Source organism: Auraticoccus cholistanensis (genome assembly GCF_009742705.1).
Lineage (GTDB): Bacteria > Actinomycetota > Actinomycetes > Propionibacteriales > Propionibacteriaceae > Auraticoccus > Auraticoccus cholistanensis.
This window is the reverse complement of the sequence record NZ_WPCU01000002.1, coordinates 33,177-90,119: the sequence shown is the minus strand read 5'-3', so window position 1 is coordinate 90,119 and position 56,943 is coordinate 33,177. Positions and strand designations below refer to the sequence as shown.

The following is a 56,943-nucleotide window of genomic DNA, read 5'->3' as shown; positions in this document are numbered from 1 at the left end:
GGGCCGACGAGGCGCACCCCTCCGCACCGGCGGCGCAGTTCCTGGTCCGGCGGGCCAACGGGTTCCGGGCCTACTGGGAGCACATGCCGCTGCGGCTCGCCCAGGCACCCCAGGGCCCCGACATGCAGCTCTACCGCCGGCTCCGCTTCGGCTCGCTGGCCGAGGTCAACGTGCTCGACACCCGGCAGTACCGCTCCGACCAGGCCATGGGCGACGGCAGCAAGCCGCCGAACCCCGAGTCCCAGGACCCCCGCCGCACGCTCACCGGAGACCGTCAGGAGCAGTGGCTGCTGGACGGCATGGCCGGCTCCGGCACGACCTGGAACGTGATCGGGCAGCAGAACGCGCTGGCCCGCCTGGACACGGTGGCCGGTCCGGATGTCGCGGTGCCGATGGACACCTGGGACGGCTACGAGGGCTCCCGCCGGCGGGTGCTCGGCGGCATCGCCGAGCGCGGCGTCGACAACGTGGTCTCCCTCGGCGGCGACCTGCACCGCAGCGTCGCCTCGGACCTGCGGCTGGACTTCAGCGACCCCTCCTCGCCGGTGATGGCGAGCGAGTTCGTCGGCACCTCCATCGCCTCCGGGCTGGACGGGCAGGACCTCGACCCGGGCGGCGCGGTGCTGCTCGCCGAGAACCCGCACATCCGCTACTGCAACTTCCAGCGCGGCTACACCAGCTGCACCATCACCCCCCGGACGTGGAAGGCCGACTACCGCGTCGTCGACCGCGTCACCGTCCCCGACGGCGAGGTCAGCACCCGCACCACGCTCGTGGTCGAGGCTGGCCGACCCGGCATCCAGGAGAGCTGATGACCGACCACGACAGTGCCGTGCACGTCCCCCGCCCGCTGCTGCTCGGCGCCGCCGGGGCGGCGCTCTGCCTGCTGGCGCTGGTCGCGGGCGCCTCGTCGCCCGCGGAGGCGCGCCCGCCCCGGACCGGGGTGGAGGTGACCACCTCCGCGTCCCAGGTGACGGTGACCGACCTGCCCTGCCAGCCGGGCGAGCTGTCGGTGGCCATGACCAACGTCTCCGAGACCGACCGCTACGCCGACCTGCTGCTGTCGGCGCCGGAGCCGGTCGAGCTCTCCCGCGAGGTGTTCTCGAGCTGGCTGCCCGCGGCCGAGCCCGACCAGCCGGTCACGGCCGAGGTGGGGATCACCGTCCCGCGGGGCACCCCGTCGGGGGAGCACTCGCTGGAGCTGCAGGTGGACCGGAGCCGGCTGGAGCTGCCGGTGCTGGTGCGTCCTGCCCCCGAGAAGGGGCCCGGGGACAACCTGCTGCTGGGTGAGCGGGCCACCGCCTCCTCCACCCACGGCAACTTCTCCACCTGCGCCGCCGTCGACGGCGACGCGGACTCGGCCGGCTGGGAGCGCACCGGCTGGAACGACGGCACCCGCGGCGCCTTCCCCGACACCTTCGAGGTCGCGCTCTCCGAGCCCGCCCCGGTCGACCGGGTGGTGCTGACGACGCTGGACCGGGCCGCCAACCCCGCGGAGCGGTTCGGGATCTCCGACTGGGACGTCCAGCTCCGCGTGGACGAGCAGTGGCGGACGGTGGCCGAGGTGCGCGACAGCACCGAGGGCGAGGTCACCTCGCGTTTCGAGCGGACCACCGCCGAGGCGGTGCGGGTGGTCGTCCACGGCAGCAACAACGGCGACTACTCCCGCATCGTCGAGCTGGCGGCCTACGGCGGCTGACGCCTCTCAGCCTCCCCGGGCTCCGGCGACCGCGCCGGCGTGGCCCGGGGAGGGCTCGGCGTCGGACGGCCGGCCGAGCAGCTGGCGGATCTCGCGGACGGCCGCCCGTCCGGCCCGGTTCGCCCCGACGGTGCTGGCCGAGGGTCCGTACCCCACCAGGTGCAGCCGCGGCTCGGCGACCACCCTGGTGCCGTCCATGGTGATGCCGCCACCGGGCCCGCGCAGCCGCAGCGGCGCGAGGTGGTCCAGGGCGGCCCGCCAGCCGGTGCACCACAGGATGACGTCGGCCGGCAGGTGCCGCGGGCCCTCCGGCGGTCCGTCCCACACCACCCCGTCGGGGACGACGCGGTCGAACACCGGGTGCCGGCGCAGCACCCCGCTGGCCTGGGCCGCGCGCACCTCGGGGGTGCGGACCAGCGCGGTCGCGGTGACCACCGACTCCGGCGGCCGGCCGGCGCGGACCCGTTCGTCCACCCGGGCCACCACCTCGCGGCCGTAGTCGGAGGTGAAGGGGGCGTCGCGGAACACCGGCGGGCGTCGGGTCACCCAGGTCGTCTCGGCCACCTCAGCCAGCTCCATCAGCAGCTGCACCGCCGTGCTGCCGCCGCCCACCACCACGACGCGGCGGCCGGCGAGCCGCTCCGGTCCGGGGTAGTCCGCGGCGTGCAGCTGCTCACCGGCGAAGGACTGCTGACCGGGGTAGTGGGGCCAGAACGGACGGGTCCACGTGCCGGTGGCGTTGACCACCGCCCGCGCGGCCCAGCTGCCCCGGTCGGACTCCACCAGCAGCCGGTCCCCGGCCCGGCTGACCGCCCGCACGGTGACGGGCCGCTGCACGCGCAGACCCATCTCGGTCTCGTAGCGGGCGAAGTAGGCCGGCACCGCCTCGCGGGCCTGCCGCTGCGGGGACGGCAGCGTGAACCGCATGCCGGGCAGACCGAAGATGCCGTGCACGGTGGCCATCCGCAGGCTGGGCCAGCGGTGCTGCCACGCCCCTCCCGGGGCCGGGTTCTGGTCCAGCACCACGAAGCCGAGGTCGCTGCGGCTCAGCGCCCAGGCGGTCGAGAGCCCCGCCTGGCCGGCGCCGATCACCACCACGTCGGTCTGCTGCGCATCCGCTCCCACGCACACCGCAACGCCGGCGGCCCGCCGGGAAGTCCCCGACCGGCGCGGAGCCGGTTCAGCCGGCCAGCAGCCGGGGCCGGCAGAGCCGCTCGTGGACGGTCTCCGGCAGCCCTGGCCACTGCTGGCGCGCCGCCAGCCACACCGCCCCCGCCTCGGAGCTGGTGACCGTGCGCAGCGAGGCGGTGGGCCAGCGCTCGTGCAGCGCCGCGGCCAGCGGCCCGCCCACCCCGGCCGAGCTGGCGATGCCACCGGCCAGCACGACCGGCGTCTGCTCCCCCGGTGCGCGGATCTCCGAGACCGAGGCGACCAGCAGCTCGACCGCCCGCCGCACGATCTCCCCCGCCTGGACGTCCCCGGCCGCCGCCGCGTCCAGCACCAGCGGAGCCAGCTCGGCCAGCGCCACCGGCGGACGCGCGTGCACCCGGAGGATGAGGTCGGGCCCGCTGACCCAGCCTCCGGCCACCGCCTGCGAGACCGCGGTGGCCAGCGGTCCGGCGAGCCCGCGCTCGGCGTCGTGCAGCATCACCCGGACCGCCTCGCGGCCGATCCAGAAGCCGGACCCCTCGTCGCCGAGCAGCCAGCCCCAGCCGTCGTGGGTCGGTCCCTCGCCGCCGTCGACCACCCGGCAGGCGGTGGCGCCGGTGCCGGCGATCAGCACCGTTCCCTCGCGTGCCGGGGTGCCGGCGGCGAAGGCGATCTCGGCGTCGCCGCAGACCCGGACCGGGCAGCGCAGCCCGGCCCGGTCCAGCGCGGCGGAGAGGGTCCCGATCGTCTCGGGGTGGTTGCCGTAGCCGGCCACGCCGAGGACGGCCGTGCGCACCAGGCCCGCGTCCACCTGGGCGAGCGCCCCGCCGACGGCGAGCGCGACCTGCTCGGTGGCCTCGGCCACCGGACGGGAGATGGGGTTGCCACCGCCGGCCCGGGCGCGGCCGTGGACGCGACCGCCGGCGTCCACGACCAGGCACCGGGTGCTGGTGCCGCCGGCGTCGAGGCCGAGCACCAGCGCCGTCGGGTCGGCGGAGGAGGTCACCTGCGGGTCACGGCAGCCGGCGGAGCCGGCCGGCGTAGCGGGCCTCCAGGGCGTTGTTGTGCTCGTCGCCGCCGGGGATGTTGGCCGAGAGGTAGACCGGCGGGGTGACCCCGTCGGCCAGCATCCCGTTCAGCACCTCGGCCAGCATCATCTGCGCCAGCATCGCCGCGGTCAGCGAGGAGACCCCGCAGGCCGCCCCGCCGCCGGGCAGCGGCAGGATGGCGTCCCCGTACGGCGCCCCGTTGTCGAGCACCACGTCGGCCAGCTCGTACAGCTTCTTGCCGCTGGGGTGACGCGGCGGCACCTGGGTGGTGTGCTGCATCGAGGTCACCGCGATCAGGTCGTGGCCCTTCTCCTTCACCAGGGTGGCGAACTCGACGATGCTGCCGTTGGCGCCGGAGTTGGAGGCGATCACGAACACGTCCTGCGGCTGCACCTGCGGGATGAGCTCGTAGATGCGGTGCGCGGTGGCGGGATCGCGCTCCAGCAGGGTGTCGCCCAGGACGTCGGCCGGGGAGTGCCCCAGCACGACCGGGTCGCGGAGCGTCAGCCGGTTGGTGGGGACCAGCCCACCGGCCCGGCCGGCGACCTCCATGGCGAACGCCTCGGAGTGGCCGGTCCCGAAGGCCTGCACCACCCCGTCGGCGTCGAGGCACCGGCGCAGCAGGGCCGCGGCGGCGCGGACACCCTCGAGCTGGGTGGTGGCCACCTCCTGCATGGTCGCGGTGGCGGCGGAGACGAACGTGGGCGCATCGACGGTCATGGGCGCGACACTAGTCACTCAGCGCCCCCTGCCCGCGCCGGTCTCCCCGGACGCGGCCCTCACCGGGGGTCCACCCGGACCAGGTGGGCCTCGCCGGCGCCCAGCTCGACCACGAACCGGCCGCGGCCGCGGTTGCGGTAGCTCTCGTTGCCGGGGTTGAAGCTGGCCACCCGCTGCACCGCCGACCCCCACCGCAGCTCGACCGTGGCGGCCTCGTGGCGGGAGTAGTTGGCGAGCAGGACGTAGCGGTGCTCGTCGGGCCCGGTGAAGCGGCCGAGGACGACCGCGTCGCCGGAGACCGAGGCGATCTCGTCGTCGGCCTCGAAGGTGTCCAGACCCGCCGGAACGTCGGCCAGGTTGGCCGCCTGCACCGCCTCCGAGCGCAGCGGCAGCAGCTGCAGGCCGACCGGCGCCAGCCACTCGGTGTTGACCTCGCGGGTGGCGTCGTAGAGCGGGGTGAGGGTGCCGTCGACGAGCACGATGCCGTCGTGGAAGCCCTCCCCGCGGGCCGGGTCGGGGGTCCAGTAGGTGAAGTACTGGATGCCCTTGCAGCCGTAGGCGAGGCTGATGTTGGTCTGCCAGTACAGGTCGGCCTTGGTGGGGACGGCGTGGTTGGCGTAGCCGACGGACTGGATGAACGCCCAGGTCGGGGTGTCGGTCGGCAGGGCCGCCTCGCGCACCGCCGCCCAGTTGGCGAAGTAGCCGACGTCCTCGCCCGAGGAGAGGATCGGGTAGCGGTCGAAGGACAGCAGCTCCGGCGTGGTCTGCTCCATCGCCGCCTCGTAGTCGAAGCCCGGGAAGTGGTTGATGTAGGGCAGCACGTCGGGGTCGATCGAGCGGATGATCTCGGCCAGGGCGCCGAGGTCGGCCAGCTTGGGCACCGTCGGCTCGTCGTAGAGGTGGATGCCGGCGAAGCTCTCGAAGCCGCCGCCGCCGGGGGTGCGCCACTGGTCGAGGCCGCCGGAGAAGTCCTCGCTGAGCAGCTCGCGGCCGCTGGCGTCGACCACCCGGACGTCGTCGTAGTAGGCCGACTCGTTGCCGGCCTGGCGGAAGCCGACCGGCCCGGAGGCGAAGGTGGCGTCGGTGGTGGTGTCGACCACCTTGCCGTTGACGGAGGTGGTGATGGTGTCGCCCTCCAGCCGGGTCTCCACCCGGTAGGTGGTACCCGCCACCACGTCGAAGCCCAGCGGCACCACGCTCACCCGCGGGGCGCCGTTGACGAAGACGGCCTTGGTGAGGTTGCCGGGACCGGACTGGTTGTTGAGCAGCCAGACGTAGGCGTTGCCCTCGTCCTGGACGCGGAAGGCCCAGCCGGACTGGGCGTAGCCGCCGGCGCCGGTGGGGCGCGGGCTGGTGCTGAACGACAGGGTGTAGTCGGTCCAGTCCTCGCCCTCGGTGCTGTAGCCGATGGAGCCGTTGCCGGTGCCGCCGCTGATCAGCAGCCGGCCGTCCTCGACCCGCCACCACCGCACCGGCTGGTAGCGGGCGATGATCTCGCGCAGCTTGGCCTCGGCCTCGCGGCGGGTGATGGTGAAGTCGCCGCCGTCGTCGGAGATCGACACGCTGCGGGTCAGCCACCGGATGTCGGGGTCGTCGACCAGCACCTGCAGGCCCACCTGCTGGGCCGTGCGCAGCTGGTGGGTGGCGATCTGCACGTCGGCCCAGCCGTAGTTGCCGGTGTGCATGTAGGTGAAGCCGGCGTCCACCATCTGCTGGTAGCGCTCGACCGTGCTCTCCAGCGGCGGCGGCGGCCAGAAGACGCCGATCGGGAAGCGGGAGCCGTCCAGCAGCGGGCCGCCGGTGCCGGCGCCGGCCGCCTTCCGTGCGGGACGTGCGCTGGCGCGCGAGGCGCCGAACGCGCCGGTGCTGGCCAGGACACCGCCGATCGCGCTGCCGAGGGCCAGGAATCCCTTCCGGGACACCGTGAGGTCGGACATGGTTCCTCCTGTTCGCCGCTGCGGCGCGACGGTTGGTGGGGTGAGTGGGGTGTTCAGCGGGAGGTGGTGCGGGTGCGGGGAGCCACGTGGTGGCCGCGGACGGCCTCGGCGGTGGCGGTGAGGAGCTCGGCGGTGTGGTCGGCGCTGAGCTGGGCGACGGCGAGGTAGAGCAGCTCGACCACGGTCAGCTCGGAGAACCGGGCGGCCAGCGGCCCCTCGCGGAAGGTGGTCTCCTCGGTGACGGTGAGCAGCAGGTGCTGGGCGTGCTCGGCGAGCGGGGAGGTGCGGGCCCCGGTGATGGCGGCGGTGACCGCGCCGTGCTGGGCCGCGCAGCGCAGCATGTCGATGGTCTCGACGGTGGAGCCGGTGCAGGAGATGGCGACCGCCACGTCGCGGGGGCCCAGCAGCGCGGCCGCGGTGAGCCCCTCGTGGACGTCGGAGTAGGCCCAGATCGGCACCCCGATCCGCTGCAGCCGCAGCTGCAGCTCCGCCGCCATGATGGCGCTGCCGCTGACCCCGTAGACGTGCACGCGACGGGCGTCGGCGACCCGGTGGGCGACGGCGCGGACGGCGTCGAGGTCGAGACCGGCGAGGGTGTCGTGGACCGCCCGAGACTGCGCCGCGCCGAGGATGGCGGCTACGTCCTCCAGCGGGTCGTCGGCGCTGATGGAGCGGGAGATGTCCAGCTCCCAGGCCGAGGCCTCGCCGCGGGAGGCGTCGGCCAGCACCGCGATCCGCAGCGCCGGGTAGCCGTCCACCCCCAGCCGGCGGCAGAGCCGGGAGACCGCCGAGGGGGAGGTGCCGCTGGCCGCGGCCAGCTCGTTGATGGTGCCGGAGACGCTGCCCACCGGGTCGGCGATCACCGTCTCCGCCGTGCGCTGCACCGAGGCCGGCAGGGTCGGCAGGATCCGGCGCAGCTCGGCCAGCACCAGGGGTGGTCGGGTGGCGCTGGACGTCGACGACATGACAGGAAGTGTCACAGTCGTGCGCTGGATTGGCAATGGTTCTGACAACTTTGGTCAGCGACGGCTGCCCCGGAACGCAGCGGAGCCCGTTCGGCTGCGTAGTCGCAGCGGAACGGGCTCCACCAGGCGTCCTGGGCCTCAGAGGTGCGGCTGGACCAGCTCCACGTAGCGGCGGGCCAGCGTGGCCACGGTGTCGGCGCCGGGTGCGGCCCAGACGTCGGCGTTGAAGATCTCGACCTCGGCGTCGCCGGTGTAGCCGGCCTCGGCCACCCAGCGGGTGAAGCTGGCGAAGTCGACGTGGCCGTCGCCCATCATCCCGCGGGCCAGCAGCGTGTCGGCCGGCAGCGGGGTGATCCAGTCGCAGACCTGGTAGCTGACGATCCGGTCCCCGGCCCGCAGGATCTGCTCGCGCACCCCGGGCTCCCACCACAGGTGGAAGGTGTCGACGACCACGCCCACCTGGGCGGGGGTGAACCGCTCGGCGATGTCGAGGGCCTGGGCCAGCGTGGAGACGACCCCGCGGTCGGCGGCGTAGATGGGGTTCATCGGCTCGATCCCCAGCACCACGCCCCGCTGCTCGGCCTCGGGCACCAGCCGCTCCACCGCGGCGGCGGCGCGCTCACGGGCGGCGACCAGGTCGCGGTCACCGGCGGGCAGGCCACCGGGCACCAGCACCAGGGTGCGGGCGCCGAGCGCCTGCGCCTCGTCCAGGGCGCGGACGTTCTCGGCGTACGCCTGCTCGACGGCGTCCGGCTCGGAGACGGTGAAGAACCCGCCCCGGCACAGCGACGACACCCGCAGCCCCGACTCCTGGACCCAGCGCACGGCCGTCTCCAGCCCCACCTCGGCCACCGGCTCGCGCCACAGACCGATGCTGGGCAGCCCGGCGGCCAGGCAGCCGTCGATCGCCGAGCGCAGGTCCCACGAGGCGGTGGTGCGCTGGTTCAGCGACAGCCGGGCCAGCCGCGGGTCCCCCGGCGCGGGCGTCTCCACCCGGGCCGGGGCTCCGCCGGGGACGTCGACCGCGCTCACGCGCGCAGCCCCGCCAGGTCCAGCACGAGCCGCATCCGGGCGGCGGCCAGGTCCGGGTCCGGCAGCAGCCGGGCCGCGTTGGCCAGCTCGAACACCCGCGCCAGGTGCAGCGGCGAGCGCGCCGACTGCAGCCCGCCGACCATGGCGAAGCCGTCCTGCAGGCCCGAGAGCCACGAGACGAACGCGATCCCGGTCTTGTAGTGGAAGGTGGGCGCCTCGAAGATCGTCCGCGACAGCGGCAGCGTCGGGGCCATCTCCGCGCGGTAGGTGTCCACGTCGCCCGACTCGAGGGCCGTCAGCGCGGCCGAGGCCGCCGGGGCGATGGCGGCGAAGGCGCCGAGCAGGGCGTCGGAGTGGTGGGTGCCGTCGCCCTCGATCAGCTCGGGGTAGTTGAAGTCGTCGCCGGTGTAGAGCCGCACACCCTCCGGCAGCGCGGCCCGCAGCCCCCGCTCGTGCTCGGCCGAGAGCAGCGAGACCTTGACCCCGTCGACCTTGGCCGCGTGCTGGCGCACCAGCCCGAGGAAGGTCTCGGTGGCCACGGTGACGTCGCTGCTGCCCCAGTAGCCGGCCAGGTTCGGGTCGAAGGCCTCGCCCAGCCAGTGCAGGACGACCGGCTCCGACACCTGCTCCAGGATCGTGGTGTAGACGCCCAGGTAGTCCTCGGCGCTGGTGGCGGCCGCCGCCAGGTGCCGGGAGGCCATCACGATGACCTGCGAGCCGGCGCCCTCGACGTGGGCCACCTGCTCGAGGTAGGCCTGGGTCACCTGCTCCAGGGGCACCTGCGCACCGGCGGCGAGGTGGTCGGTGCCGGCGCCGGAGGCGATCCGGGCGCCGTGCTCGCGGGCCTGCGCGGCGCTGCGGGTGATCAGCTCGGCCGCGGCCGGCCAGTCCAGACCCATGTTGCGCTGGGCGGTGTCCATCGCCTCGGCGACCCCGAGCCCGTGGGCGAACAGGTGGCGCCGGAAGGCCAGGGTGGCCTCCCAGTCGACGCCGGCCGGCGCGCCGGGGACGTTCTCCAGCCGCGGGTCCACGATGACGTGGGCGGCGGCGAAGGCGATCCGGCTGGTGTGGGGCACCGGGTGCGGCTGCCAGTCGCGCGGGACGGCCAGCTCGACGGTGCGCCAGCCGCCGTCGGCGTCGGGCAGGCGGATGCTGTCGCCGGTGCCGGGGACGGCGTCCGGGCTGGTCACGGCCGTGCTCACGCAGCACCTCCGAACTGCTGGATCTCCACGCGGCGACCCTCGTTCGAGGACTGCAGCCCGGCGTCGACCAGCTGCAGCCCGCGGACGCCGGCGGCCAGGTCGTAGGGGTGCGGACGGCCCGCGTCGAGGTCGGTCAGGAACTGCTCCCACTGGGCGCGGAAGCCGTTGGTGAACTCGGTGTTGTCCGGCACCTGCTCCCACTGCGCGCGGAAGTCCTGGTCGGTGGGCAGGTCGGGGTTCCACACCGGCTTCGGGGTGCGCACCCGGTGCTGGATGCGGCAGCCGAACAGCCCGGCCACGGCCGAGCCGTGGGTGCCGTCGACCTGGAACTCGACGAGCTCGCCGCGGTCGACGCGGACGGCCCAGGAGGAGTTGATCTGGGCGATGATGCCGCCCTCGAGCTCGAAGATGCCGTAGGCGGCGTCGTCGGCGGTGGCGGTGTACTTGTTGCCCTGCTCGTCCCAGCGCTCGGGGATGTGGGTGACGGCCTTGGCGGTGACCGCCTCCACCCGTCCGAACAGGTTCTCCATCACGTAGTTCCAGTGGCAGAACATGTCCAGCACCATGCCGCCGCCGTCCTCGGCGCGGTAGTTCCAGCTGGGGCGCTGGGCGGGGATGATGTCGCCCTCGAAGACCCAGTAGCCGAACTCGCCGCGCACCGAGAGGATGCGGCCGAAGAAGCCGGAGTCGATGAGCCGCTTCAGCTTGAGCAGCCCGGGCAGGTACAGCTTGTCGTGCACCACGCCGGTGGTCACCCCGGCGGCCTCGGCGGCCTCGACCAGCTCGATGCCGTCGGCGACGGTCTCGGCGATCGGCTTCTCGGTGAAGATGTGCTTGCCGCGGGCCATCGCGGCCAGGATGGCGTCCTTGCGACCGGAGGTCACCTGGGCGTCGAAGTAGACGCTGGCGCTGTCGTCGGCCAGCGCGGCGGAGAGGTCGGTGGTCCAGTCCGCGACCGCGTGGTCCTTGGCGATCTTGGCCAGCTTCTCGGCGTTGCGGCCCACCAGCACGGGCTCCACCTGCAGGCGGTCGCCGTTCGGCAGCGCCACGCCGCCGTCGTCGCGGATGGCGAGGATGGAGCGCAGCAGGTGCTGGCGGTACCCCATCCGTCCGGTGATGCCGTTCATGACGATCCTGATGGTCCGCTCGGCCATGGTCGTGTCGCTCCTTTGCTCGGCGCGCTGTCCGTAAGCGCTTGCGTTATGGTAGGCAGAGACCACTCCGGTCGGCAACCTCGGCGTGCCGGCCACCTCGCCGGGTGCCGCGCCCGGCCCTTCCCGCCAACAGGAGCGCGCCGCATGGAGCTCGGCCACGTCACCCGACTGGACGACGTCGCCCGCGCGCTCGGCGTCTCCACCGCGACGGTCTCCCGCGCCCTCAGCGGCAAGGCGGGGGTGAGCAGCGAGGTCGCCGAGCGGGTGCGCCGGACGGCCGCCGAGATGGGTTACGTCGCCAACGTGCACGCCCGCACCCTGGCCGGCGGCACCACCACCGTCATCGGGCTGGTCGTGCACGAGATCGGCGACCCCTACTTCACCGAGATCGCCGGCGGGCTGGTCGAGGCGGCCGAGCAGAACGACCTGCTGGTGCAGGTCTGCCACGCCGGCCGCGACCCCGGCCGGGAGCTCAAGCAGGTGCGCTCGCTGGTCGCGCACCGCGTCCGGGCCGTCGTGCTGGCCGGCTCCGGGCACACCGACCCCGAGGTGGACGCCGACCTGCGCGCCCTGCTCGACGGCTTCACCGCCCGCGGCGGCCACGTGGTCGCCATCGGCCGCCGCCACCTGGAGAGCGACGCCCTGCTGCCCGACAACACCGGCGCCGGCGCCACCCTCGCCCGCCACCTGCTCGAGCTGGGCCACCGGCGCATCGCCGTGCTGGGCGGGCCGCCGGGGCTGACCACCGTGCAGGACCGGCTGGCCGGCATCCACTCCGTGCTCGACGGCCGCGAGGACGTCGAGCTGCACGTGCTGGAGACCGACTTCACCCGCGACGGCGCCGCCACGGCCGCCGTCGAGGTGGTGGAGCGCTGGCCGCGCACCACCGCCGTGCTCGCCCTCAACGACGCCATGGCCATCGGCGTGCTCGACACGCTGCGCCGGCGCGGCGTGCGGGTGCCCGAGCAGGTGTCGGTCGCCGGCTTCGACGACGTCGCCGTGGCCGCCCAGCTCTCACCCAGCCTCACCACCACCCGCTTCCCGCTCACCGAGATGGGCCGGGAGGCGCTGCAGCTGGTGCTCACCCCGCCGTCGGGCGAGGCGCGCCGGCGCCGGGTGGACCACCAGCTCATCACCCGCGAGTCCACCGCCCCACCACCCCAGGAGTGACGTCGTGCCCACCGCACTGCTCGTCAGCGGGTCCGGCCACTGGGCCGACCCCTGGCACCCCTTCCCGGCCACGTCGGCGCGGCTGCGCGAGCTGCTGACCGAGCACGGGCTGGAGGTGGACCTGCGCGAGGACGTCGAGGACGCCCTGGTCGGCATGGGGCACGTCGACCTGCTGGTGCTCAACATCGGCAACAACGACGGCCCCTCCCCCGACCTGCCCGCGGCCGAGCTGGGCGATCCGCCCACGCTGCCCGTGCTGGAGGCCGTGGCGGCCGCCGTCCAGGACCACCTGCACCGCGGCGGCGCGCTGCTCGCCGTGCACTCCAGCTGCACCCCGCTGGGCGCCGTGCCCGGGTGGTCGCGGCTGCTCGGCGGACGCTGGATCCGGGGCCGGACCATGCACCCGCCGCTGGACGCGTGCACCGTGCAGGTGGTCACCCAGGACCACCCGGTCACCGCCGGGCTGGAGGACTTCGCCGTCACCGACGAGCGGTACAGCTGGCTGCACACCGAGGACGACATCACCGTGCTGGCCCAGCAGCGCCACGCGGGCGAGCAGCACCCGGTGGTGTGGGCGCGCCACGACGGCGGCAAGGTGCTCTTCGACGCCCTGGGCCACGACGAGCGCTCCTACGACTCCCCCGGCCACCGCCGGCTGCTGCACCAGGGCCTGGACTGGCTGCTGACCTGACCGCCCCGCTCCCCCTCCCCCTCCCCCTCCCCCGCGGGACCCGGTTTGACGCGGCTCCGTGCGGGAAGGAGAACCACACCGAGGAAAGGAACCCGATGGCGAAGCTCGCCCAGATCGTCTACCGCCCCCTGGGCCTGGCCAGCGGCCTCGCGGCCGGCGCCCTCTCCGGCATGCTCTTCAAGCAGGTCTGGAAGCGGGTCGCCGACGAGGGGGACGCCCCCGACGCGCTGCAGTCGGAGTACACCTTCGGCCAGGTTCTGCTCGCCGCGGCGATCCAGGGGCTCATCTTCTCGGTGGTGAAGGCGGCCGTCGACCGCGGCGGCGCCGTCGCGTTCCAGAAGATCACCGGCAGCTGGCCCGGCCGCTGAACCTCGGGGTCGGACCCAGGGGAGTTCCGGGTGGTGCTCGGGCGGTGGAGGCGACACCCTGTCCGGCATGGACACCGCTGCCACCATCGCCCAGTACGTGCTGGCCGCCTTCATGCTCATCGCCGGCCTGACCAAGGCCCTCCGGTCGAAGGAGCAGCTGCGGGCGAGCTCGCCGGGGATGGCCTGGACCGAGCAGTTCTCCGAGCGCCAGATCACCCTCATCGGCGTCGCCGAGGTGCTCGGCGCCCTCGGGCTGACCCTGCCCCGGCTCACCGGCGTGCTGCCCTGGCTGACCCCGGTCGCCGCGCTGGCTCTCGCGGTCACCATGCTCGGAGCCGTCGTCGTCCACGCCCGTCGCCGGGAGCTGGCCTGGGTGGTGACGCCGGCGGTGCTGCTGGCCGGCTGCCTGTTCGTGGCCTGGGCCCGCCTCAGCGGCGCTGCCTGACCGTCGCCCCGAGGGCGGCTGCTACGGTGCCAGAACTGGAGCACCCGCACCCCCCGGAGGCCCGATGAACGACCGACCCGTCCCCGTCGACCCGTTCCTGCTGCGCCAGCTGCGCGCCGAGACCGAGGCCAAGGCGCAGCGGGTCACCGCCCCGCTGTCCGGCGCCGAGGGCGCGCCGGCCGAGCTGCTGGCCGCGGTCGAGGCGGCCGTCGGCGGGCTGTCCGAGACGCTGGTCGGGCTCTCCCACGACCTCTCCGAGCACCCCGAGGTCGCCTTCGAGGAGCACCGCTCGGCCGAGACGCTGGCCCGGGTCGTCGAGCAGCACGGCATCGCCGTGACCCGGGCGGCCCACGGCGTGCCCACCGCGCTGCGGGCGGAGGTCGGCGACCCGGGCGGGCCGACGGTCGCGGTGCTGTCGGAGTACGACGCGCTGCCCGGCATCGGGCACGGCTGCGGGCACAACATCATCGCCGTCACCGGCCTGGGCGCCTTCCTGGCGCTGGCCCGGCTGGGCGAGCGGCTGCCCGGGCGGGTGGTGTGGCTGGGCACCCCGGCCGAGGAGGGCGGCTCGGGCAAGGAGCTGATGGCCCGCGACGGCGCCTTCGACGACGTCGACGCCGCGCTGATGGTGCACCCCTTCACCCACGACCTGTCCGACTCGGTGTTCCTCGGCCGGCGCCAGCTGCGGGCCAGCTTCACCGGCATCACCTCCCACGCCTCGGCGCAGCCGTTCATGGGCCGCAACGCCCTCGACGCGGTCAACCTGATGTACACCGGGGTGGGGCTGCACCGCCAGCAGATGCCGCCCACCGACCGGGTGCACGGCATCGTCACCGCCGGCGGGGAGCGCCCCAACGTCATCCCCGAGCACGCCGAGATGCTGTTCTACCTGCGCAGCCAGTACCCCGAGAGCCTGAAGATCCTGAGCGAGCGGCTGGCCGACATCGCCCGGGGGGCCGCGCTGATGACCGGCTGCACCGTCGAGATGGCCTGGGACGAGGCGCCGCCCTACCTGCCGCTGCGCACCAACCAGCCGCTCGCGCTCAGCTGGAACCGCCGCTACGGCGAGCGCGGCCGCCGGGTGCTGCCGCCGGACGTGGTGCCCAGCACCTTCGCCGGCTCCACCGACTTCGGCAACGTCTCCTACCGCGTGCCCGGGCTGCACGCCATGGTGAAGATCAGCGACGGCGACCTCTCGCTGCACACCCGCGAGTTCGCCGCGGCCGCGGTCACCCCCGAGGCCGACCGGGTGGTCGCCGACGCCAGCTACGGGCTGGCCGCGGTGGCCCTGGACTGGCTCTGCGACCCCGAGCTGCGCGCCCACGTCGCCGAGGACTTCGCCGCCGCCGGCGGCGCCCTCGACGTCCCCTCCTACTTCGACTGACCGCCGGAGCCGCGTGAGGGCCGGGCCGAGGGTCCGGCCGACCTCCGCCCCTCTCCCGCAGGAGCCGCGATGACCGCCACCTCGACCGCCCCCGTCACCCGGACCGACCGGCTGCTGGCCGGCGTGGAACGGGCCGGCAACAAGCTCCCCGACCCCTTCATCCTGTTCCTCGGGCTGTTCCTGCTCGTCGGGCTGGTCTCGACCCTGCTGCAGCTGGCCGGCACCTCGGTCACCATCCCCGGCGACGACGAGTCCCGCGCCGTCCGCGGCCTGTTCACCGCGCAGGGGCTGACCTGGTTCACCACCTCCCTCGGCGAGAACTTCATCGGCTTCCCGCCGCTGCAGACGGTGCTGACCATCCTGCTCGCCGTCACCGTGGCCGAGCGGACCGGGTTCCTGGGCGCCGGCATCCGGCTGCTGCTCGGCTCCGCGCCGCGGTGGGCGCTGCCGTACGCGGTGGGCGTCGTCGGCGTCACCTCCTCGGTGATGGCCGACGCCTGCATGATCGTGGTGCCGCCGCTGGCCGCCATGGTCTTCAAAGCCGCCGGACGCCACCCGATGGCGGGGCTGATCGGCGGCTTCGCCGCCGCGGGCGCCGGCTACTCCACGTCGCTGCTGGTCACCAGCCTCGACGCCCTCTTCGCCGGCATCACCAACAGCGTCACGGCGACCCTGCCGGCGGCCGGCGCCACCGTCACCCCGGTGTCGAACTACTACTTCAACGTCGCGTCCTCGCTGGTGCTGGCCGTGCTGGCCGGGTTCCTGATCGACCGGGTGATCGAGCCGCGGATGGTGCGCCAGGACGTCCCCACCGAGGAGCTGCCCGAGGACGACGACACCCCGGCCACCAGCTCCGACGCCGACACCGCCGCCGCGCTCCGCTCGGCGCAGCCGATGGAGGCCACGCTGACCGGGCGGGAGAGGCGGGGGCTCCTGGCCGCCGCCCTGGTCACCGCGGTGCTGGCCGTGCTGATGGCCGTGGTGGCCCTCGTCCCCGGCTCCCCGTGGCGCAACGCCGAGGGCGGGTTCCTGCCCGAGTCGCCGCTGCTGGACTCGGTGGTGTTCATCGTCTTCGCGTTGTTCCTGGCCCCCGGGCTGGTCTACGGCTTCGTCTCGGGCAGCCTGCGCACCAGCGCCGACGTGCCGCGGGTGATGGGTCAGGGCATCAAGGACATGGCCTCGTTCGTGGTGCTGGCCTTCATGCTCGGCCAGTTCATCGCGCTGTTCAACTGGACCAACGTCGGCTCGGTGCTGGCGGTCAACGGCGCCCGTGGGCTCGAGGCGGTGGGGCTGGTCGGCTTCCCGGCGATCCTCGGCTTCATGGTGCTGTGCTCGCTGCTGAACCTGTTCATCGTCAGCGGCTCGTCGATGTGGACGCTGGTCGGGGCGGTGTTCGTGCCGATGTTCGCCCTGCTCGGCTTCGAGCCCGGCTTCGTGCAGGCCGCCTTCCGGGTGGGCGACTCCGCCACGCAGGTCATCACGCCGATGAACCCCTACGTGTTCGTGCTGCTGATGATGGTCAAGCGCTACGAGCCCGACGCCGGGCTGGGCACCGTCATCGCCCGGATGCTGCCCTTCGTGGTGCCGTTCTGGCTGGCGTGGGCCGCCGTGCTGGCGCTGTTCTACTTCACCGGGCTCGACGTCGGCCCGGGCGTCGGCATCCGCATCCCCTGAGATCGGGCTCCACCGCGCCCGGCGCGGGGTCGCGTAGAGTCGAGTGGCCCCGTGGCCGGACGGCCGGGTGGCGTCGGTCGGGCTGGTCGCGGAGAACGGGTGGGTCTTGGAGTTCGTGCAGGCGTTGCGCCGGTTGTGGCGCCACCAGTTGTTCCGCCGGCTGCTGGCGGTGCGGATCGCCACCCAGGCCAGCGACGGCATCCTGCAGGTCGGGATGGCCTCCTACCTGCTGTTCAACCCGCAGACGCAGACCAGCGCCTGGGCCATCGCCGGCGTGCTCGCCATCACCCTGCTGCCGTTCTCGGTCGTCGGCCCCTTCGTCAGCGGCATCCTCGACCGCTGGGACCGCCGCCAGGTGGTGCTGGTGGCCGACGCGCTGCGGATCGGGCTCGGGCTGGTGCTCGCCGCCCTGGTGCTGGCCGGCACCGACCGGGCCTGGGCGATGAGCGCGTTCTACGTCACCGTGCTGGTGGCGATGAGCATCAACCGCTTCGTGATGGCCGGCATGTCGGCCGCGCTGCCGCACACCGTGGACCCCGACGAGTACCTGGTGGCCAGCTCGGTGATGCCGACCGTCGGACCGGCCGGGGTGATCGTCGGAGCCGGCACCGCGCTGGGCATCCGCACCCTGCTAGGTCCGCTGCTGGGGGTCACCGCCGCCGACGCCCTGGTCTTCCTCGCCTGCGCGCTCGGCTTCGCGGTGAGCGTGGTGCTGGCGCTGCTGATCCCCCGCGGTGCCCTCGGCCCGGACGCCCGCGAGCGCGCCGAGGCCCGCTCCCGGCAGACCGACGCCGTCGTCCGTGACGTGCTGAGCGGGCTTCGCGACGCCCTCGGGCACCTGCGCGAGCACCGTCCGGCCGGGCTCGGGCTGGTCACCATCGGGCTGCAGCGGATCGCCTACGGCGTGGTCACGGTGGCGGTCATCGTGATCTACCGCAACACCTTCTACACGGTGGAGGAGGCGACCCCGGCCATCGCCGCGCTCGGGCTGTGGGCCGGGGCGACCGGCGCCGGGTTCGTGCTGGCGGCGGTGGTGACCCCCTTCGTCACCGCCCGCACCGGGCTGCGGCGCTGGGTGGTGCTGCTGCTCGCGCTGGCCGCGGTCGTGCAGCTGGTGCCGGGCAGCATCGTCACCCAGCCCACCCTGGTGGCCTCCGGGTTCCTGCTCGGGGTCGCGGCCCAGTCGCTCAAGATCTGCGTCGACACCCTCGTCCAGGCCCACGTCGAGGACGAGTACAAGGGTCGGGTGTTCGTCCTCTACGACATGGTCTTCAACACCACGCAGGTGCTGGCCGCGGTCCTCGCCGCCCTGCTGCTGCCGCCGAGCGGGGTGTCGCTGCCGGTCCTGCTCGCCGTGGCGGTGTCCTTCGCGCTGGTGGCGGTGCTGTTCGCGGTGCGCAGCCGCCGCATCGGCGCCGAGCTGTTCGAGCGCGGCACCGAGGACCTGCTGGCCGCCCCCGCGGCGCGCTCCTAGCCCCGGACGCGGCACGCCCCGGACGCGGCATGTGTCGGACGCGGCACGGGGCCCGACCGGATCGCTCCGGTCGGGCCCCGTTCCCGTGCTGCGCCGTCACGTGCTGGGGCGTGGTGCCCCGCGGCGGTGGGCCGGGCTCAGCCGGCGATGGTCTTCTTGAGCTGGGTGCCGGCCTTGAAGGCGGGCACCTTGCTGGCGGCGATGCTGATCTCCTCGCCGGTCTGCGGGTTGCGGCCGGTGCGCGCGGCGCGGTCGCGGACCTCGAAGGTGCCGAAGCCGGGCAGCGACACCTTCTCGCCCTTGGCCAGCTCGGCGGCGATGGCGTCGAGGGCGGCGGACAGCGCCTTGTCGGCGTCGCCCTGGGTCATGCCGGTGCTCTGGGCCACGGCGGCGACGATGTTCTTCTTGCTCATGGGGGATCCTTACTCCTAGGAGGTGCCAACACTGGTCAACGACGACCCCGTCGGAGTCACCGCCACGATCTGGACGGTACCGCCCCAGGCGTCGAGGAAGACCTCGGGCTGGTGACTGACCGCCACGACCGGTGCCGATGACCAGACCACGTCGACGTCGCACAGCAGAGCCCGTGCCGTGCCGGCGTCCAGGTGTTCAGTGGGCTCATCGAGAATCACCGTAGCGGGCGCGGCCAGCAGAAGGCGTGCAAGGGCGACACGGCGCGCCTCTCCGCCCGACAACCGGGACCCGTGCTCGCCGATCATCCGGTCCGGCTCGAGCGCCAGCCCGACCGCCGCCAGCGCCTGCCGGACCTCCTGCTCGCTCGCCCCGGGGCGTCCCAGCCGGACGTTCTCGGCCACCGTGGTGTCGAACAGGTGCGCGTCCTGGGTCAGGCAGCCGACCGGGCCGCCGACGGCCAGCGATCCGCCGAGCGGCGCGAGCCTTCCCAGCAGCGTGGCCACCAGGGTCGACTTGCCCACCCCGCTCGGGCCCACCAGCACGATCCGGGCGCCGGGGCCCACGTCGAGGTCGAGGGGCTCCAGCAGCGGCACGTCCCGGCCGACCGACAGCCCGCGCAGCCGCAGCCCCGGACGGCCCAGCTCCGGCGGCGGCGGGACGTCCAGGGCCGGCCCCTCCGCGACCTCCCGCACCCGCACGAGCGCCGCCCGTGTCCGCAGCCGGGTCTGCGCCGCCTCCACCAGCGGCAGCAGCAGCTCCTGCAGCGCCAGCGGGGTCAGCGCGACCACGGCGAGCAGGATCGGCGCCAGGGTGCCCGCCGCCACGGCGCGCCCGGCCACCACCAGCAGCGCCACCTCCACCACGGCCAGCGTCAGCCAGGCCGCCAGCTGACCCAGCCCGCGGGCGGTCGCCGCCCGCTGCTCGGCCCGGCGGACCTCGGCGTCGGCCTGCCGCGCCGGCTCCAGCGCGAGCGCCTCCGCCCCGGTGGCCTGCAGCAGCCGGGCGTGCCGGTGCGCCAGCAGCACCCGCTCGCTGAGCACGCCGCGCAGCCGCGCGATCCGGGCGTCGCTGCGCGCGGACACCCGCGCCGCCAGCACCGGCCACACCGCCCCCGCCAGCACCACGTGGACCAGCAGCACCAGCCCCGCCGCCGGCACCAGCAGCGCGAACCCCACCACCGCCGCCAGCCCCACCGCCCAGGCCGCCAGCAGCGGCAGCCGGACCCGCACCACCCGGTCCTGGGCCGCCTCGGTGTCGTCCACCAGCCGGGCCACCAGGTCGCCCAGCCGGCGCCCGACCACGTCCGCGCCCACCAGACCGGCGTAGCTCTGCAGCCGGGCCGCCGCCTGGTGGCGCAGACCCAGCCGGTGCGAGGCCAGCCGGTCCAGGTAGCGGAGCACCCCGCGGCTCAGCCCGAAGAAGCGCACGCCGGTCACGGCCACCAGCAGGTACAGCACGGGCGGGTGCTCCGAGGCCCGCGCCAGAAGCCACGCGGAGGTCGCCATCAGGGCCACGCCGGCGGCCGCGGCGCCGACGGCGAGGGCGGCTGCACGGACGGTCAGCGCTGCGGTGGGGCCGGGGCTTTCGGCCGTGGCTGGGCCTGTCGCCGGTCGGGGTCCCGGCCCGGTGTCCCGCCCGGTCGAGCCTCCTCCTCGTTCCTCGGAGGAGTTCTCCCAACGCCCGCCACTCCCCGACACCGGGCCGGGACCCCTCCCTTCGGGTCGTGACTCGCTGCCCTGTTCCTGGCTGACCAGGGCGTCGCGACCGTCGTCGGGAGAGCCCTCGCCGTCGGCGCCGCGGCCGCCGGTGGTGGCCGTGGTGGCGACGGCTGTCGCGCGGGTGAGGGGGACGACGCGGTCGGCCGCGGCGAGGACGGGGGTGCGGTGGGAGACGACGAGGACGGCGACGCCGAGGCGGCGCAGGGTGGCGACGACGTCGGCCTCGGTGTCGACGTCGAGGCCGGCGGTCGGCTCGTCGAGCAGCAGCAGCCGGGCGCCGCCGCAGTCGATGGCCAGCAGGGCGCGGGCCAGGGCGACGCGACGCTGCTCGCCGGCGGACAGCCCGGTGCCGTCGGGGGCCACCGGCTGCTCCAGCGGCAGCGACGGCGCGCCGGCGCGGTCGAGGGCGGCGCGAACCCGGCTGACCGGCGCCCCGGGCGCCCCCAGGGCGACGTTCTCCCCCACCGTGGACGGCCACAGCTCGGCGTCCTGGCCGACCCAGGCCACGTGCCGCCGCCAGGCGGTCGGGTCGAGCTCGGCCAGCGGGACGCCGTCGACGGTGATGCGGCCCCCGTCGGGCAGCAGGTGGCCCAGCAGCGCGGCCACCAGGGTGGTCTTGCCCACCCCGCTCGGCCCGGCCAGGGCCACCACCTCCCCGGGTGCCAGCCGGAAGGAGAGGTCGCGGACCAGCACCCCCTCGCCGCGGGACAGGGTCACCCCCGAGACCTCGAGCACGCCCGGGCCGCGGCCCGGGTCGAGGGAGCCGGCCACCGGGGCCGGGGCGTCCAGCAGCGCGAAGGCCTGCTCGGCGGCAGCCATGCCGTCGGCGGCGTCGTGGTAGCGGGCCCCCACCTGGCGCAGCGGCAGGTACACCTCCGGAGCCAGCACCAGCACCACCAGACCGGTGAGCAGGCTGAGCTCGCCCTCGACCACCCGCAGCCCGATGCCGACCGCCACCAGCGCCACCGACAGGGTGGCCAGCAGCTCCAGCACCAGCGCGGAGAGGAAGGCCACCCGCAACGTCTGCAGCGTCGCGTCCTCGTGGCGGCGCTCGATGCGGCGCAGCCCCGCCACCTGGGCGCGGGCCCGTCCCAGCACCTGCAGCGTCGGCAGCCCGGCGACCAGGTCGGCGAAGTGGTGCCCCAGCCGGGACTGGGCCCGCCAGCGGGCGTCCAGCCGGTCACGGGTGACCAGGCCGACCAGCACCATGAACATCGGGATCAGGGGCAGCGTGAGCACCACCACGACGAGCGAGGTCAGGTCCACCAGCCCGATGGCCAGCCCGACCACCGCCGGCACGACCACGGCCAGCACCAGCTGCGGCAGGTAGCCGGAGAACCAGCCGTCGAGGGCCTCCACGCCGCGGGTGACGAGGGCGACGAAGGCGCCGCCGGAGGTGTCGGTGCCGGAGGGACGCCGCAGCCGGGCGCGCAGCAGCTCCTCGCGCAGCTGCGACTTCACCGCCGCCGCGGCCCGGTGGGCGGCCCGCTGCTGGACCGCCGCCAGCAGACCCCGCAGCGCCAGCGAGGCGGCCAGCAGGGCCAGCCGTCCGGTCTGCGCGGACAGGTCGCCGCCACCGACCAGGTCGGCGACCACCAGCGCCAGCAGCCAGGCCTGGGCGATGGTCGCCGCCGCCTGCAGCACCCCGACGGCGACCAGCACCGCCAGGGCGCCGCGGGTGGCGCGGCTGCGCCGCAGCAGCCGGGGGTCGAGGGGGGCGGCCACGGCTAGCCCCGCCGTCCGGCGGCGACGAGCTGCTCGTCGGGCATGTGGTGGGTGCCGAGGCGGCGGCGGAACACCCAGTAGGTCCAGGCCTGGTAGCCCACGACGACCGGCGTCACCGCCACCGCGGCGAAGGTCATGATCCGCAGCGTGTAGTCGCTGGAGGCGGCGCTGCTGACCGTGAGGCTCCAGGCGGGGTCGAGCGAGGAGACCATCAGCGAGGGGACGAGGGTGCAGAACACCGTCGCGGTCAGGGACGCCACCGAGACCGCGGTGCCCAGGAAGGCCCAGCCCTCGCGGCCGCGCCACGCCGCCAGCAGCCCCAGCGCGAGGGAGCAGACCACCGCGGCGCCGAGCAGCAGGGTCAGCCGGGTGCCCGAGAACGCCTGGGCCGTCCACAGCACGAACACCGTCGCCGACGCCCCGGCCACCGCGCCGAGCCGCAGCGCGAGCGAGCGGGCCCGGTGGCGGAGGTCGCCCACCGTCTTCAGGGCCACGAACAGCGCGCCGTGGGTGAGGAAGAGGCTGGCCGTGACCGCACCGCCCAGCAGCGTGTACGGGCTGACGACCGCGAGCGCGGAGCCGAGCACGTTGCCGTCGGGGCCGATCGGGACGCCCTCGACCCAGGCGGCGAACACCATCCCCCAGGTCACGGCCGGTACCCAGGAGCCGGCGGTCACGGCCAGCTCCCAGCGCCGCTGCCAGACCGGGTCGGGGCGCTTGTGGCGGAACTCCATGCCCACGTTGCGCACGATGAGGGCGACCAGGACCGCCAGCACCGGCAGGTAGAAGGCGGAGAAGGTGGTGGCGTACCAGTCGGGGAAGGCGGCGAAGGTGGCGCCGACCGCGGTGATCAGCCAGACCTCGTTGGCGTCGAAGACCGGGCCGATGGTGTTGATCATCACCCGGCGCTCGCGGCGGTCCCGGGGCAGGTGGTGCAGCAGCATGCCGACCCCGAAGTCGAAGCCCTCCAGCACCAGGTAGCCGGTCCACAGCACCGCGATGATGGCGAACCAGAGGAGGGGCAGGTCCATCGTCAGCTCCAGTCGATGAGGTCGGCGGGCGGTCGGTCAGTAGGCGAAGGTGAGGGGCTCGTCCTCGGCCAGCACCCGCGGCGGCGGCGCCTCGTCGAGTCCCTTGCGGATCCAGGTCAGCATCAGCCGCACCTCGACCACGGCCAGCGCGGTGTAGACGCCGGTGAAGGCGAGCAGAGACACCACCACCTCGGCCACCGAGGTGGAGGGCGAGACACCGGCCGCGGTGGGGAGCAGCCCGAACACCAGCCACGGCTGGCGTCCGGTCTCGGTGAAGATCCAGCCGAAGGAGTTGGCCAGCAGCGGCAGCAGCGGCAGGGCGACCAGCAGCGGCGTCCACCGGCCCCGGGGGATCCGGCGGCCGCGGGTGACCCACAGCAGCAGCGCGCCGGCGGCCAGCGAGGCCATCCCCAGACCCATCATCAGCCGGAAGGACCAGTACGCGAGCGGGATGTTGGGGGTGTAGCTGCCCGGTCCCCAGGTCGCCTCGTAGGCGGCCTGCAGCTCGTCGATGCCCACCACCTCGCCGGTGAAGCTGCCGGTGGCCAGGAAGCTGAGGACGTAGGGGATCTTGATCGAGAAGAGCTCGTGCTCGCCGTCGAGGGTGCCGATGGTCAGCACCGAGAAGGACGCCGGCTGCTCGGTCTCCCAGGCCGCCTCGGCGGCGGCCATCTTCATCGGCTGGACGTCGTACATCACCTTGCCCTGCAGGTCGCCGGTGAGCACCACCCCCACACCGGCCACCAGCAGGGTCACCGCGCCGAGCCGCAGCGCCGCGCGCCAGGTGCGGGCCCGCTCCTCGGCCTGCTCCGGCTGCTGCTCGGGGTCGCCGTCCTCGGGCTGCCCGGCGGGCCGCGCCGCGGAGCGGAGGAGGTGCCAGGCGGCGACGGCGGCGACGAAGGCCCCGGCCACCATGAAGCAGGCGAAGACCTGGTGCGGGAAGGTGACCACGGCCACCGGGTTCATCAGCACGGCGCCGAAGTCGGTCAGCTCGGCGCGGCCGCGCTCGGCGTCGACCGTGAAGCCCACCGGGTTCTGCATGAAGGAGTTGGCCGCCAGGATGAAGTAGGCGCTGAACACGGTGCCGGTCGAGGCGAGCCAGATGCACATCAGGTGCAGCCGCTGCGGCAGCCGGTCCCACCCGAAGACCCACAGCCCCAGGAAGGTCGACTCCAGGAAGAACGCGAGCAGGCCCTCCAGCGCCAGCGGGGCGCCGAAGATGTCGCCGACGAACCGGGAGTACTCGCTCCAGTTCATGCCGAACTGGAACTCCTGCACCAGACCGGTGACCACCCCCAGGATGAAGTTGATCAGGAAGAGCTTGCCGAAGAAGCGGGTGAGCCGCAGCCACCGCTCCGCCCCGGTGCGGACCCAGACCGTCTGCATGACCGCCACCAGGGCGGACAGCCCGATCGTCAGCGGGACGAAGAAGAAGTGGTAGACGGTCGTGATCGCGAACTGCCACCGGGCGAGGTCGACGGCTTCCATGGGGCCAATCTACTACTGCTTGTCGTACTAAGGACTGTCGTACTCGTCACACCCGTCGTCGGCTAGCGTGACCGGCATGGATCCCGCCGCCGCGATCCGGCCGCTGACAGCCGGCGACGAGGCCCGGCTGGGCGACGCCTTCACCGAGCTCGGCTGGTCGAAGCCGATCTCGCTGTTCCAGCGCTACCTGGCCGAGCAGGCGGCGGGCACCCGGAGCGGTCTGGTCGCCACCGCCGGCGCGGGATCGGCGCCGCGCTGATGGACCGCGCCGAGGAGCTGGCGGCCGGGCGTGGCGCCGCAATCACGAGACCGAGGAGGCCGCTGTGAGCAACCCGTTGGGCGTCCACGCCCTGGTCTGGGCCGGCGGCACCGGCCCGGACGACGTCCGCCGGGTCGTCGAGCGCAGCAGCGCCTGCGGCTACGACCTGGTGGAGTTCTCGCTGCACGACGTCGCACCGGACCGCGAGCCGGTGATCGACACCGCCGCCACCCGGGCGCTGCTCGAGCAGCACGGGCTGCAGGTGGCCTGTTCGCGCGGGCTGTCGGCCGACGCCGACGTGTCCAGCGAGGACCCGGCCGTCGTGCAGCGCGGGCTGGAGCTCGCCGTCCACTCGCTGCGGGTGACCTCGGAGCTGGGTGGGACCGTCCTCACCGGCGCCCTCTACAGCGCCTTCGGCAAGGCGTCGGCGCCGATGTCGGCGCGCGGCCGGGCCAACGTGGTGGCCAGCCTGCGCGAGCTGGCCCGCGAGGCCGAGGGGCTGGGCATGACCCTGGGGCTGGAGATCTGCAACCGCTACGAGACCAACGTGGTCAACACCGCCCGGGACGCGCTGCGGCTGGCCGACGACGTGGGCGCGGACAACCTGGTGATCCACCTGGACACGTACCACATGAACATCGAGGAGACGGACCTGGTGACCCCGGTGCTGGAGGTGGGCGACCGGCTGGGCTACGTCCACGTCGGGGAGAACCACCGCGGCTACCTGGGCTCCGGCCACGTCGACCTCGCCGGCTTCTTCCGGGCGCTGGCCACCACCGGCTACTCCGGGGCGATCACCTTCGAGAGCTTCTCCGACGCGGTGGTGATGCGCAGCCTGTCGGACGACCTGGCGATCTGGCGGACGCTGTGGGAGGACTCCGAGGACCTCGCCCGCCACGCCCTGGCCACCATGCGGGGCTGGCTGGTCGCCGCCGGGCAGCACGCCGGCTGACGGCCGGCCGCCACGAGGGGACGACACCGCCGAATCGCCCGGACGCGGGCCGGCACGTCGTTAGGCTGACGAGCGGGGCGGACCGGCGGCTGCTGCGGCCCACCGCCCTCGTCCGACCCACGTCCGACCAGGAGGCCTCCGCCGATGAGCCGCGTGGTCGTGCTGGGTTCGGTGAACGCCGACCTGCACCTGCAGGTGCCCCGCCACCCCCGGACCGGGGAGACGGTGATGTCGAGCGGTCTTGAGCACCGCTTCGGCGGCAAGGGCGCCAACCAGGCCGTCGCCGCCGCCCGGGCCGGCGCTCCCACGGTCCTCGTCGGCAAGGTGGGCGACGACGCCCCCGGCACGGCCTACCGCGACCGGCTGGACCGGTTCGGGGTGGACACCAGCCGGCTGCTGACCGCGGCCGGCGTCCCCACCGGCACGGCGGTCGTCTACGTCGACGCCGACCACGACAACATGATCGTGGTGGCCCCGGGGGCCAACGCCTGCGTCGAGCTGCCCGACCTGCGGCTGCTGGACGACCTCGGCCCCGGTGACGTGCTGCTGGTGCAGCTGGAGCTGCGCACCGAGGTGGTGGAGGCCGCCGTCCGGCTCGCGGCCGGTCGGGGCGCCCGGGTCGTCCTCAACCTGGCTCCCTACGCCGCGCTGGCCCCCGACGTGCTCGCCCTCGCCGACCCGGTGGTGGTCAACGAGCACGAGCACCGGCTGCTGCAGGCCGACGGCCTGGAGTGCCCCAGCCTGCTCGTCACCGTGGGTGCCGAGGGCTCCCGCTGGGGCCCGCACCGGGTGCCCGCCCCGGTCGTGCAGCCGGTCGACACCACCGGCGCCGGGGACGCCTACTGCGGCACCCTGGCCGCCCGCCTCGCGCTGGGCGACGACCCGCGCGCCGCGATGACCGCCGCCTCCCGGGCGGCCGCCGACACCGTCCGACACCCGGGGGCCCAGCCCCCGCCGCCCAGCCCGTCCGCACCTGTCTGAGGAGCAGCCATGACCACCACCCTCGACGAGCTCGCCCGCACCGGGGTCATCGCCGTGCTCCGCGCCCCCTCGGCGCAGAGCGCGCTGGAGGCCGTCGAGGCCCTGGTCGCCGGCGGCGTCACCGGGGTCGAGGTCACCTACTCCACCCCCGGCGCCCCCGCGGTGATCGCCGAGCTCGGCCGCCGGCACGGCGACGCCATCGTGCTGGGAGCCGGCACCATCACCACCCCGCAGCAGGCCGAGCAGGCGGCCGCCGCCGGAGCCCGCTTCCTGGTCAGCCCCGGCACGTCGCCGGGCGTGGTCGCGGCGATGAAGGCCACCGGGCTGGTCACCATGTCCGGCGTGCTGACCCCCAGCGAGGTGATGACCGCGGTCGAGCTGGGCGTCGACGTCTGCAAGCTGTTCCCCGCCTCGCTGGGTGGCCCGGCGTTCCTCAAGGCGCTGCGCGGACCCTTCCCCGACGTGGTGATGATGCCCACCGGCGGCGTCTCCCCCGACAACGTGTCGGAGTGGGTGGCGGCCGGGGCGCTGGCCGTCGGCGCCGGCAGCGACCTGGTGCCGCCGGCCGCGCTGGCCTCGGGCGACCTGGCCGTCGTCCGCGAGCGCGCCGCCGCGTTCGCCGCGGCCTGGCGCGAGGTCGGGCGTGGCTGAGCAGACCGCCGACCTCACCGGCACCGTGCGGATGGGGTTCGTCGGGGTCACCACCGGGTCGTCGTCGATCATGGCGGTCTTCCCCGTCTGGGCCGAGCTGCTCGACCTGCCCACCCGGCGGCTGGTGGGCTACGACCTGCCGCTGGACGCCGGTCCCGAGCGCTACCGGGCCCTGGTGGACGAGATCGCCGCCGACCCCGCCCACCGGGGCGCCCTGGTCACCACGCACAAGATGAACCTGTGGGCGGCGGCGCACGACCGCTTCGCCGAGGCGGACGCCTTCGCCCGCGCCGCCGGGGAGGTCTCGGCCATCACCAAGCGGGACGACCGGCTGGTGGCGCACGCCCTCGACCCGGTCACCGCCGGACTGGCCCTGGAGGAGCTGATCGGCCCCGAGCACTTCTCCCCCGGCGCCGAGGCGGTCGTGCTGGGAGCCGGCGGGGCCGGGCTGGCGCTGGCGTGGAACCTGCTGCATCGGGCCGACCGGCCGCGGCGGATCGTCGTCACCGACACCTCCGCCGAGCGGCTGGCCCACCTCACCGGCGTGCTCGGCCCCCGGGCGGGCGCCACCGAGCTGCACACCGCCCTGGTGGGCGACGCCGACGAGCCGGCCCGGCTGGTGGCGTCAGCCGCGCCGGGGTCGCTGGTGGTCAACGCCACCGGGCTGGGCAAGGACCGCCCCGGCAGCCCGCTGCCCGACGACGCGGTCTTCCCCGAGCGGGCGGTGGTGTGGGAGTTCAACTACCGCGGCGGTCTGGACTTCCTGCACCAGGCCCGCGCCCAGCAGTCCGCCCGCTCGCTCACGGTCGCGGACGGCTGGCGCTACTTCGTCCACGGCTGGTCGCAGGTGGTCGCCCGGGTCTTCGACCTGACGCTCACCGAGGAGCTGGTGGACCGGCTGGCCGAGGCGGCCGAGCCCTACCGGCAGTAGCGGCGTCGAGCCGCCCGCGGGGAGTGAGCACCAGAAGCTGTCCATGGCATGGGGCCGACGGCCCATGAGCGCCGGCCTCACGCCATGAGCAGGTTCTGGAACCAGCACCGATCAGGCTCAGACGACGCCCTTGCGCAGCAGGTAGTTGCTGTAGCCGATGGTCTCCCCGGTCTGGACGAGCACCATCGCCTCGCGGGTCAGCTCGTAGAACGCGAAACGCTCGACCCCGGCGACGCCGACCGGACGGCCCTCGGCCGCGTCGGCGGCCCGCTGCAGGGCGGCGGTGGCGGCGTGGACGGTGTTCGGCTCGCCGTCGACCTCCATCCGCCGCACCGGGTGCTCGACGTAGGCGTCCAGCGGGAGGACCGAGAACAGCGCCTCGGCCGCTGCAGCGGTGTCGGCGCCGCGCAGGTCGACCACGGGGACCCGGTAGCGGTAGGCCGGGAAGTTGCGGTCCACGAGAGCCAGCTGGTCGCCGTGACCCAGCTCGTCGAGCAGGTGCAGCAGCGTCCCGGTCAGCAGGGGGTCGATGTTCTTGAGCACGCGCACACGCTAGCCCCCTCCTGACCGGCGGACAGGCGGCGAGAACCAGGACCTCCTGCGACCACGAAACTATGACGCTGGGTCGTACTCCCGCGCGTAGTAGGCTGGCCGGGTGGCTGGTCTGGGTGAGCTCGAGCGTGCGGTGATGGAACGGCTGTGGGCCGCGGACCGCCCGCTCAGCGTGCGCGAGGTGCACTCCGCGCTCGGCAGCGAGCGCGACCTCGCCTACACGACCGTGATGACCGTGCTGGACCGGCTGGCCAAGAAGTCCGTGGTGACCCGCGAGCGGGAGGGCCGCGCCTGGATCTACCGGCCGGCGCAGTCCCGGGAGTCGATGGTGGCCGAGGCGATGCACACCGCCCTCGACGACCGCGACCTCGACCGCAGCGCCGCCCTGATGGCCTTCGTCGACCGGGTCAGTCCCGACGAGATGGCCCTGCTCCGCGAGGCGCTGGGCGAGGTCGAGGCGCGCCACCGCGGTCACGGCACCGACGGGGGCTGACGTGGGGACGGCGATGGCGGGGCTGCTGACGGGGCCGCTGCTCGCCTGTCTCGCCCTCGTCCTGGTCAACCCGGGGCCGCAGTGGGTGCGCACCTGGACGTTCCTGCACTCCGTCCCCCGTCCCGCACTCGTGCTCTGGCAGGCCGGCACGGTGAGCGCGCTGGTCGCCACGGTCGGCGCCGGCGTGGTGACCGCCTGGCAGCTGGGCCACCTCGGTGACGGCCACCCGGTGCTGGCCGCGCTGCAGGTGCTGGCGCTGCTGTTCGCCCTCAACGTGGTGGTCCGGCTGGTGTGGGGCGTGGTCAGCGTGGCCCGGCAGACCGCCAGCCGGCGGGCCCGGCACCGTCGCGCCGTGGACCTGCTGGCCGAGGTGGACTCCGCCGGCGGTGCGCTGACCGGGCTCGACGCGTCCGGGGTGCGGGTGCTGGCCGAGGCGATGCCGATGGCCTACTGCCTGCCCGGCATGCGGCAGTCGCGGCTGGTGGTCAGCACCGGCACCCTGGAGCAGCTGGACCGCACCGAGCTGGCCGCCGTGCTGGCCCACGAACGGGCGCACCTGCGGGCCCGACACGACGTGGTGCTGGACTGGTTCGCCTCGGTGCACCGCGCCTTCCCGCTGGTGGTGCGCAGCGACGTCGCCCTCGACGAGGGCCGGCTGCTGGTCGAGATGCTGGCCGACGACGCCGCCACCCGTCGGGTGGGCTCGGTGCCGGTGGCCCGGGCGCTGGTGCGGATGGCCGGCAGCCACGTCCCCGTCGCCGCGCTCGGTGCCGGCGACGTCGGTACCGTCGAGCGGGTCCGCCGGCTGGCCGGCAGCCGCGGCGGCTCGCTGCTGAGCGCCGCGGTCTACGCGCTCGCCGCCGGCCTGGTCGCGCTGCCGGTGGCGATCATGGTCGTCCTGCTCTGAGCACCGGCGCACCCGCCCGGGGAGTCACTCGGCCAGGCGCTGCTCGACCCGCTCGACCTTGGCGGTGAGCTGGCCGGTGTGGCCGGGGCGGATGTCGGCCTTGAGCACCAGGCTGACCCTGGGCGTGCGGGCGGCGAGGGCGTCGACGCACTGCTTCACCACGCCCATCACCTCGTCCCACTCGCCCTCGATGTTGGTGAACATGGCGTTGGTCTCGTTGGGCAGGCCAGAGGCGCGGACGATCCGGACGGCCTCGGCCACCGCCTCGGACACGCTGCCGCTGTCGTCCCCGGCGGCCGGGCTGATGCTGAACGCGACGAGCATGCCCCCAGCCTGCCACCCGGTGGCCGGCGCGTCACCGCCGCCTCAGGACGCCGGCGCCTCCAGCACGTGCTCGCCCGGGGTCAGCTCGGTCTCGGCCAGACCCGGCACCCGGGCCAGCGCGGACGTCCCCGGCGGCACGGTGGCCTCGACCCGCAGCCCTCCGCCGCTGCGCTCCCAGCGCACCCGGGCCCGCCCGTGCGGGGTCTCCAGCACGCTCTCGGCCCAGTCCAGGCCCGGGCCGGGCGTGGGCGCCACCAGGATGCGCGAGTAGCCCGGCTCCAGCGCGGACAGCCCGCCCACCACCCGGTGCAGCCAGTCGGTCACCGCGCCGAGGGCGTAGTGGTTGAAGCTGGTCATCTCACCGGGGTTGATGGAGCCGTCGGGCAGCATCGAGTCCCAGCGCTCCCAGATCGTCGTGGCGCCCATGGTGACCGGGTACAGCCAGGACGGGCACTCCCGCTGCAGCAGCAGCCGGTAGGCCTCGTCGACGTGCCCGGTGCGGGTCAGCGCGTCGGCGATGAACGGCGTGCCGGCGAAGCCCGTCGAGATGCGGAACCCGCTCTCGGCGACCAGCTCGGCCAGCCGTTCGCCCGCCCACACCTCCTGCTCGACGTCGAGCAGGTCGAACACCAGGGCCAGCGAGTACACCGTGGTGCAGTCGCTGAGGATCTGCCGGTCGGACACGTAGACCTCGTGGAAGGCGGCCCGCAGCCGGTCGGCCAGCTCGGTCATCTCGGCCTGCTCCTGCTCGCGGCCCAGCACCGCCGCCGCGGCGGCGGTCAGCCGCGCCGAGCGGTAGGCGCAGGCGGTCGCGACCACGCCGCGGTCGGCCTTGGCGTCGGCCGGGTGGTCGGGGTCGGCGTCGGGGTCCAGCCAGTCGCCGAACTGGAATCCGGTGTCCCAGACGCCGTTCGGGGACAGCTTCGAGCGGACCCGGCGGACGTGGGAGGTCATCGAGTCGAAGGCCTCCGCCAGCACGGTCGGGTCGCCGTAGGCCTGCCACACCGCCCAGGGCACCCACACCGCGGCGTCGCTCCACACCGCGGTGGTGTCCACCGGCTGGCGGTCGGGCGGGGAGGCCATCCGCTTGATCGCGTCGGGCACCACGTAGGGGACGACGCCGTCCTGGTGGCTCTGCTCCAGGGCCAGGTCGCGCAGCCAGTCCCGCAGGAACCCCTGGGCGTCGGCCAGCCGGACGGCCGTGGGCACGAAGGCGGCGATGTCCCCGGTCCAGCCCAGCCGCTCGTCGCGCTGCGGGCAGTCGGTGGGGACGTCGAGGAAGTTGCCCCGCATGCCCCACACGGCGTTCTCGTGCAGCCGGTTCACCAGCTCGTCGGAGCAGGAGAAGGAGCCGATCCGCCGCAGGTCGGAGCTGACCGCCACCGCCGTCAGCGCGTCGGCGTCGATGGCATCCACGCCGCCGGGCCAGCCGTCGACCTCCACGTAGCGGAAGCCGTGGAAGGTGAGGGTGGGCTCGAACACGTCGACCCCGCCGCTGAGGGTGAACCGGTCGGTGGCCTTGGCGCTGCGCAGCGGCCGGGTGCCCAGCTCGCCGTGCTCGAGCACCTCGGCGTGCCGCAGCGTCACCGTGGTGCCGGCCTCGCCCTGCACCCGCACACGCACCCAGCCGACCAGGTTCTGCCCGAAGTCGACCAGCACCCGGCCCTGCGGGCTGGTCCAGATCTCCTGCGGCACCAGCTCGGTGATGCGGCGCACCGGCGGGCCGACGTAGGGCTCCAGCCGGGACAGCTCGAAGTCGACCTCGTGCACGCCCTGCCAGCCGGAGTCGTCGAACCCGGGCTCGGTCCAGCCTGGCTGGCGGCGGCGCGCGTCGACGTCCTGGCCGTCGTAGAGGGAGTTGGCGGTGGTGTCGCTGGCTCCCGAGCGCCACGAGCCGTCGGTGCCGACGACCTGCACGTGGCCGTCGTCGTACTCGACGCGCAGCTCGGCCAGCGCCGCCAGCTCCTCGCCGTACACCCGGGCGCCCTCGCCCCAGCCGATCCGGCCGCGGTACCAGCCGTTGCCCAGCGCCAGCGCCAGCACGGTCTCGGGCTGGGTCAGCAGGGAGGTGACGTCGTGCTCGGCGTAGCGCAGCCGCCACTCGTAGCTCGTCCAGCCGGGGGTGAACAGGTCCGGCGAGACCGGGCGTCCGCCCAGCCAGGCCTCGACGATCCCCAGGGCGGACAGCCGCAGGGTGGCCCGCGCCGGCGCGCCGTGGCCCTCGTCGAGACGGACGACCCGCCGCAGCAGCGGGGCCCCGTCGAAGTCGGAGTCGGAGGCGATGAAGCGGGCGGTCCAGTCGACGGTCACGGTGCTCCTGCGTTGGAGGTGTGGGTGGGTCGGGACACATCTTCCCCGACGGGGCCCGGACCGTGTCCAGGGGTCGTGGAATATCTCGTCCCGCCGTCCGGTTGTGCTGCTCGACCGGTGCGGGACAGTGTCCCCGGGCCTCAACTCCAGCCGTCGCGGAACACCTACGGGAGCCGCGTTCGCGCCACTCGCCGAGAGGCGACCGCCGTACCGGTCCCCGGCGAACGGGCCGCGTCCACTCCGGGCGCGGCCCCTTCTGCTTCCGGTCCCGTCTGCTGGCGGCCCGTCTGCTCGGGGCCCGCCTGCTGCGGGTTCAGCCCGCCCGCTCGGCCCACCAGCGACGCAGCTCGGCCTCGGCCGTCTCCGGGTCGGCCGGCCCGTGCTCCATCCGGAACTCCAGCATGTGGCGGTAGGCCTCGCCGACCTCCCGGCCGGGAGCCAGCCCCAGCAGCGCCATGATCTGGTTGCCGTCCAGGTCGGGACGGATGGCGTCCAGCTCCTCGGCCTCGGCCAGCTCGGCGATCCGCTCCTCGAGGTCGTCGTAGGCCTCGCGCAGCCGGGCGGCCTTGCGCTGGTTGCGGGTGGTGCAGTCGGCGCGGGTGAGGATGTGCAGCCGCTCCAGCTGGTCGCCGGCGTCACGGACGTAGCGGCGCACGGCGGAGTCGGTCCACTGCCCGTCGCGGTAGCCGTGGAAGCGCAGGTGCAGCTCGACCAGGTGGCTGACCGCCTTGGTCTCCTCGCCGGAGAAGTGCAGCGCCTTCATCCGCCGGCGCACCAGCTTGGCCCCCACCACGTCGTGGTGGTGGAAGGACACCTTGCCGCCCGGCTCGAAGCGCCGGGTGGCCGGCTTGCCGACGTCGTGCAGCAGCGCCGCCAGCCGGTTGACCAGGTCCGGGCCACCCTCGAGGCGGTGCTCGAGCTCGATGGCCTGCTCCAGCACGGTCAGGCTGTGCTCGTAGACGTCCTTGTGCCGGTGGTGCTCGTCGCGCTCGAGCCGCAGCGCCGGCAGCTCGGGCAGCACCCGGTCGGCGATCCCGGTCTGCACCAGCAGGTCCAGGCCGGCCCGCGGGCGGTCGGTGAGCAGCAGCTTGGTGAGCTCGTCGCGGACCCGCTCGGCGGAGACGATCTCGATCCGCTCCGCCATCGCCGTCATCGCCGCCGCCACCTCGGGGGCGACCTGGAAGCCGAGCTGGCTGGCGAAGCGGGCGGCCCTCATCATCCGCAGCGGGTCGTCGCTGAAGGACTGCTCGGGGGTGCCGGGGGTGCGGATGGTCCCGGCGGTCAGGTCGGCCAGCCCCTCGTGCGGGTCGACGAACGTGCCGCCGGGGCGGGTGACGTCGATGGCCATCGCGTTGACGGTGAAGTCGCGCCGGACCAGGTCCTCGCCCAGGGAGGTGCCGAAGCGCACCTCGGGCTTGCGGCTGTCCGCCTGGTAGGAGTCGCTGCGGTAGGTCGTCACCTCGATGACCCAGTCGGTGCCGTCCTCGTCGCGGACGCGGCAGCCGATCGTCCCGAACGCCTTGCCGATGCTCCACACCGCCTTGCTGAAGCGGTGCAGCAGCCGCTCGATCTCCTCCGGGCGGGCGGAGGTGGTGAAGTCGAGGTCGTGGCCGAGGACGCCGAGCAGGGCGTCGCGGACCGAGCCGCCCACCAGGTAGAGCTCGTGGCCGGCCTCGGCGAACAGCCGACCCAGCCGACCCACCACGGGCGTGATGCGCAGCATCTCGCTGACGGCGTTCGACTGGGCTGAGGTCAGGTCCGGCACGGCCGTCCAGCCTACCGGGCGCAGCACCGCGGCGCCCCGTCCGCGAGCCGGCCGAGGAGGCTCCGGGTGCCCGTCGCGGGCCCGGCGGTCCGCCCTCAGGTCCCCGGGACGACGTGGCCGCGCCCCTACGATGGCCGGGTGAGTGCCCCGACCTCCTCCGGACGCCCCCGCCCGGCGTCCGCGGGGGCGGGAGGCCGGGGACGCCGCCGCCGGACCGCCGCGACCCTCCTGGTCGCCGTGCTGGCCCTGCTGCCGGCGGCCGGCCCGCTGGGGCTGGTGCTGCCGGCCCGGGCGGTGGAGCCCGATCCCCAGCAGGTGTCGATCGCGCTGGAGTCGGTCGAGCCGGCCGTGCTCGACCGCGACGCCCGGCTGACCGTCCGCGGCACCGCCACCAACAGCCGGGACACCCCGGTCAGCAACCTGCAGCTGCTGCTGTGGCGCGACCAGGGCACCCTCTACACCGACCAGGCCCAGCTCGACGACCTCGTCGCCGCCCCCAGCACCCTCCCCGTCGGCGCCCGGGTGCTGGTCGAATCGGCCTACACCAGCGACCTGCCGGCCGAGCTCGGGCCCGGGCAGAGCGTGCCCTTCGAGCTCAGCGCCACCGTCGAGGAGCTGGGGCTGCCCCCCGGCGACGGTGCGGCGCTGGTCGGCGTCCAGGCCCGCGAGGACGGCGTGGAGACGGTCGGGCGGGTGCGGACCCTGGTGCCGGTGGTCGAGGAGCGCCACCCGCCGGTGGCGGTGGCCTCCGTGGTGGTGATGTCGGCCCCACCCTCCCGGGTGCGCGCCGACGTGGTCGCCGGGGAGTCGCTCGGCGCGCAGCTGGCGCCCGGCGGGCGGCTCGACGTGCTGCTGGGCAGCGCCGCCCGCGAGGACGTCAGCTGGGCCGTCGACCCGCTGCTGCTGGCGGAGGTGGGCGACCTCGCCGACGGCTACCGGGTGCTCGCGGCGGACGGCGCCGAGTCCGCCGGCGGCCACCAGGCCGACGCCGCCCGCTGGCTGACCCGCTTCGAGGAGCTCGACCGGGCCCGCGGCTACCGGCTGCCCTGGGGCGTCCCCGACCTGCTGGCCGTCGCCCGCTCCGGCGAGGAGGAGCTGACCGGGGCGGTGCTCGCGGCCCAGCCGCCGCAGGGTTCCGCCGCGGCCGACCTGCCGCTGCTGCTCGCCCCCGCCGGCGGCACCGTGGACGCCGCCACCCTCGACCTCGCCGACCGGATGCAGCCGGCCGCGGTCGCGCTGGCCGGCGGGCCCGGGTCGGCCGTGCACAGCCGACCCGACGCCGCCGCCCTGGTGGACGTGTCGGTCGAGGCCTTCGACCCCCAGCTCGGCCCCGACCCGCGCGCGTCGGCACCGCAGGTCGCGCAGCACCTGCTGACCAGCACCCTCGTCGAGAGCCTCACCGCGCAGGGGCGCGGGCTGTCCCCGGCACCCCAGGTGCGGGTGGTCGACAGCGCCGAGCGGGCCGCCGCCGACGCGGTCGAGGCCCCGGGCTGGCAGCGCCGGCTGCCGCTGGCGGAGCTGCTGGCCGCCGAGCCCACCCCCTGGAGCGGCCCGGTGGACGACCCCGCCGCCGACCTGGAGGCTCAGCTGGACCCCTCCGTGCTCGACTCCGCCGCCGAGCTGCGGAGCGACCTGCAGACCGCCCAGGAGCTGCTGACCGACCCCGGGGAGAGCCAGGACGCCGACCGCACCACCTCGGCGGCGCTCAGCAGCTGGTGGCGCGCCGGTGCCGCGGCCGAGCAGCGGGAGGCCTGGCTGGGCCCACGCCGCGACGCGCTGGACCAGCTGCTCGGCGGCCGCGGGCTGCAGCTCAGCGTCGCCCAGAACGTGGCCATGTCGGCCCGCAGCGGGCAGTTCCCGGTCAGCATCACCAACCGGCTGGACCAGGCGGTCCGGGTCCGGGTCGTCTTCTCCACCGACAACCCGGGCCGGATCAGCATCCCCGCCATCCCCGAGGTCGTGGTCCGCCCCGGTCAGACCGTCACCACCACCGCCGCCCCGCGGGCCCGTGCCAACGGCAGCTTCAACGCCACCGCCCGGCTGGCCACCGTCTCCGGCCGCGAGCTCGGCCCCAGCCGCGAGGTGCGGATCGAGGCCAGCGACATCGGCCGCGCCGGCTGGGTGATCGTCATCGGCTCCGGCATCGTGCTGGTCGGCGGCACGGTGCTGCGGGTCCGCCAGGTGCGCCGCCAGCAGGCCCGGGCCGCAGCCGCGCCCGACCCGACCCCCAGCCCCCGGAACGAGGCAGCGCGATGAGCGTCGACACCCGCAGCAGCTCCCTGGTCTCGGCCGGGGCGCTGATGGCCGCCGGCACCCTGCTGTCCCGGGTGCTCGGCTTCGCGCGGGCGGTCGTCATCGCCATGGTCCTGGGCAACACCACCCGCCAGGCCGACATGTTCACCCTGGCCAACACCATCCCGACCAGCCTCTACATCCTCTTCGCCGGCGGCGCCCTGAACACGGTGCTGGTGCCCCAGATCGTCCGCGCCACCTCCTCCGACGAGGACGGCGGCGAGGCCTACACCAACCGGATCATGACCGCCTTCCTGGCCATCATCGCCGGGGTCACGGTGGTGCTGCTGCTGGCGGCCCCGCTGGTGCTGCGGATCTACACCGACGCCGGCTGGCGCGACCCGGAGCTGTCGGAGCAGTACCGCTCGATGCTGACGCTGACCTACCTGTGCCTGCCGCAGGTCTTCTTCTACGGGGCCTTCTTCCTCGCCGGCCAGGTGCTCAACGCCCGCGGCCGGTTCGGGCCGATGATGTGGGCCCCGATCGCCAACAACGTGGTCTCGATCGCCGTCTTCGTCGGCTACCTGCTGGTCTTCGGCACCGACGTCGACCACGGCGCCCCCTTCAGCACCGCCCAGGAGCTGGTGCTGGGGCTCGGGGCCACCGCCGGCATCCTGGTGCAGGCGGCGATCCTGCTGCCCTTCCTGCGCCGCGCCGGGTTCGTCTACCGGCCCCGCTTCGACCTGCGCGGCACCGGCCTGGGCCGCACCTTCTCGCTGGCCAAGTGGACGCTGGGCTTCGTGGCCGTCACACAGCTCGCGCTGGTGGCGGTGAACCGGCTGGCCAGCAGCGCCACCGCCGGCGCCGAGAACGGCGGCGGCCTCACCGTCTACAACAACGCCTACCTGGTGTGGATCCTGCCCCACTCGGTGATCACGGTGTCGCTGGCCACCGCCATGGTGACCTCGGCCTCGAAGCTGGCCGCCGACGGCGACCTGGGCGGGGTCTCGCGGGAGACCGCACGCACCATCCGGCTCACCACCACCGTGCTGCTGCCGGCGGCGGTCGCGTTCCTGGTGCTGGCCACCCCGATCGCCCGGCTGGCGTTCGGCTACGGGGTGGGCGCCTCGGACTACCCGGTGCTGGCCCTGGCGCTGCAGGCCTTCGCGCTGGGGCTCGTGCCCTTCACGATCCACTACGTGCTGCTGCGCGCCTTCTACGCCCTGGAGGACACCCGCACCCCCTTCCTGCTGCAGGCGCTGATCGCCGGGCTCAACGCCGGGTTCGCGGTGCTGCTGGTGCGCCTCGTGGCCGACCCCTCGCTGGTCGCCACCGCGCTGGCGCTGGCCTACTCGCTGTCCTACGCCGTCGGCGTGGTGGTCGCCTTCCGCCGGCTGCAGTCCTCGCTGCCCGGGCTCTCGGCGCGCGCGGTCGGACGCCACCTGGTCCGGGTCACGCTGGCGGTGCTCCCGGCCGCGGGGCTGGCCTGGCTCATCACCTGGCTGCAGCACCGGCTGACCGAGGGCCGGGTGGCCTCCGCGCTGGGGCTCGCGCTGGCGGGGGTCGTGGCGGTCGGCGCGTACGTCGCCGCGGCCCGGTTGCTGCACCTGCGCGAGATGGATGAGATCGTGGGCACGGTGCTGCGACGCCGACGAGGGGTCGCCGGCTCCGACGACAGCGCCCCGGTGGAGGGCGCAGCCCCCGCGGGCGACCCCGCGGCGGCACCCGGACGGGAAGGAGACGCGGTGCAGGGCAGCGCGGGTGAGGAGCGGCCGTCCGCGCCCGGGCCCGAGCACGCCGAGCTGGAGACCCAGCCGATGTCGGCGCTAGGCCCCGACGGGCACCCGCTGGACCCGGCCGCCGCGGCCGAGGAGGCCCCCCAGGACGCCTGGCGCGGCAGCTCGCGTCCCTCGCCGGAGGAGGAGATGGGCTCCGGCGTGCTCGCCACCCCCAGCACCGACCCGGACGTGCTGCGCCGCAGCCGGCAGCGGGCCGGGGACGTCCTGGGTCGGCGCTACCGCCTGGAGGAGGTCGTGGCCGGCCGCGCGGACGCCCACACCTGGCGGGCCTTCGACCAGGTGCTGTCCCGCTCGGTGCTGGTGCAGGTGCTGCCCCCCGACGACCCCCGCTCGCCCGCCCTGCTCGAGGCGGCCCGCGCCTCGGCGGTGGCCACCGACTCCCGGTTCCTGCGGGTGCTGGACGCGGTGGAGAGCAACGACCCCGAGGTCGGCTCCTACATCGTCACCGAGTTCAGCCCGGGGCAGACGCTGGAGGTGATGCTGGCCCAGGGACCGCTGTCGGCGCTGGAGGCCGCCTGGCTGGTCCGCGAGGTGGCCGACGCGCTGGCCGGCATGCACGCCATGGGGCTGCACCACCGCCACCTCGGCCCCGACGCCATCACGATCACCCCGGCGGGCAACCTCAAGATCACCGGTTTCCTGCTGGAGGCCGCGATCGTCCCCGACGACGCCGACGAGCCCGACGGCGGGGAGATCCTGGAGGCCGGCAGCTCCGCCGACGACCCCACGGTCACCCTGCCCGTCCGCCGCACCGACGACCCGGAGGCCCAGGACGTCCGCGACCTGGGCCGGCTGCTCTACGCCGCCCTGGTCTCGCGCTGGCCCGGCGCGGCCCGCTACGGCCTCGACCGCGCACCCACCGACGGCGGCCGGCTGCTGACCCCGCGCCAGGTCCGCCACGGCGTCTCCCCGGCGCTGGACCGCATCACCGACCGCATCCTGTCCCCGGTCCCGCGCCACCACGAGGAGCCGCTGCGCACGGCGGCGGAGGTGGCGCAGGCGCTGAGCACGGTGCTCGGCACCGCCGACGCCTCCCACGACCTGGAGCGGCGGGTGCGCCAGCCCGTGCCCGTGGTGGGCTCCGGGCCCGCCACGGTGGCGATGTCGCCGGCGGCCTCCCCGGTCAGCGCGGTCGCTCCCGACCCGGTGCGCCCGCCGGTCAGCGCCCTCACCCCCGAGGCGGAGGCCGCGCCTCCCACGGTGCGGGTCGTCGACCCGACGCAGCCGGTGCGGCGCCGGTGGCTGGGCGTGCTGGTGGCGCTGCTGCTGCTGGCGCTGGTGGTCGGGCTCATCGGCGTGTTCGTGCAGAACCAGGCCCGGTTCACCGGCAACGCACCCGGCGACCAGGCGAGCACCGACACCGCCCCGCAGCCGGTGGAGGTGGCCGACGTCCTGGTCTTCGACCCCCAGGGCGACGTCCCCAACGACGAGAACAACGACCTCGCCCCGCTGGCGGTCGACGGCGACCCGGAGACGGCCTGGCAGACCCTGGCCTACCGGGGCAACCCGGAGCTGGGCGGCCTCAAGCGCGGGGTGGGGCTGGTGCTCGACCTGGGCGAGGCCACCGAGGTGAGCCGGCTCGACGTGGTGCTGCCCGAGGACCCCACCGCGGTGCAGGTGCTGGCGCCGGCGGACCGCGCCGCCGCCGAGGCCCCGATGACGAGCGACGCCGACTGGGAGGTGCTGGCCGAGGACGAGGAGGCCGCCGGCGAGGCGGGCTTCGAGCTCACCGAGCCGGTCACCACCCGCTACCTGCTGCTCTACCTCACCGAGCTGCCGCCGGAGGGCTCCAGCTACCGCGGCTACGTCTACGAGGTCGAGGTCCAGGGGTGAGCGCCGCGGACCCGACCACCGACCCCCGCAGCGACCACGAGCTGCTGCGCGCGCACGTCGACGGCGACGAGCACGCCTTCGCCGAGCTGGTGCGCCGGCACTCCGACCGGCTGTGGTCGCTGGCCCTGCGGACCGTGCGCAACCACCAGGACGCCGAGGACGCCCTGCAGGAGGCGCTGATCTCGGCCTTCCGCCGGGCGGAGTCCTTCCGGGGCGACTCCGCGGTGACCACCTGGCTGCACCGGGTGGTGGTCAACGCCTGCCTGGACCGCATCCGCCGCAACCAGGCCCGCCGCGCCGAGCCGCTGCCCGAGCGCACCGACACCGAGCTGGCCGCCGGCGGCGGCACCGTGGACGAGGCCGACACCGGGCTGGTCCGGATGGACGTCCAGGACGCCCTCGGCCGGTTGAACGCCGACCAGCGGGCCGCCCTGGTGCTGGTCGACATGGAGGGCTACAGCGTCGACGAGGCGGCCCGGATCCTGGGGTGCGCGCCAGGCACGGTGAAGAGCCGCTGCGCCCGCGGACGTGCCCGGCTCGCGCCGCTGCTGGCCCACCTCGACCCCACCCCGCAGGACGTCCGGTGACCGGCCGCGCCGCCGCCGGGCAGCAGCGCTGGCCGGGAGAGCTGGACAGCTCGGTGCGCTGGCAGCCGCCGGTGGTGGTGGCCAGCACCGCCGCGGTGGTGATGACCCTGCTGCTGGTGCGGGAGAGAGCTCCCGGCTGGGGTGTGGTGGTGCTGCTGGTGCTGGCCCTGCTGGCCGTCTACCTGCTGGTGGTGTGGCTGCGGACCCGGGCCCGGATGGCGGTCTCGGGCAGCACCCTGACCGTGCGGCGCTGGCGCGACGTGCACCGCGTCGAGGCGGCCGAGGTCACCGCGGTCCGCCAGCGACTCACCCAGCACGGTCCCGACTTCGTGCTGCAGGCCGGCGGCCGCCGCGTCGTCGTGCCGGCCTCGCGGGTGCGACGCGGGCACTCCGCCTTCTTCGACTGGCTGCTCGCCCACGGCCGCGAGCCCGAGCTGGACAAGGGCACCCGACGCACGCTGCAGGTGGTCCGCGAGCGCGGGCTGATCGAGCGGTGAGCACGCACGTACGCTGGGACCGCGATCCGGTGGAACCGGAGGGCGGGCGCCTGCGTCCAAGCGGGCGACCGGCCAGGTACGGCCCCGTACCCGGCCCCGCCCCCCGACCCTGACCCGCAGCCCGGCCGATCGGAGGAACCCTGGTGGACGAGCAGCACGACGAACGCCCCACGGCGGCAGCCGCGCCCGACAGTCCCACGGCGGCAGCCGCGCCCGACGCTCCCGCGGCGGCAGCCGCACCCGACGGGCACGCGGACACCGGCGAGCACCCCGAGGTGACCGCCGCGCTGGCGGCCGAGCCGCTCGAGGCGATGCCGCCGCAGGTGCTGTCGGGGCTGCTGGCCACGGTGGCCGGTGAGGTCCGCCGCCGGGCCGAGGGCGAGGCCACCCGCGAGCGGGCCGCGGCGATCGCCGCCTCGCTGGAGCGCAGCAACGTCGGCTCGTTCGGGGTCAACGTCCCCCGCCGTCCCACCGTGCCGCACGTCAGCACCGGCCCCGGGATCACCGCCGGCCCGTCCGACTGCGGCTGACCCCCCGCCGTCCGCCCCGCCCTCCCCCTCGTCCCCGCTCCCCCCGGCTTCACACCCCCGGCTTCACAGCCCGTCCGCCTGCCTCACAGCCGCTGCAACGGCTGTGAAGGCACCGCTGCGGCTGTGAGGCGCGATCGGAAGGGCTGTGAAGGCACCGCTGCGGCTGTGGAGCGGCGGCGGGTGGAGGTGAGCCGCCCGGCCGCAGACCTGTCACAGCCCCGACCTAGGCTGACGGCATGAGCGGAACCGACCAGAACCCAGGCCAGAACGACGAGACGATCGGCGCCTCCTCCCCCGGCCAGCAGGAGGGGCTGCAGCGCGACCCCAGCGAGTGGGTGAGCGGCGACGACCCGATGACCGAGGCCCAGCGCAGCTACCTCGACACGCTGGCCAAGCAGGCCGGCGAGGAGCTCCCCGCCGACATGACCAAGGCCGAGGCCTCCCAGCACATCGACCGGCTGCGCGACTCCGACTCGTGAGCCCTGCCCGGTCGCGGGGTAGGGAGCCGGCATGACGAACTTCGGCTACACCTTGATGACCGAGCAGTCCGGCCCGCGCGAGCTGGTGCGCTACGCCGCCGAGGCCGAGCGCCGCGGCTTCGACTTCGAGGTCAGCAGCGACCACTACTCGCCCTGGCTGACCAGCCAGGGCCACGCCTCCTACGCCTGGACGGTGCTCGGCGCGGTCAGCCAGGTCACCGAGCGCGTCGAGCTGATGACCTACGTCACCAGCCCCATCCGCCGCTACCACCCTGCCGTGGTGGCCCAGAAGGCGGCGACCCTGCAGATCCTCTCCGAGGGCCGTTTCACCCTCGGCCTGGGCAGCGGCGAGAACCTCAACGAGCACGTCGTCGGTGAGGGCTGGCCGGCCGTCGACCAGCGCCAGGCCATGTTCGTCGAGGCCGTCGAGATCATCTCCGCCCTCCACGACGGCGACCTGGTCACCTACGACGGCGAGTACTTCCGGGTCGACTCGGCCCGGATCTGGGACCTGCCCGAGACGCGGGTGCCGCTGGCCCTGGCCGTGTCGGGTGAGAAGTCGGTCTCCCGCTTCGCGCCGCTGGGCCACCACCTGGTGGCGGTCGAGCCCGACGCCGACCTGGTGCAGGGCTGGTCCTCGGCCCGGCAGCAGGCGGGCATCACCGAGCCCAGCCGCACCATCGGGCAGGTGCCGATCTGCTGGGGCCCGGACGAGGAGGCCGCGGTGGCGAAGGCCCACGACCAGTTCCGCTGGTTCGCCGGCGGCTGGGCCGTGAATGCGGACCTGCCCACCCCGGCGGGCTTCGCCGGCGCCACCCAGTTCGTCCGGCCCGAGGACGTCGCCGAGCAGATCGCCTGCGGTCCCGACCTCGACGCCATCGTGGAGAAGATCCGCCCCTACTGGGAGGCCGGGTTCACCGACGTCGCGCTGGTGCAGGTGGGCGACGAGGGCCAGCAGGAGTTCCTCGAGCAGGCCGCCGAGCCGCTGCTGGAGAAGCTGCGCGCCGCCGCCGGCTGAGCCCCACCCCCGAGTCCCCGGCGGCACCGCGCCCGGTCACGGCTGCCCGTCCCCCTCGGGGTCGGGCAGCCACGACGGCCCCTGCACCTGCGCGCCCAGCGCCAGCACCCGTGCCCGCAGCTCCCGGTCCGCGGTGACCACGTGCACCGTCCGGCCCGCCTTCCGGGCCCGGGCGGTCTCGGCCACGACGGTGGCGTCGCCGTCGCGGGGGGCGTGCACCACGCGGACGCCGTCCAGCACCCCCTCGGGCACGCCCCCGCGGGCGGCTCCCTCCAGCACCAGCACCAGCTCGGCCGCGGCGGGCAGGGCGGCGAGCCGGGTGTGCAGCCGCCGTGCCGCCCCGGGCCGGTCCCGCCACCAGCCGTCCGGGCGGCTGCCCACGACGTTGGCCCCGTCGACCACCCAGACCTCCGCGCCGGTGTCGTCCACGCACCCATCACAGCACCTGACGCGAAGCCCGCGGACCGCCTGCCGGAGGAGGTGCGGCGAGCCGTTGGCTAGAAGCGCTTCTCCGGGGTAGAAGTGAGTCAGCGGTTGCCGACGGCGCACCGCGCCCCGAGGAGGACACATGAGCCAGACGCCGAACCACCGCACCGAGCAGCCCCGGGGCCCGGTCGCCTTCAGCACCGCACTGCGCGGGAGGAGGCACCGGCGCGTGCTGGCGGCCTCCGTGCTCGGCCTGAGCCTGCTGGTGGCGGCCTGCAACCCCGCCGCCCAGCAGGCCCCCGCGCCGGCCGAGGAGGAGGGCGGCATCGACTTCGCCGCCGCCCCCACCGGCGCGCTGGCCATCAGCGGCTACAACCCCTCCGACGACGTCGCCCAGGCCCGCGCCGACCACGCCGAGAGCCAGCTGGCCGACGTCGACATCAAGCTGGACACCACCAGCTTCGACACCCAGAAGTTCGCCGCGCAGGCGGCCTCCGGCGACGTCCCGGACCTGATCCGGGCCGACCGGAACCTGATCGCCACCCTGGCCGACCAGGAGCTGATCATGCCGATCGACGAGTGCTACGCCGCCAAGGGCGTCCAGCCGCGCGAGTACTTCTACCCCGCCACGATCGACGACGTCACCTACGACGGCGCGGTCTACGGGGTGCCGGAGTTCTTCCAGCCCAGCGCCCTGCTGGTCAACACCCGGGTGCTGGACGAGGCCGGGGTCGGGCTGGACGAGGTGAGCACCGCCGACCCGGCGGCGATGGTGTCGCTGGCCGAGCGGCTGAGCGAGGTCGACGGCGGCACCCCGAAGCGCCTGGGCTTCGACGCCGACCTGCCCGGCTCGGCCGCGATGTGGATGGTGCTGCGGGGCGGCAAGGTGCAGGAGGCCGACGGCCGTCCCGCCCTGGACAGCCCCGAGAACGTCGCGACGCTGACCTGGATGAAGGAGCTGATGGACGCCCAGGGCGGCTACCCGGCGATCAAGAGCTTCAAGGACTCCCAGGACGTGTTCGGCGAGGAGAACCCCTACTCCGCCGACGAGGTGGCCATCGGCACCTGGGCGCAGTGGTACGTGAACGTGCTCTCGGACTACGCCGAGGACATCGAGCTCGCCGCGGTGCCGATCACCGACGCCACCGGGCAGCCCTTCGCGATGGCCGGCGGCAGCGCCTTCGCCATCCCGGCGGCCGCCGCCAACCCCGCCGCCGCCTGCGCCTGGGCGGTCTCCGTCACCTCCCAGGAGGCCTGGATGGCCGCCGGTGACGCCCGCGCCGCCACCGTCGAGGAGGAGGACGCCATCAACACCGGCCTCTTCACCGGCTCCCCGGTGGCCGACCAGGCCGTCCGCGAGGCCCACGTCGGCGACAGCGGCAGCGAGCAGTTCGACCAGGTCATCTCCACCTACTACGACGTGCTGGCCAACCCGCGCACCCGCGGCGCCTCGGCCGTCGGGGAGCAGATCGGCAACGACCTCGAGAACGCCGTGATCGTGACGCTGTCCGACGAGAGCACCCCGGAGGAGGCTCTGGCTGAGGCCCAGGCGTCGTCGATGCGCGCGTGGGAGCAGTCGAGGGCCGGTTCGTGAGCGCGGCGCACACCGTCCGCGCCGCAGCCGAGCTCACCGACAGCCCCCAGCCCGCCCGCCGCCGGCGGCCACGGAAGGTCCGCGAGAAGTACAGCTGGCGGGAGTCGCTGGCGGGGTACCTGTTCATCAGCCCCTGGCTCATCGGGTTCCTCACCTTCACGGTGATCTCGATGACCTGGAGCCTGGTGCTCTCCTTCACCGACTACAACCTCGCCACCGGCCGGCAGACGCCGGTCGGGTTCGAGAACTACGCGCTGGTGGTGGAGGACCCCAAGGTCGTCACCTCGCTGCTCAACACCTTCGTCTTCGTGGTGCTCTCGGTGCCGCTGGAGCTGGTGCTGGCCATGGTGCTGGCGCTGCTGCTCAACAACGTCCGCCGGGGCTCGGGGCTGTTCCGCACGCTGCTGTACCTGCCCAAGATGACCCCGGCGGTGGCCACTGCCGCGGTCTTCCTGCTGCTGCTCAACGGCAACGACGGGGCGATCAACGCGGTGCTGGAGTTCTTCGGGCTGCCCGGACCGCAGTGGCTGTCCGACCCCGACTGGGTCAAGCCGTCCATCGTGGTGATGGGGCTGTGGGGCGTCGGCGGCTCGATGGTGCTGCTGCTGGCCGCGTTGCGCAACGTCCCCCGCGAGCTGCAGGAGGCCGCCGCGGTGGACGGCGCCGGCTCGGCCGCCCGGTTCTTCCGCATCACCGTGCCGATGATCTCCCCCACGGTGTTCTTCGTGGTGGTGGTCAACACCATCGCCGCGCTGCAGGTCTTCGACCAGGCCTACCTGCTGTTCTACCGCGACGGGAACAGCAACGCCCCCGACGCCGCCCTGTTCTACGGGGTGTACCTGTTCCAGCAGGCCTTCCAGCAGTTCAACTTCGGCCTGGCCGCCGCGATGGCGTGGCTGCTGTTCGTGATCATCCTCGGGATCACGGCGGTGCAGATGCTCGTCGGCAACCGGACCGTCCACTACGAGGGAGGTCGCTGATGGCCACCGACGTCGTCTCCGAGCGGATCGTCACCCCCGCCAGCAGCGCGCCCCGCGCCGACAGCGCGCAGTGGGCCGGGCCGCCGCGGCACCGCGTCGCGGCGCTCGCCGCCGACGTGGTGCAGTGGACGCTGCTGGGCGCCTTCTCGCTGCTCTTCCTCTACCCCTTCGTCTGGCTGCTGTCGGCCAGCCTGAAGCCGCGCGGGGAGATCTTCGACAACCGGCTGATCCCGCTCACCGTGGTGTGGGACAACTACGTCGAGGTCTTCAACCAGCTGCCGCTGCTGTCGTGGATGGCGAACTCGGTGGTGATCGCGCTGCTCTCGGCGGGGCTGATGACCATCTCCAGCTCGCTGGTGGCCTTCGGGTTCGCCTACTTCCGCTTCCCCGGCAAGGCCTGGCTGTTCCGGCTGCTGCTGGCCTCGATGATGCTGCCCGGGGCGGTGACGCTGATCCCGAACTACCTCATCTGGCGCTACCTGGGCTGGCTGGGCACCTCGGTGCCGCTGTGGGGAGCCGCGCTGTTCGGCTCCGGGTTCTACATCTTCCTGATGCGCCAGTTCTACCTGTCGCTGCCCAAGGAGCTGTTCGAGGCGGCCCGGGTCGACGGCTGCTCGGCGTTGGGGCTGTTCACCCGGATCGCCTTCCCGCTGGCGCTGCCTGCCTCGGTGATCGTGTTCATCTTCGAGTTCCAGGCCTCCTGGAACAACTTCACCGGGCCGCTGATCTACCTCAACAGCACCGGCGTGGAGAACTTCACGGTGCCGCTCGGGATCGCCCACGCGATGAGCGTCTACAGCCCGACCAACGGCGGCCACGGCGACTACCAGTACGTGATGGTGGCCTCGCTGCTGGTCACCCTGCCCATGATCGCCGTGTTCGCCTTCGGCCAGCGGTACTTCGTCGAGGGCGTCGCCTCGGTCGGCGTCAAGGGCTGACCCGCCCGCCGCTTCCCGCCGGGGGTGGGCCGGGGACCCCTCGAGGAGGGGGGTTTTCCCCCTGGGCGCCGGCGCCCGGCACCGCGACGATGGAGCCATGAACCGACGTCTGCGTCTCACCCTCCTGGGCCTCGCGCTGGCCTGCCTCAGCATGGTGGGCCTCGCCCCCTGGGTGCTGTCCGTGGTGGCCCTGCCGCTCTTCGTGGTCTGGGTCGGCATGCCGCTGTTCCTGCTGGCCACCCTGCTGGTCCGCGTGCTGGCCCGGGCCGGCCGCCACTGGGCCGGCTGGGTGCTGCAGCGCGACATCCCGCGGCCCTACCGGGCCCGCACCGGAGGTCCCTGGTGGGGACGGCTGCGGTGGGTGCTCACCGACCCGGCCACCTGGCGCGACCTGCTGTGGGTGCTGCTCAACTGCGTGGCCGGCCTCACCCTCGGCCTGCTGGCCGTCGTCCTGCTCGCCGGGTCGCTGCACTTCCTGGTCTACCCGCTGCTGGTCGCCGTCACCCCGGCGGGCGTGTTCGACACCCTGTTCGGGTTCATCCAGCTGGACGGCTGGGTGCAGGCCTTCGCGGTGGTGCCCCTCGGCGTGGCGGCGCTGGGTGTCTGGTGGGTGGCGACCCCGCTGCTGCTCGGCGCCTGGGCCCGGCTGACCGCGGCCCTGCTCGGCCCCACCCGGGCGGCGGTGCTGGCCGGCCGGGTGGAGACCCTGTCGGCGAGCCGCGCCGAGACCCGCGACAGCGCTGCCGCGGAGCTGCGACGGATCGAGCGCGACCTGCACGACGGCGTGCAGGTGCGGCTGGCCTCGATGGGAATGACGCTCGGGCTGGCCGAGGAGCTGATGGCCACCGACCCCGTCCGGGCCCGCCAGCTGCTGGGCGAGGCGGCCGACGCGACCAGCCTGACCCTGGAGGAGCTGCGGGCGCTGGTCCGCGGGATCCACCCGCCGGTGCTCGCCGACCGCGGGCTGGTGGGTGCCGTCCGCGCCCTGGCGCTGGACGCCCCGCTGCGCACCTCCGTGGCGGTGGAGGGCTTCGGCGCCGACGAGCGGCACCGGCTGCCGGCCCCGGTCGAGGCCTGCGCCTACTTCACCGTCGCCGAGGCGCTGGCCAACACCCTCAAGCACGCCGGCGCGACGCGGGTCGACATCCTGCTCGCCCACGACGGCAGCCGGCTGCAGGTGGTGGTCAGCGACGACGGCGTCGGCGGGGCGAGCCTCGTCGACGGCTCCGGGCTGGCCGGCATCAGCCGTCGCGTGGAGGCCTTCGATGGGATACTCAGCCTGACCAGCCCCGCCGGGGGTCCCACCCACGTCACCATGGAGATCCCGTGCGAGCTCTCGTCGCCGAGGACCACGCCCTCCTTCGAGACGGCCTGATCCGGCTGCTGGAGGCGCACGACATCCACGTCGTCGAGGCCGTCGCCGACGAGCCCCACCTGCTGCGGGCGCTGGAACGCGACGACCTCGACGTCGCGGTGCTCGACGTCCGGCTGCCGCCCACCGGGACCGACGAGGGGCTGCGGGCGGCGGTCGCGGTCCGGCGACGGCGGCGGCTGCCGATCCTGGTGGTCTCCCAGTACGTCGAGCAGCTGTACGCCCGCGAGCTCCTGGCCTCGGCCGAGGGAGCCGTCGGCTACCTGCTGAAGGACCGCATCAGCCACGTGCGCGACTTCGTCGACGCCGTCCGCACCGTCGCCGCCGGAGGCACCGTGATGGACCCCGAGGTCGTCACCCGGCTGCTGGCACGGCACCGCACCCCGCTGGAGCAGCTCACCCCCAGGGAGCGGGAGGTGCTGGAGCTGATGGCCCGCGGTCGCTCCAACGCCGCCATCGCCGCGCAGCTGTTCGTCACCGAGAAGGCCGTCGGGAAGCACATCGCCCACATCTTCACCAAGCTGGGTCTGCCGCAGTCCGGCGACGACAACCGGCGCGTGCTCGCCGTGCTGACCCACCTGCAGGGCGCGCCCGGCTGACCGCACGGCCGCAGGGGGGGCGCGGGAGTGCGGGTCCCGCTCAGCCCAGCTCGAGGGTCATGAAGGTGCTGTTCGGGTCCGGCCGGTAGGAGCCGAACGGCCCGCACCCGACGAAGCCGTGCTTGCGGTACAGCGCCCGGGCCGGGGCGAAGAAGTCCATGCTGCCGGTCTCCAGCGACACCCGGGCCACCCCGCGCCGGCGGGCGTCGACGAGCGCGTGACGCAGCAGCCGCGAGGCGATCCCGCGGCCGCGGTGCGCCGGGTCGGTCCGCATGCTCTTGAGCTCCTCGTGCCCGGGCGCCACCGCCGCCAGCGCGACCGTGCCCAGCACGACGTCGGGCTCCTCGCGGGCCACCCACAGCCGCACCCCCGGAGCCCGCAGCCCCGTGACGTCCAGGGCGTGCCGGCTCTCGGGCGGGGCGGTGGGGGCCAGGTCGTCGAGGTGGGCCTGCAGGAAGCGCAGCAGGGCCGGGTCGTCCAGGTCGGCGTCGCGGATGTCGGTCACGGCGCCCAGGATGGCACCGCCCAGCCGCCCCCCGCCGCCGCGTTCAGACGAGCGGCGTGCGGGTGGTGAGCTCGTCCCCGCGGTGCCCGGCGAGCCGGAGCATGTAGCCGACCCCGGCCACCAGGTGCAGCAGGCAGCCCACCCCGAAGGTGAGGGTGCCCACGACCTCCAGCACGTCGGCCCCGGTGACCGGGGAGTCGCCGAGCAGCAGGGCCGGGAGGGCGACCATGATGAGGGCGGTGCGTGCCTTGCCCGCCCAGGACGCGCGCATCAGCCCCATCCGGCTGCGTCCCACCAGGCCGACCACGAACACGGCGGCGTCGACGACCAGGATGACCGCCAGCATCCACCAGGGCAGCAGGTCGGCGAGCACCATCGCCGCCAGCACGACGAGGATGCCGAGCCGGTCCGCCAGCGGGTCCAGCCAGATGCCGACGTCGGAGACCGTCCCGGTGCGGCGGGCGAGGAAGCCGTCGACCCAGTCGGTGGCGCCGAAGACGACCAGCGCCACGGCCGTCCACAGCCGCTGGTCGGTGCCGAGCACCAGCCAGGCGATCAGCGGGACGCACACCACCAGGCGCACCAGGGTGATCGCGTTGGGCACCGTGGCCCAGCCGCGGACCTGCGCCTCGGGGAAGTCGGTCGGCTGCAGCTGCGTCATCGACGTCCCTCCTCCCTCGGCGCCCAGCCGTCGGTGCGGCCGCTTGCGCGAGCCAGTCTAGGCAACCCCGCGCCCGGCGCCACCGGACTTACCGGCCGCCGGTCGCCGCCGCGACGGCCTCCTCCTGCTGCTGACCCGCCTCCTGCTGCTGGTGCGTCTCGTCCTCGTCCAGGTGCCGGCGCCGCAGCAGGGCGCTCTCCCGCCAGAGCAGGTGGAACCCGGTCCACACCAGCAGCAGGGCGATCAGGCACATGCACGGGAAGAAGACGATGTAGTCCAGCGCCGTCCCGATCGGCGGGGCGCCGGGCATCGCACTGCGCAGCGCGGGGAAGGACAGCATCGTGGCCGAGAGCCAGATGACGTTGCTGAACTCCAGCTCCTTCTTCACCAGGGCGGTGCCGACGGTGACCACCGCCATCAGGGTGGTGAGCAGGATGGCGAGCACGTAGAACAGCACCAGCACGACGCTGAGCGGGTCCCGTGCCCCCTCCAGGGTCAGCGACGAGACCGCCTTCCCGCCCTGCAGCTGCGGTGGGCTGACCTCACCGCTGAGCACCCAGGGCCGGGCCGAGTTCTCCATCACCACCTCGAAGGGGACGTTCTCACCGGTGGTGTCGTTGGTGACCGAGATCTGGAAGTCGGTGAACGGCTCGTCGAAGGGGTAGGCGGCGTCCCCCCGGTCCAGGCTCAGGGACACGGCCGTGGGGTCGACGACCGACTCCCCGGGGACGGTCACCACCGAGCTCGTCAGCCCGCCGCTCAGCACCTCGATCCGCAGGCTCTGGGAGATCTCGCCGGCCTTCTCCCCCACCAACGCGCCGTGGGGGGACGGCAGCACGCTGGCCTGGATGACCCGGTTGGTCAGGTCCACGTCCTCGGTGCGCATGGCCAGCGTGACGTAGTCGCCGCCCGGGGTCTGGCTGCCGTGGAGCGGGACCGTGGTCGTGGTCTGCAGCACCCCCGAGACGCCCACCACGACGTAGTAGGCGGCCAGCAGCGCCGCGACGGCGAGCAGGATCGCCGGCGCCGGGTTGCGGCGCCTCCTCCGCTCCTGCTCCGACGACGACGCGTGCGGGGACGGGTGGGACATCAGCAGCTTCTCCTCGACTCAGCGCCCGCGCTCGGCCACCGTGGCCGCCAGGGCGAACAGGAACAGGGCGAGCACCACGACGAGAGGGCCCGGGACGTCCGAGACCTGGGTGCTGAGGGTGTCGGTGTCGGAGGGGGTGTCCGAGGTGAGGTCGAGGACGCTGGTGACCGCGTTCACCGCGCCGGGTCCGGTGGCGGCGCCCTCGCCGCTGACCAGCAGCCGGTGCACGGCCCGTGGGGAGGGGCTGGCGGCGTCGGCGAGCAGGTGGACGGTCAGCGTCGCCCCCTGCTGCGGCGCCAGCTCGGCGCGGCAGCGGAAGCGGGTGGCGGTGACGCTGCAGCCGCCCTCCTCAGCCAGGGTGACCGCCCGGTACCGCACCCCCCGCCCGAGCAGGCCCTCCACCGTGACGGTGACGGCCTCGTCGCTGGGGTTGGGGCCGACCCGCCCGGTCAGCCGGGACCCGGCCCCGGGCACGAGCTCCAGCGAGGCGGCGGACAGCGACACGGGCACCAGCCGCTCGGGTGTCCACGGGCCTCCACCACCGGGCGCGGCGCCGCGGCCGCCGGTGACCGAGCGACCGGCGCCACGGTCCTGGTCCTGCCCGCTGGCTCCCCTGCCCTCGTGCTCGCCGTCCTCGCCCCGGCTGTCCTCGTCCTCGCCGTCCTCGTCCTCGTCGGTCCGGTCGGGCGCGCTGCCGGCGGGGACCGGCGGAGCCGAGGGCTGACGGCCTCCGGGAGCGGTCGGCGGTGCGGCTGCGGGACCGGCCGGCTCCGCCGCCTCGGGGTCGCCGGCCGGGCGGGACGGGGTCGGGTCGGGACGCTCCGTCGGCTGCGGGCGAGGGGCCGGAGGCACGGCGGGGGGCGCGGGCACGACGACCGTGACGGTGTCGCTCGACGTGGCCGCCCCGGCCACCTGCTGCTGGGCGGTGATCCGGTGCCGTCCCGGACGCAGGTCGGTGAGCACGGTCGCGAAGCGCCCGCGCTCGTCCGTCGGCACCGTGCGCCGCTCCTCACCCACCCGCACCCGCACCGGGGAGCCGGGATCGGCGGTGCCGGTCACGGCGACGTCGCCGGAGGAGACGGTGGCGCCGTCCAGGGGCCGGTCGACGGTCACCGGGGCGACCACCCGCACCACCTGGGGCGTGCTGGCCGGTGAGGTGCTGCCGCCGGGGCTGGTCTGGCGGGCCAGCAGGACGCTCTCCCCGACGGGGAGCTCGTCCGGCGTGCAGCGCCACGACGTCTCGGCCGCGGCCGGCACCGAGCACACCAGCCGCCCCTGGTCGTCGCTCACCGTCACCGCGTGGCCCAGCCGCTCCGGCCCGGGCACGACGTCTCGGGTCCCGCGCAGCTCGGGGGTGCGGTCCCGCGTCACCGCGGGCGCGGTCAGGGTGGGCGCCGGCGGGGGCAGCACGGTGAGGCTCCACCCGCTCGACTCGTCGCCGACCGAGCTGGTGCCGGTGGTCGTCCCGGCGGGGGCGGTGGCCGCGATGGTCAGCTCCGCCCGGAGCCGGGTGCCCGCGGGCCACCCGGTCCGGGGCTCGCAGCGTGCCTCCGTGGCGCTGACCAGCGGGCAGCTCGAGCCGGACGCCCCCGGACCCTCGTCGGTGCGGGGGGCCCGGGTGAAGCTGGTGCCCGGAGGGGCCTGGACCACCCAGGTCGCCCGGCCCTGGTCCCGCTCGGTGACGAGCTCCACCGCGACGACCTCGCCCGGGCGGCCCTGGCCGGCGGTCGTGGTGATCGCCGCGGCCGGGCCGCTGCCGGCGGCGGGCAGCAGCACGGCGGCGGCGGCGACCAGGCACGCCACGACCGACCGGCGGCGCGGGACGGGGGCCGGCACGAGAGGCTCCTCGGGGACGGAGGACGCAGCCACCCCCGCTGGCGTCGCGTCCCGGTGTGCGGGTGGTCGGTCGTCAGGGGTTGTTGGCGATGCCCTCGGTGACCCGAGGAGCCTTCCGCAGCCCGGTGATGGCGGCGTAGGAGGCGCCGGCGATCGCCGCACCGACCAGCGGGGCGACCACGAACAGCCAGACCTGGGAGAGGGCGTCCCCGCCGGCGAACCAGGCCACGCCCAGCGAGCGGGCCGGGTTCACCGAGGTGTTGGTGACCGGGATGGTGACCAGGTGGATCAGGGTGAGGCCGAGCCCGATGGCGATCGGGGCGAACCCCTTGGGGGCGCGGTCGTCGGTGGCGCCGAGGATGATGTAGAGGAACATGGCGGTGAAGACGACCTCGGTCACCAGGGCGGCCACCAGGCCGTAGCCGCCGGGCGACCGCTCGCCGTAGCCGTTGCTGGCGAAGCCGCTCTCGACCGCGTCGAAGCCGCCGGTACCGGAGGCGATGGCCAGCAGCACCGCGCCGGCCACCGAGGCCGCCACGACCTGGGTGATCACGTAGCTCGGGACGAGACGCCAGCCGATCCGGCCCGCGACCGCCAGACCGACGGTGACGGCGGGGTTGAAGTGGCCGCCGGAGATGTGCCCCACGGCGTAGGCCATGGTCAGCACGGCGAGGCCGAAGGCGAGGGAGACGCCGACGAAGCCGATCCCCAGCTGGGTGCCGTCGTCGGGGGTGAGGAACTTGGCGGCCAGCACGGCGCTGCCGCAGCCGGCCAGCACCAGCCAGAAGGTGCCGAGGAACTCAGCGCCGAGCACGGCGCGCATCGGAGGGGTGTCCATGGGGTTCCTTCGAGGAGGGCGCCCGCGGGCGCTCGGGGTGGCATGGGTGAGGGAGGTCTCGCTCGACGGCGGCTCCCCCCTGCCGTGCCGGTCCGACCCCGCTGCCGGGGCAGTCGGTCCTCGCGCCAGAAGATATACCGGTTCCGGCTGGCGCGGGAAGGTCCGCGCCGGCAGGGACCGACCCGTGGTCAGACGCCCGCGAGCTCCACCTGCACCTGCACCGTGCCGTCGGGGACGACGTCGGTCACGACCTCGCCGGTGACGTTGCCCGCGGCCCGCACGTCGTCCAGGGCCAGCGTGAACGCGGCCAGCGCCTCCTCGGTGCCGCTGACCCGCAGCCCCGACACCTCGGTGCGCTGGCTGACCTTGGCCGAGGACTTGGCGCCGCGGACCTGGGCCACGACCTCGCTGGCGGTGCCGAGCACCGCCGCGTCACCGGGCTCGTGGCCCAGCTCGTCCGGGGTGGGCCAGGGGGCGCGGTGGATGGAGCCCTGCTGCCACCACGACCACACCTCCTCGGTGACGAAGGGCAGGAACGGGGCGAGCAGCCGCAGCTGGGTGGACAGCGCCAGCACGAAGGTGGCCCGCGCCGACGCGGCGGCGGCGTCCTCGCCCCGGGCCCGGCTCTTGACCAGCTCGAGGTAGTCGTCGCAGAAGTCCCAGAAGAACCGCTCGGCGTGCTCGAGCGCGCTGGTGTAGTCGTAGGCCTCGAAGGCCTCGGTGGCCTGGGTGACCACACCGGCGAGCCGGGTCAGCAGGGCCCGGTCGATGGCCTCGGTCACCAGCGCGGGGTCCATCTGGCTGACGTCGGCGCCCAGGCCGTAGGCCTCGGGGTCGGCCAGCACGAACTTGCTCGCGTTCAGCACCTTCATGGCCAGCCGGCGTCCGACCTTCATCTGGGTCTCGTCGAAGGGCGAGTCCAGGCCGGGCCGGGCCATCGCGGCCCGCCAGCGGACGGCGTCGGAGCCGTACCGGTCGAGGATGTCCTTGGGCACCACGACGTTGCCCTTGGACTTGCTCATCTTCTTGCGGTCCGGGTCGACGACGAAGCCGCTGATCATGGACCGGTACCAGGGCAGCGAGCCGTTCTCGAAGTGGGCGCGCACCACGCGGGAGAACAACCAGGTGCGGATGATCTCGTGGGCGTGGGTGTTGAGGTCCATCGGGAAGGTGGCCGCGAACAGCTCCGGGTCCCGCTCCCAGCCGCAGACGATGTGCGGGCTGAGCGAGGAGGTCGCCCAGGTGTCCATCACGTCGGGGTCGCCGACGAAGCCGCCGGGCTGGTTGCGCTGCTCCTCGGTGTAGCCGGGCGGGCACTGGCTGCTCGGGTCCACCGGCAGGGTGTCCTCGGCGGCCAGGATGGGCTGGGAGTGCACCGGCTGGCCGTCGGCGTCGACGGGGTACCAGACCGGGAACGGCACCCCGAAGTAGCGCTGACGGCTGATCAGCCAGTCGCCGTTGAGCCCGCCGACCCAGTTCTCGTAGCGGTGGCGCATGTGGTCGGGCACCCAGGCGAGCTCCTCGCCGCGCCGCAGCATCTGCTCCTTGAGCTCGGGGTCGCGCCCGCCGTTGCGGATGTACCACTGCCGGGTGGAGACGATCTCCAGCGGCTTGTCGCCCTTCTCGTAGAAGTTCGCCTTCCGCTCGGTCGAGGTCGGCTCGCCGTGCAGGTCGCCGGACCCGCGCAGCAGCGACACCATCGCCTCCCGCGCGCTGAAGACGGTCTTGCCGCCCAGCTCGGCGTAGGCCGCGGCCCCCGCCTCGCTGGTGATCCAGCCGGGGGTGTCGCGCAGCAGCCGGCCGTCGCGGCCGATGACGACCCGGGCCGGCAGCTGCAGCTCGCGCCACCAGGTGACGTCGGTGAGGTCGCCGAAGGTGCAGCACATCACCAGGCCCGAGCCCTTGTCCGGCTCGGCGGCCGGGTGGGCCAGCACGGGCAGCTCGACGCCGAAGACGGGGCTGGTCACGCTGGTGCCCACCAGGGACGCGTAGCGCTCGTCGTCGGGGTGGGCGATCAGCGCCACGCAGGCCGCGATCAGCTCCGGCCGGGTGGTCTCGATCAGCACCGGCTCCCCGCCGCCGACGGGGTGGAAGCCGACACGGTGGTAGGCGCCCGGGTAGTCGCGGGCCTCGAGCTCGGCCTGCGCGACCGCGGTCTGGAAGGTGACGTCCCACAGCGTGGGGGCCTCGGACAGGTAGGCCTCGCCGCGGACCACGTTGCGCAGGAACGCCTTCTGCGCCACCGCGACCGAGTCGTCGGAGATGGTGGTGTAGAGCGTCGACCAGTCCACGCTGAGGCCGACCTGGCGCCACAGCGCCTCGAAGGTCTGCTCGTCCAGGGCCGTCAGCTGGTGGCAGAGCTCGACGAAGTTCCGCCGGCTGACCGGCAGCTGGCGCTTCGGGTCCGGCTTCTCCGGCGGGGTGAAGTCGGGGTCGTAGGGCAGGGTCGGGTCGCAGCGGACGCCGAAGTAGTTCTGCACCCGGCGCTCGGTCGGCAGGCCGTTGTCGTCCCAGC

51 protein-coding genes and 1 pseudogene (1 of these 52 cut by a window edge) are annotated in these 56,943 nt (G+C 74.4%); 28 read left to right on the top strand and 24 right to left on the bottom strand.

The annotated features are described in order from the left end of the window. Both GC722_RS00920 and GC722_RS00915 read left to right on the top strand, forming a co-directional pair. Positions 1 to 812, top strand: partial view of an alkaline phosphatase D family protein gene (locus tag GC722_RS00920; RefSeq protein ID WP_156607114.1) — the 3' portion only. 796 nt of this gene lie to the left of the window's left edge; 812 of the gene's 1,608 nt are visible here — the last part of the coding sequence; its start codon lies off the left edge, out of view; it ends in the stop codon at positions 810 to 812. Next, positions 812 to 1,699 (top strand): discoidin domain-containing protein, encoded by an 888-nt coding sequence (locus GC722_RS00915; RefSeq protein WP_156607112.1) that lies wholly within the window; start codon positions 812 to 814, stop codon positions 1,697 to 1,699. The genes GC722_RS00920 and GC722_RS00915 overlap by 1 nt, the downstream gene beginning before the upstream one ends. A gap of 6 nt (positions 1,700 to 1,705) precedes the next feature. Here the strand turns inward: GC722_RS00915 and GC722_RS00910 are convergent, their stop codons facing one another. The 8 genes from GC722_RS00910 to GC722_RS00875 form a co-directional block, all read right to left on the bottom strand. Beyond that, positions 1,706 to 2,824 (bottom strand): FAD-dependent oxidoreductase, encoded by a 1,119-nt coding sequence (locus GC722_RS00910; protein ID WP_331714253.1) that lies wholly within the window; start codon positions 2,822 to 2,824, stop codon positions 1,706 to 1,708. A 55-nt stretch (positions 2,825 to 2,879) separates the two neighbouring features. Then, a complete protein-coding gene (locus GC722_RS00905; RefSeq protein WP_156607109.1) occupies positions 2,880 to 3,854 on the bottom strand; it encodes an N-acetylglucosamine kinase in 975 nt (324 codons plus the stop codon). A 7-nt stretch (positions 3,855 to 3,861) separates the two neighbouring features. Beyond that, the gene (locus GC722_RS00900) at positions 3,862 to 4,617 is read right to left on the bottom strand and encodes a sugar isomerase domain-containing protein (RefSeq protein WP_156607107.1); all 756 of its coding nucleotides are present in this window, start codon (positions 4,615 to 4,617) and stop codon (positions 3,862 to 3,864) included. 59 nt (positions 4,618 to 4,676) lie between these two features. Continuing rightward, on the bottom strand, positions 4,677 to 6,554 hold the full coding sequence (locus GC722_RS00895; RefSeq protein ID WP_156607105.1) for a hypothetical protein: 1,878 nt from the start codon (positions 6,552 to 6,554) through the stop codon (positions 4,677 to 4,679). 53 nt (positions 6,555 to 6,607) lie between these two features. Continuing rightward, positions 6,608 to 7,519 (bottom strand): MurR/RpiR family transcriptional regulator, encoded by a 912-nt coding sequence (locus GC722_RS00890; protein ID WP_156607103.1) that lies wholly within the window; start codon positions 7,517 to 7,519, stop codon positions 6,608 to 6,610. Between the two features lie 138 nt (positions 7,520 to 7,657). After that, positions 7,658 to 8,551, bottom strand: coding sequence for a sugar phosphate isomerase/epimerase family protein (locus tag GC722_RS00885; protein ID WP_331714252.1), 894 nt, complete (start codon positions 8,549 to 8,551; stop codon positions 7,658 to 7,660). Continuing rightward, entirely contained in the window at positions 8,548 to 9,753 is a 1,206-nt protein-coding gene (locus GC722_RS00880) for a dihydrodipicolinate synthase family protein (protein WP_331714251.1), read from the bottom strand. The genes GC722_RS00885 and GC722_RS00880 overlap by 4 nt, the downstream gene beginning before the upstream one ends. Beyond that, on the bottom strand, positions 9,750 to 10,907 hold the full coding sequence (locus GC722_RS00875) for a Gfo/Idh/MocA family protein (protein WP_197429650.1): 1,158 nt from the start codon (positions 10,905 to 10,907) through the stop codon (positions 9,750 to 9,752). Before GC722_RS00875 ends, GC722_RS00880 begins: the two co-directional genes overlap by 4 nt. Before the next feature lie 144 nt (positions 10,908 to 11,051). Between GC722_RS00875 and GC722_RS00870 the strand changes: the two genes are divergently transcribed. The 7 genes from GC722_RS00870 (at position 11,052) to GC722_RS00840 (ending at position 18,113) form a co-directional block, all read left to right on the top strand. Next, positions 11,052 to 12,077 carry a LacI family DNA-binding transcriptional regulator gene (locus GC722_RS00870; RefSeq protein WP_156607101.1) on the top strand — a complete coding sequence of 342 codons (1,026 nt, stop codon included), beginning with the start codon at positions 11,052 to 11,054 and terminating at the stop codon, positions 12,075 to 12,077. A 4-nt stretch (positions 12,078 to 12,081) separates the two neighbouring features. Further along, positions 12,082 to 12,768: a ThuA domain-containing protein gene (locus GC722_RS00865; RefSeq protein WP_156607099.1), complete on the top strand. Its 687-nt coding sequence runs from the start codon at positions 12,082 to 12,084 to the stop codon at positions 12,766 to 12,768. Between the two features lie 95 nt (positions 12,769 to 12,863). Next, positions 12,864 to 13,136, top strand: a complete 273-nt coding sequence (locus GC722_RS00860) for a DUF4235 domain-containing protein (protein ID WP_156607097.1) — start codon at positions 12,864 to 12,866, stop codon at positions 13,134 to 13,136. Between the two features lie 67 nt (positions 13,137 to 13,203). Beyond that, complete coding sequence (locus GC722_RS00855; RefSeq protein WP_156607095.1) at positions 13,204 to 13,581, top strand: DoxX family protein; 378 nt, start codon at positions 13,204 to 13,206, stop codon at positions 13,579 to 13,581. 64 nt (positions 13,582 to 13,645) lie between these two features. Next, entirely contained in the window at positions 13,646 to 14,965 is a 1,320-nt protein-coding gene (locus GC722_RS00850) for a M20 family metallopeptidase (RefSeq protein ID WP_156607093.1), read from the top strand. 69 nt (positions 14,966 to 15,034) lie between these two features. Continuing rightward, on the top strand, positions 15,035 to 16,639 hold the full coding sequence (locus GC722_RS00845) for an AbgT family transporter (RefSeq protein ID WP_156607091.1): 1,605 nt from the start codon (positions 15,035 to 15,037) through the stop codon (positions 16,637 to 16,639). A gap of 43 nt (positions 16,640 to 16,682) precedes the next feature. Then, positions 16,683 to 18,113, top strand: a complete 1,431-nt coding sequence (locus tag GC722_RS00840) for an MFS transporter (RefSeq protein WP_156607089.1) — start codon at positions 16,683 to 16,685, stop codon at positions 18,111 to 18,113. A 137-nt stretch (positions 18,114 to 18,250) separates the two neighbouring features. On the opposite strand, the gene GC722_RS00835 is transcribed toward GC722_RS00840, so the two are convergent. The 5 genes and pseudogenes from GC722_RS00835 to GC722_RS00820 all read right to left on the bottom strand — a co-directional run bounded on the left by GC722_RS00835 (position 18,251) and on the right by GC722_RS00820 (position 24,489). Beyond that, on the bottom strand, positions 18,251 to 18,526 hold the full coding sequence (locus GC722_RS00835) for an HU family DNA-binding protein (RefSeq protein WP_156607087.1): 276 nt from the start codon (positions 18,524 to 18,526) through the stop codon (positions 18,251 to 18,253). A gap of 15 nt (positions 18,527 to 18,541) precedes the next feature. Continuing rightward, positions 18,542 to 20,224, bottom strand: a complete 1,683-nt coding sequence (gene cydC, locus GC722_RS17980) for a thiol reductant ABC exporter subunit CydC (RefSeq protein WP_331714261.1) — start codon at positions 20,222 to 20,224, stop codon at positions 18,542 to 18,544. A gap of 144 nt (positions 20,225 to 20,368) precedes the next feature. Further along, positions 20,369 to 21,913 (bottom strand): annotated as a pseudogene (gene cydD / locus GC722_RS17975) (thiol reductant ABC exporter subunit CydD); the annotation flags it as partial. 59 nt (positions 21,914 to 21,972) lie between these two features. Beyond that, positions 21,973 to 23,001 carry a cytochrome d ubiquinol oxidase subunit II gene (cydB, locus tag GC722_RS00825; protein WP_156607082.1) on the bottom strand — a complete coding sequence of 343 codons (1,029 nt, stop codon included), beginning with the start codon at positions 22,999 to 23,001 and terminating at the stop codon, positions 21,973 to 21,975. Positions 23,002 to 23,037: 36 nt separating this feature from the next. Next, positions 23,038 to 24,489, bottom strand: coding sequence for a cytochrome ubiquinol oxidase subunit I (locus GC722_RS00820; RefSeq protein ID WP_156607080.1), 1,452 nt, complete (start codon positions 24,487 to 24,489; stop codon positions 23,038 to 23,040). Positions 24,490 to 24,565: 76 nt separating this feature from the next. Between GC722_RS00820 and GC722_RS00815 the strand changes: the two genes are divergently transcribed. The 5 genes from GC722_RS00815 to GC722_RS00795 all read left to right on the top strand — a co-directional run bounded on the left by GC722_RS00815 (position 24,566) and on the right by GC722_RS00795 (position 28,263). Then, the gene (locus GC722_RS00815) at positions 24,566 to 24,748 is read left to right on the top strand and encodes a hypothetical protein (RefSeq protein WP_156607078.1); all 183 of its coding nucleotides are present in this window, start codon (positions 24,566 to 24,568) and stop codon (positions 24,746 to 24,748) included. Positions 24,749 to 24,812: 64 nt separating this feature from the next. After that, a complete protein-coding gene (locus GC722_RS00810) occupies positions 24,813 to 25,700 on the top strand; it encodes a sugar phosphate isomerase/epimerase family protein (protein WP_197429648.1) in 888 nt (295 codons plus the stop codon). A 144-nt stretch (positions 25,701 to 25,844) separates the two neighbouring features. Beyond that, the gene (locus GC722_RS00805) at positions 25,845 to 26,681 is read left to right on the top strand and encodes a ribokinase (protein ID WP_156607076.1); all 837 of its coding nucleotides are present in this window, start codon (positions 25,845 to 25,847) and stop codon (positions 26,679 to 26,681) included. Between the two features lie 9 nt (positions 26,682 to 26,690). Then, positions 26,691 to 27,332, top strand: a complete 642-nt coding sequence (locus GC722_RS00800) for a bifunctional 4-hydroxy-2-oxoglutarate aldolase/2-dehydro-3-deoxy-phosphogluconate aldolase (RefSeq protein ID WP_156607074.1) — start codon at positions 26,691 to 26,693, stop codon at positions 27,330 to 27,332. Then, positions 27,325 to 28,263 (top strand): hypothetical protein, encoded by a 939-nt coding sequence (locus tag GC722_RS00795; protein WP_197429647.1) that lies wholly within the window; start codon positions 27,325 to 27,327, stop codon positions 28,261 to 28,263. Before GC722_RS00800 ends, GC722_RS00795 begins: the two co-directional genes overlap by 8 nt. Before the next feature lie 117 nt (positions 28,264 to 28,380). Here GC722_RS00795 and GC722_RS00790 read toward each other — a convergent pair whose 3' ends face one another. Then, complete coding sequence (locus GC722_RS00790; protein WP_156607072.1) at positions 28,381 to 28,806, bottom strand: RbsD/FucU family protein; 426 nt, start codon at positions 28,804 to 28,806, stop codon at positions 28,381 to 28,383. Between the two features lie 112 nt (positions 28,807 to 28,918). On the opposite strand from GC722_RS00790, the gene GC722_RS00785 reads away from it, so the two are divergent. Together GC722_RS00785 and GC722_RS00780 are read left to right on the top strand one after the other, a co-directional pair. Further along, entirely contained in the window at positions 28,919 to 29,308 is a 390-nt protein-coding gene (locus GC722_RS00785; protein ID WP_331714250.1) for a BlaI/MecI/CopY family transcriptional regulator, read from the top strand. A gap of 13 nt (positions 29,309 to 29,321) precedes the next feature. After that, positions 29,322 to 30,215 (top strand): M56 family metallopeptidase, encoded by an 894-nt coding sequence (locus tag GC722_RS00780; RefSeq protein ID WP_231747282.1) that lies wholly within the window; start codon positions 29,322 to 29,324, stop codon positions 30,213 to 30,215. 24 nt (positions 30,216 to 30,239) lie between these two features. Here GC722_RS00780 and GC722_RS00775 read toward each other — a convergent pair whose 3' ends face one another. From GC722_RS00775 to GC722_RS00765, 3 genes are all read right to left on the bottom strand, one after another. Then, complete coding sequence (locus GC722_RS00775) at positions 30,240 to 30,539, bottom strand: MTH1187 family thiamine-binding protein (RefSeq protein WP_156607070.1); 300 nt, start codon at positions 30,537 to 30,539, stop codon at positions 30,240 to 30,242. Positions 30,540 to 30,581: 42 nt separating this feature from the next. Continuing rightward, positions 30,582 to 32,849 (bottom strand): family 78 glycoside hydrolase catalytic domain, encoded by a 2,268-nt coding sequence (locus GC722_RS00770; RefSeq protein WP_331714249.1) that lies wholly within the window; start codon positions 32,847 to 32,849, stop codon positions 30,582 to 30,584. A gap of 313 nt (positions 32,850 to 33,162) precedes the next feature. Continuing rightward, positions 33,163 to 34,614 (bottom strand): CCA tRNA nucleotidyltransferase, encoded by a 1,452-nt coding sequence (locus GC722_RS00765; RefSeq protein WP_331714248.1) that lies wholly within the window; start codon positions 34,612 to 34,614, stop codon positions 33,163 to 33,165. Between the two features lie 138 nt (positions 34,615 to 34,752). Between GC722_RS00765 and GC722_RS00760 the strand changes: the two genes are divergently transcribed. From GC722_RS00760 to GC722_RS00730, 7 genes are all read left to right on the top strand, one after another. Then, positions 34,753 to 36,870 carry a DUF6049 family protein gene (locus tag GC722_RS00760; RefSeq protein WP_156607068.1) on the top strand — a complete coding sequence of 706 codons (2,118 nt, stop codon included), beginning with the start codon at positions 34,753 to 34,755 and terminating at the stop codon, positions 36,868 to 36,870. Further along, entirely contained in the window at positions 36,867 to 40,478 is a 3,612-nt protein-coding gene (gene murJ, locus GC722_RS17970) for a murein biosynthesis integral membrane protein MurJ (protein ID WP_156607066.1), read from the top strand. The genes GC722_RS00760 and murJ overlap by 4 nt, the downstream gene beginning before the upstream one ends. Continuing rightward, entirely contained in the window at positions 40,475 to 41,065 is a 591-nt protein-coding gene (gene sigM, locus GC722_RS00750; protein WP_331714247.1) for an RNA polymerase sigma factor SigM, read from the top strand. The genes murJ and sigM overlap by 4 nt, the downstream gene beginning before the upstream one ends. Then, positions 41,062 to 41,562 carry a hypothetical protein gene (locus tag GC722_RS00745; RefSeq protein ID WP_156607064.1) on the top strand — a complete coding sequence of 167 codons (501 nt, stop codon included), beginning with the start codon at positions 41,062 to 41,064 and terminating at the stop codon, positions 41,560 to 41,562. Before sigM ends, GC722_RS00745 begins: the two co-directional genes overlap by 4 nt. A 143-nt stretch (positions 41,563 to 41,705) precedes the next feature. Next, the gene (locus GC722_RS00740; protein ID WP_156607062.1) at positions 41,706 to 42,092 is read left to right on the top strand and encodes a hypothetical protein; all 387 of its coding nucleotides are present in this window, start codon (positions 41,706 to 41,708) and stop codon (positions 42,090 to 42,092) included. Positions 42,093 to 42,328: 236 nt separating this feature from the next. After that, positions 42,329 to 42,571 (top strand): DUF3072 domain-containing protein, encoded by a 243-nt coding sequence (locus tag GC722_RS00735; protein ID WP_156607060.1) that lies wholly within the window; start codon positions 42,329 to 42,331, stop codon positions 42,569 to 42,571. A 31-nt stretch (positions 42,572 to 42,602) separates the two neighbouring features. Beyond that, positions 42,603 to 43,589 carry a TIGR03557 family F420-dependent LLM class oxidoreductase gene (locus GC722_RS00730; protein WP_156607058.1) on the top strand — a complete coding sequence of 329 codons (987 nt, stop codon included), beginning with the start codon at positions 42,603 to 42,605 and terminating at the stop codon, positions 43,587 to 43,589. A 36-nt stretch (positions 43,590 to 43,625) separates the two neighbouring features. On the opposite strand, the gene GC722_RS00725 is transcribed toward GC722_RS00730, so the two are convergent. Next, entirely contained in the window at positions 43,626 to 44,018 is a 393-nt protein-coding gene (locus tag GC722_RS00725) for a hypothetical protein (RefSeq protein ID WP_331714246.1), read from the bottom strand. Positions 44,019 to 44,157: 139 nt separating this feature from the next. Here GC722_RS00725 and GC722_RS00720 point away from each other — a divergent pair, with 139 nt between their 5' ends. The 5 genes from GC722_RS00720 (at position 44,158) to GC722_RS00700 (ending at position 49,498) form a co-directional block, all read left to right on the top strand. Then, entirely contained in the window at positions 44,158 to 45,609 is a 1,452-nt protein-coding gene (locus GC722_RS00720) for an ABC transporter substrate-binding protein (RefSeq protein WP_156607056.1), read from the top strand. Beyond that, a complete protein-coding gene (locus GC722_RS19065; protein WP_331714245.1) occupies positions 45,606 to 46,589 on the top strand; it encodes a carbohydrate ABC transporter permease in 984 nt (327 codons plus the stop codon). Before GC722_RS00720 ends, GC722_RS19065 begins: the two co-directional genes overlap by 4 nt. After that, complete coding sequence (locus GC722_RS00710; protein ID WP_156607054.1) at positions 46,589 to 47,527, top strand: carbohydrate ABC transporter permease; 939 nt, start codon at positions 46,589 to 46,591, stop codon at positions 47,525 to 47,527. Before GC722_RS19065 ends, GC722_RS00710 begins: the two co-directional genes overlap by 1 nt. 97 nt (positions 47,528 to 47,624) lie before the next feature. After that, complete coding sequence (locus GC722_RS00705; RefSeq protein ID WP_156607052.1) at positions 47,625 to 48,902, top strand: sensor histidine kinase; 1,278 nt, start codon at positions 47,625 to 47,627, stop codon at positions 48,900 to 48,902. Continuing rightward, positions 48,854 to 49,498, top strand: a complete 645-nt coding sequence (locus GC722_RS00700; RefSeq protein WP_197429657.1) for a LuxR C-terminal-related transcriptional regulator — start codon at positions 48,854 to 48,856, stop codon at positions 49,496 to 49,498. The genes GC722_RS00705 and GC722_RS00700 overlap by 49 nt, the downstream gene beginning before the upstream one ends. Before the next feature lie 40 nt (positions 49,499 to 49,538). Here GC722_RS00700 and GC722_RS00695 read toward each other — a convergent pair whose 3' ends face one another. From GC722_RS00695 to valS, 6 genes are all read right to left on the bottom strand, one after another. Then, on the bottom strand, positions 49,539 to 50,003 hold the full coding sequence (locus GC722_RS00695; protein WP_331714244.1) for a GNAT family N-acetyltransferase: 465 nt from the start codon (positions 50,001 to 50,003) through the stop codon (positions 49,539 to 49,541). A gap of 43 nt (positions 50,004 to 50,046) precedes the next feature. Further along, positions 50,047 to 50,664: a CDP-alcohol phosphatidyltransferase family protein gene (locus GC722_RS00690; protein WP_156607050.1), complete on the bottom strand. Its 618-nt coding sequence runs from the start codon at positions 50,662 to 50,664 to the stop codon at positions 50,047 to 50,049. Between the two features lie 88 nt (positions 50,665 to 50,752). Beyond that, complete coding sequence (locus GC722_RS00685; RefSeq protein ID WP_156607048.1) at positions 50,753 to 51,754, bottom strand: DUF4436 family protein; 1,002 nt, start codon at positions 51,752 to 51,754, stop codon at positions 50,753 to 50,755. An 18-nt stretch (positions 51,755 to 51,772) separates the two neighbouring features. Beyond that, positions 51,773 to 53,590, bottom strand: a complete 1,818-nt coding sequence (locus GC722_RS00680) for a hypothetical protein (protein WP_156607046.1) — start codon at positions 53,588 to 53,590, stop codon at positions 51,773 to 51,775. Positions 53,591 to 53,663: 73 nt separating this feature from the next. After that, the gene (gene aqpZ / locus GC722_RS00675) at positions 53,664 to 54,428 is read right to left on the bottom strand and encodes an aquaporin Z (protein WP_197429646.1); all 765 of its coding nucleotides are present in this window, start codon (positions 54,426 to 54,428) and stop codon (positions 53,664 to 53,666) included. Between the two features lie 188 nt (positions 54,429 to 54,616). After that, a partial coding sequence (valS, locus tag GC722_RS00670; RefSeq protein ID WP_231747281.1) for a valine--tRNA ligase occupies positions 54,617 to 56,943 on the bottom strand: 2,327 nt, incomplete at its 5' end.

Coding starts and splice junctions, on each gene's coding strand:
- GC722_RS00915 (WP_156607112.1), top strand. CDS start 812: ATGACCGACCACGACAGTGCCGTGCACGTCCCCCGCCCGCTGCTGCTC.
- GC722_RS00900 (WP_156607107.1), bottom strand. CDS start 4,617: ATGACCGTCGATGCGCCCACGTTCGTCTCCGCCGCCACCGCGACCATG.
- GC722_RS00895 (WP_156607105.1), bottom strand. CDS start 6,554: ATGTCCGACCTCACGGTGTCCCGGAAGGGATTCCTGGCCCTCGGCAGC.
- GC722_RS00890 (WP_156607103.1), bottom strand. CDS start 7,519: ATGTCGTCGACGTCCAGCGCCACCCGACCACCCCTGGTGCTGGCCGAG.
- GC722_RS00875 (WP_197429650.1), bottom strand. CDS start 10,907: ATGGCCGAGCGGACCATCAGGATCGTCATGAACGGCATCACCGGACGG.
- GC722_RS00870 (WP_156607101.1), top strand. CDS start 11,052: ATGGAGCTCGGCCACGTCACCCGACTGGACGACGTCGCCCGCGCGCTC.
- GC722_RS00860 (WP_156607097.1), top strand. CDS start 12,864: ATGGCGAAGCTCGCCCAGATCGTCTACCGCCCCCTGGGCCTGGCCAGC.
- GC722_RS00855 (WP_156607095.1), top strand. CDS start 13,204: ATGGACACCGCTGCCACCATCGCCCAGTACGTGCTGGCCGCCTTCATG.
- GC722_RS00850 (WP_156607093.1), top strand. CDS start 13,646: ATGAACGACCGACCCGTCCCCGTCGACCCGTTCCTGCTGCGCCAGCTG.
- GC722_RS00845 (WP_156607091.1), top strand. CDS start 15,035: ATGACCGCCACCTCGACCGCCCCCGTCACCCGGACCGACCGGCTGCTG.
- GC722_RS00835 (WP_156607087.1), bottom strand. CDS start 18,526: ATGAGCAAGAAGAACATCGTCGCCGCCGTGGCCCAGAGCACCGGCATG.
- cydB (WP_156607082.1), bottom strand. CDS start 23,001: ATGGACCTGCCCCTCCTCTGGTTCGCCATCATCGCGGTGCTGTGGACC.
- GC722_RS00820 (WP_156607080.1), bottom strand. CDS start 24,489: ATGGAAGCCGTCGACCTCGCCCGGTGGCAGTTCGCGATCACGACCGTC.
- GC722_RS00815 (WP_156607078.1), top strand. CDS start 24,566: ATGGATCCCGCCGCCGCGATCCGGCCGCTGACAGCCGGCGACGAGGCC.
- GC722_RS00805 (WP_156607076.1), top strand. CDS start 25,845: ATGAGCCGCGTGGTCGTGCTGGGTTCGGTGAACGCCGACCTGCACCTG.
- GC722_RS00800 (WP_156607074.1), top strand. CDS start 26,691: ATGACCACCACCCTCGACGAGCTCGCCCGCACCGGGGTCATCGCCGTG.
- GC722_RS00780 (WP_231747282.1), top strand. CDS start 29,322: ATGGCGGGGCTGCTGACGGGGCCGCTGCTCGCCTGTCTCGCCCTCGTC.
- GC722_RS00775 (WP_156607070.1), bottom strand. CDS start 30,539: ATGCTCGTCGCGTTCAGCATCAGCCCGGCCGCCGGGGACGACAGCGGC.
- murJ (WP_156607066.1), top strand. CDS start 36,867: ATGAGCGTCGACACCCGCAGCAGCTCCCTGGTCTCGGCCGGGGCGCTG.
- GC722_RS00735 (WP_156607060.1), top strand. CDS start 42,329: ATGAGCGGAACCGACCAGAACCCAGGCCAGAACGACGAGACGATCGGC.
- GC722_RS00730 (WP_156607058.1), top strand. CDS start 42,603: ATGACGAACTTCGGCTACACCTTGATGACCGAGCAGTCCGGCCCGCGC.
- GC722_RS00720 (WP_156607056.1), top strand. CDS start 44,158: ATGAGCCAGACGCCGAACCACCGCACCGAGCAGCCCCGGGGCCCGGTC.
- GC722_RS00710 (WP_156607054.1), top strand. CDS start 46,589: ATGGCCACCGACGTCGTCTCCGAGCGGATCGTCACCCCCGCCAGCAGC.
- GC722_RS00705 (WP_156607052.1), top strand. CDS start 47,625: ATGAACCGACGTCTGCGTCTCACCCTCCTGGGCCTCGCGCTGGCCTGC.
- GC722_RS00690 (WP_156607050.1), bottom strand. CDS start 50,664: ATGACGCAGCTGCAGCCGACCGACTTCCCCGAGGCGCAGGTCCGCGGC.
- GC722_RS00685 (WP_156607048.1), bottom strand. CDS start 51,754: ATGTCCCACCCGTCCCCGCACGCGTCGTCGTCGGAGCAGGAGCGGAGG.
- aqpZ (WP_197429646.1), bottom strand. CDS start 54,428: ATGGACACCCCTCCGATGCGCGCCGTGCTCGGCGCTGAGTTCCTCGGC.